The sequence below is a fragment of the Tenacibaculum aquimarinum genome (genome assembly GCF_022478115.1).
Lineage (GTDB): Bacteria > Bacteroidota > Bacteroidia > Flavobacteriales > Flavobacteriaceae > Polaribacter > Polaribacter aquimarinum_A.
In genome coordinates this window covers 57672-115342 of sequence record NZ_JAKGSC010000002.1, presented here as the reverse complement: position 1 = coordinate 115342, position 57671 = coordinate 57672, and the positions used below count along the sequence as shown (strand labels likewise).

Below are 57671 nucleotides of genomic sequence, written 5' to 3'. Positions count from 1 at the left end.
AAGCTTCCCAGTTCTGAAAAATATCTCTCCAGTTTCCTTCGTAATCTAATATTTTAGAACCATCATCATTACGTGTGTTTATAGAAAACTTGTTCCAAGGTCTACTTGGATCTCCGTGTCTTCTACTAAATTTTAATGGCATGTATTCTAAACACAAACGTCTAAAATTACTATCATCAGTGTTACTTGCTATTTCTTTTAATGTTGAAACAGTAAACTTCTCTGATAAATTATTAATTACAGTTTCGTTTGTTCTTGCTACTTTTTTGTTGGCTTTTTCTATGTAGTTTTTAAAATCCCATTTTTCTACAGTGTAATTATCATCAAAAATTCCACCTCGCATTATATTAAATAATGTGTTTGAAAAATGACGTGTATCTCTAAAATTATCCGCAGTTAACTGTAAACCATCTGAGGTTGCATTTAATTTTATTAAATTTTGAGTACCTAAAGCAACATTATCATTTACCTTTTTAGCTAATTGATTATCATTTATAATAGCGTTTGATAGTGCTGAAACTCCAGAATGAGTTTGATTTACATTGGCAACAAACATCCATTGTTTTGTTTCTTTTGAAGCTAACGTTACTTCTTTATTAATAAAGTAAGCTCCTTTTTCTGCTTTAACATCAACTTCTTGATGTATTGGTATTTTTTTTCTGAAGTTTTTTAGTTGTAATGATGATAATAAATATTTAGGATTTTCTAAGCCTAAAGACCAAACAACGTTTGTTTTTAATGCTTCACTTGGTTCTGCTTTATCAACAATAATTGCACTTAAAGCAAACAAACCAAGACCCGTTTTTTCTTCTAACTCACTTCGTTTATAGGCATCTACAAGATTACTACTAGCATTTTGTAAATCGCTACCTACACCATAAGGTAAAATATTTTGAATCCCATCAAGTATATTTACGTTTACTGTAGCGTTTGAATTGTTGCTTAATTTACTTTTTCTTACAAAGCCATACTCATTACTTGAACTCCATTCATATTGAAAAGTAAGTTCTAAATCGTGATTTATTTCTTCAAACACTACTTTGTTTCCATAGGTGTTTTTATACAAGTTTCTTGTAGTTTCAAAACGTCCTTCGAAACGTTCAGAAAAAGGCTCCCAAACATGAACTTCACCATCTTTTTCTACTTGAAAAATAGATTTACTTCCTGTAATATCGGCAGATTCTGTAATTTTATCATCTGTATAATAAGGAAATAATGCAGATTGTGCATTTTGTCTACCAGCTGTTAAACCTCCGTTACTAGAAATAAACAACCAATGATTTGAGTCGCTTACGATACTCATAAAAAACGGACGCATTTCATCATTGTTAGATATCTTAAAAAAAGATTCTCCGTCTATTTGAACTTCCGTTATGTTAACTTCTTTATTTTTGGTTAAAGTTTCAATCATTTTGTTACTCTTCTTATTTATTTACAGCCTCAGCCATATTTATATTTTTAAAATACTCGTTTATTGAAGTTTGATTTGCATCATCTGCATATGGATAAAATTGATGTACCTCTTTTAAAACATAATACGCAACTCTTGGTTTTAATGAGTATAGACCTTCTTTATTTGTTTGTCCTTTTTCACAAATCCCAAACCATTCTTCATTCATATTATTAACTTCAGGTAAAAAATCTTTTGCATACCCTTTATTAGCCCAAGATGCATTTGTATCATGAACATTTAGATTTTTGGTTTGTCCATATTTCCACCAACCATCACTAAATTGAAAAGTAAAACCACCTATACAATTTTCTGAATTCCCTAAACCTGCTGCATTTTCATAAATTTCTTTCCAATTTCCTTTAAGATAATATGCCTGATCTTCTTCATCTTCTGTTTTATTTAGAGCGTTAAAAGCATCTGCCCCAAACTCTGTAAATAATATTGGTTTATTTAGTTGCTTTTTAACCTCTTCAAAAGCATCTCTAAAAGAAATACCTCTATATACATTTGTTCCAAAAACATCTACATCTTTACATTCTTTTGCTATAATATCTATAAACATTAAATCTCCATTACACATTGCAACTGGATGATTTTTGTCAATTGTTTTCATCTCAATAGCAGCTTTGTTAAATAGCTTATATAAAGCTGTAGCTAACTTCTCTGAAGTTTTATCCTCTGATGGTATATTTTTTGTTTCAGCACCTTCCCAAAAAAGCCCGTAGTTATTTTCATTACCTAATAAATACATTAATAAACCAGGTGTATTCTTATAATTATTTGCTAATTCTTTTACTTCGGATACAAGTAACTTCTCTACTCTAGAATCACCATACTGGGTATTTTCCATAAGTTTACCATCAATTGTAAGTCCATAACGCCCAAATGAATGGTTAAGCATCGTATAAATACCGTAATTTTTATAAATGTATTTTATCCATTTGGGAGGAACTCCAGTATATTGACGAATAGCATTTACGCCCATTTCTTTCAGTAAACTCATTTCTGAATCTAGCGCTTTTTTTATGGTTTCATCAGATTGATTCCAAAGACTGTATTCATAATTAGTACCTATTGGAAAATAATCCCAATTCATTCCATTTATAAAAAAATCTTTATTATTAACTTTTAGTTTAAACCCTCTTTTAGTTTCTTCAATAAAAATTTTATCTGTTGAAGTGTTACAAGCACCAACAATTAAAAATAGTATAAGTAATGTGTAAAAAATGCTGTTTTTCATTTTAGAAATTTATTTTTACAAGAAGTAAAAGAGGTTAATACATGAAAGAATTAACCTCATTAAACTTAATTCAAATAATTATTGGTAAACTCTTATATAATCTATTTCCATGGTAGATTGAGAAAAACTACTGTCTATACTTCCTCCAAAACTTCCACCCATAGCTACATTTAAGATGAAAAAGAAGTTATGATTAAAAGGTACGTTTGAAGAATTGTTAAAAGAATGAAATTCTACATCATCAACAAAGAATTTTATTGATTCGTTAGTCCATTCTGTTTTATAAACATGAAATTGAGAACTAACATTAGCTATTGTTGTTGAGTTTCCATTTCCATTACCACCAGAATTACCTGGATAATGTAAAGTTCCATGTATTTTATTTTGATCGTTTCCAACATGTTCCATAATATCTACTTCTCCACAAGCTGGCCAACCAACTGAAGTAAAATTAGAACCTAGCATCCAAACTGCTGGCCAAGTTCCACCTCCTTCCGGTAGTTTTGCTCTAACTTCTACAACACCATATTTAAAATCAAATTTACCTAGAGTTTGCAACCTTGTAGAAGTATACTCCGCTCCTTGGTAATTTTCTTTTTTTGCTGTAATTTTTAAAAATCCGTCTTCTACTATTACATTATCTGATCTATCAGTATAATATTGAGACTCTCCATTACCCCAACCGTTATTACCTCTTCCAATATCATAACCCCATTTAGATGTATCTGGTGCTCCATCGGTATTAAACTCATCTGACCAAATAAGTGATAAACCAGACTGATTAACATACACATTTACAGATTTGAAATCTCCTATTGAATTTCCTGTACTAGAAGTTGCAAATACTTTTATAGTATAAGAATTTGTACCATCTTGAGTATACGTATGTGATGCGTTTCCGGAAGTATTACTAACTTGATTACCGTCACCAAATTCAATTTTATAACTTTCTGTGTTTGAAGCAGAAGCTGTTACATTAATTTCTCCTGAACCATTTCCATTTGGATTTGCAGTGTTTTGACCAACAACAGTAATATTAATTACAAGATTACTTGGAATAACATCCTGACTTCCTGTTGGTAAAGAATCATCTCCTACACCTGAGCATGAGGAGATAATACTGACCAAAAATATAATTATTAATAACTGAAATTCTTTTATTATAAAGTTTTTCATGTTTTTTAATTACTTGTTATTATAAACCACCAATCAAAATCACTAGCAGCATCTGTAGTTTTTATAACCATTTCATTAGGATTATCTCTATTAAAAATTTGGTAAGAATGATTTCCACCAGTATAATAACCTAAAAAAGCAAGACCCGTTAAATTAATTGTTTCTGTACCTCCTGGTGCAGTAATAGACCAATTTGCAGCAATGTCTCCATAAGGATAGTTTTCAATATCAGCACCATTAACATTACCTGTAGTGTTTGGACCTAGATCATTAACTATATGAGGATCTCTACCGAAAATTGTTCCGTTAGTTATGTGCATAAATGTACCATCAGCATTAAAAATATAAGCATCATCGTATATTCCTAAACCATCTTTTTCATTTGGTCCAGCTCCATACCATTCTACTGGAGTAGTTCCTCCAACAGGTCCTAAACCAAAATGTCCAGGTACTTCTGCTTTTATTCTCCAAGTTCTAGAACCTGAACCAACTAATTTATCTAATAAATCTGCTGGCGGAGAATATGTTGATAAAACTTGTACTTGTATCGTTTTACTCGCTGAAATTCCTCCTGTACCAGAAACAACAACGTTTACAGTGTAGGTGTTTAATCCTAAATCACTAAAACTAATTGATTGTTTACCCGATAATGATAAATGTTCAACTCCATTAGGATCAACATATTTGTAAGAAATAGCATTATTTGCCGTTGTCGTAAAATTAACCACACCACTTCCGTCTCCGTCAGGGTTTGCTGCATCTTGACCAACAATTTCTGCTGTTATTTCTATATTCGATGGAGTAATAATATCTCCAAACTCGTAGTCGTTTTCTTGACAACTATTAAATGCTAATATTAAAGATAATATTAAAACATATATATATTTAGTATTCTTCATAATTATCTGTTTTTATATCTTAATTAGTTAAAGTAAATTCATCATAATAATAAGTAGAACCATCTCCTTCAACACCAAAATCAAAGAATATTACAATTCTATCATAATTAAATGCTGGTGCAGAAGATATATCAAAACTTAATTCTTCCCAAGCATTTGTTGTAGATGTAGTTGCATCTACTTCAAGGAACTGGGTATTATCTGCAGAGTTTTCTATTTTAAAACGTACAGTTGCTCCTGCTTTTGGAGACCATGTTTTAATAGTTATCTTGCTATGAGCACTTAAATCTAAAGGAGCAGCAACATCAAAGAAACTACCTGCCCAAGTTTGAGCTCCAGATGGTTTAACAAATTCTCCTACATTGGCAGTTGTATTTAAACCACTTACATCTGGACTTGTAATTACACCAGTTACAGCATCTCCAAAAGCTGTAAATGTTGGTGCAGCTCCTTCAAAATCTTGGAAAACAATTGGAGCAATTGCTCCTGAATCATTTATTAAATTAATTTCATCATAATAATATGTTGAACCGTCTCCTGAGACTCCAAAGTCAAAGAAAATAACCAATCTATCAAATGTAAAACTTTGATTTGCTGTAGTAATATCAAAAGTTAATTCTTCCCAAGCATTTGTTACAGTTGTAGTAGCGTCTACTTCTAAAAACTGTGTATTATCTGCAGAGTTTTCTATTTTAAAACGTACAGTTGCTCCTGCTTTCGGTGACCATGTTTTAACAGAAATTTTATTAAAATTTACTACATCTAATGGCGTTGAAATATCAAAAAATGAACCCGCCCAAGTTTGTGCTCCTGATGGTTTTACAAATTCAGCAGTATTTGCTGTTGTATTTAAACCTGATTGATCTGGGTTACTAACTACTACTGTTGAAGCATCTCCAAAAGCTGTAAATGCTGGTGCAGCTCCTTCAAAATCTTGAATACCTGATGTAACTACACTTGATGGTGCTTTATAGAAATAAATGTTATCAATAAAAACAGTTCCTGCTGCCCAAGGATCTCCAACAAATTTTAATTGGTGAATATCTGCAACCGTTAAACCTTGATCAGTAAATGCAGAGATTGGAATATCAATACTTGTCCACTCATTTGCTGTTAAATCAGACCAAACTGGTTTTTCTCCGTTTGTAGCACTTATTAATGAAGTTTCTATCCTAGAAACGTCTTTTGTCCATACATCTAAATGTACAAACTCCATACCACTAACATCTTGTGGCGAACCAAAAGCAATACCTTGGTAACTTAAGTTTGTGTATTGTAACATATTGTCACCGTTTACATCAAAAGGTCCCCAAGCACTTCCTTGACCAGCTTGTCCCCAATCTGGAAAAGTATTTGTACCAGCCACATTTGTGTATACGTCACTAAAGATAGAAATAACATCTGTATCATTTCTAGTTGGTGGTATAGCAGCTGATGCTACTGGTGCTGAAATTTCAGTAACTTCAAAATCTTCTGTGTGTTGAGTTGTTGCAATTGCACCACCTTTAGCTTCTACAACTATTGTATAAGTTCCAGGGTCTTGATATTGGTAAGAGATTGTTTCTCCAATATTTCCTGTTACTGGTGTATTTGTAGCATCTCCAGGAAAGAAATCAAAAGTTGTTGCAAAATCTGCATTTGCTGTTACATTTACCTGCTTAGATATTGCAGCATCATTTTCAATTACAACTACTAAATTTTGAGGTGCTTGAAATGAAACTACTAATTGTTGTGTGTGTTCAACTGTATCTCCATTTAAGTTATATGCTATAATTTTAACATCATAAGTTCCTTCTGCATAAGTATGCTCTACACTTTGTCCTTGAGGTAGACTTTCTGGATCTGGAGTTGAATCTCCAAAATAAACATCAAAAGATGTAGCTCCATCTGCTGTTGGTGTTATAGTTACTAGACCTGTATTGTCTTGCGTAATAGTATAACTTGCAGAAATATTAGACGGTGGTGCTATAGTATTTAAAAAATCTAGCACTCTATCATCTGCACAAGCACTAACTATAATAAGTATTATAAGTGCTGTATAAAGGTTTTTTATTTTTTTCATATTATACTTGTTTTTAGTATCCAGGGTTTTGATCCCATCTATTACCAGTTAATTGAATTTCTATTAAAGGAATTGGAAACAATTCATTTTTACCAGCCATAAAACCTGGTATTTTTTGAGCCGCTTCTCCAGTTCTTACTAAATCGAAAAAACGATGTCCTTCACCTAATAATTCTACTCTACGTTCTGTTAAAATATCTTCTGTTAAAGAAGAACCTGTAGAAGTAATATTATGATTCATATCTCCAAATGCTCTTTGTCTAACTAAGTTTAGGTAAGCTTGAGCTTTTCCATCATTAGCAGTTGGTTTTCTATTAAAAGCTTCAGCTGCCATTAATAATACATCTGCATAACGTATAGCTCTATAGTTATTTGGATTTGTTAAATTCCTGTCACCAGCTGCAGTATCTGTACGCTTTCTTGGTATATATTTCCTGTTGAAATACCCTGTATGTTCATAACCTGTTCCATAAGTTATACCTGTTTGTGTTGCCCAAGCTTCAATGTCTAAAATTGCAACATCTTTTCTTGTATCATCTGCTTCAAAAGCATCTACTGCTTCTTGGACTGGTACGTTAAAACTAAACCCAGAAGAAAAGATGTCTCCTTCAGTTCCTGGAGTTGCTACATAGGCTCTTACACCACTAAAACCTACAGCTACATTACCTTCACTACACTGTAAGCAATTAAAACTTGCTCCTTGATCATCATTATACTGAACTTCAAAAACTGACTCGCTATTGTTTTCATCATCATGTTCAAAAATATCTGTGTATAATGGAGATAAACTATAAGGTCCTGTTGTTATAAGAGTTTCTAATATAGCTGAAGCTTCATCAAACTTATCTTGATATAAATAAATTTTACCTAATAATGCTTGTGCTGCTCCTTTAGTTGCTAAACCAGTTATAGCTTGTACTGCTGGTAAATTATCCGCTGCATAAATTAAATCTAACTCTAACTGTGCATAGATTTCTGCTTTTGGTGTTCTATCAATATCAAATTGCTCACCAAATTGAATTCTTTTATCTACAGCTAAAGGAACATCTCCAAACCATTTTACTAATTCAAAATAGTAATATGCTCTTAAAAAACGCGCATGTGCTAATACCTCTTCTTTTCCTGTAAAATCTGTTTTATCTTGAAATTCTAAGATATAATTTGCTCTGTTAACTCCAGAAAACATCCAGCCCCAAATAGCTCTTAATTGCTGATTAGAAGAAGTATGTGTCATATCATCTACTTGTTGAAACCCAATTACATCAGTAGCGTTTTCACCTCCACAAAGTGTATTATCTGAAGCTATTTCGCCTAATAAGACATTTTGATATGTAGCTTGTAATAAATCGTAAGCACCAACTACGGCATTTCTGTAATCTTCTTCTGTATTAAAAAAATCTTCTGAATTTGGATCTAAAGATTTTACGTCAACAAAATCATCACTACAAGATATATTTACACTAATTAATAGTATAAAACTGAATAAGTATTGTATATGTATTTTTTTCATCATTTTATATATTAAAAATTAACATTTAAACCAAATAAAAATGTTTTTGGTGTTGGATAGAAACCTTGATCTATACCTGCTCCTATTGGAGAAGATACATTTGGATTTTCTGGAGTTGGAACACCACCACTTGCTGCTGGATCATATCCTCTGTATTTAGTAAGTGTTACTAAATTATTAGCAGATATATACAATCTTAATTTATCTATACCAGATTTACCAAATTTACTTGGATCAAAGCTATAACCAACTTGTACATTTTGTAATCTTACAAAAGAACCATCTTCTACATAAAAGTCTGAAAACAGCGTATTACCATTTGCACCAGTTGTTACTCTTGGAGATGTGTTACTTGTTCCTAGACCTGTCCATCTATCTAAATACCATACAGGTCTATTAGTTAACGTTAAATTTCTTTCGTAATTTCTAACTATTTCATTACCTAAAGAAGCAAATGCATAAGCAGAAAAATCTAAGTTTTTATAATTCAATGTTAAATTTAACCCCATATTAAGGTCTGCAATTGGGTCTCCAATATAAGTTCTATCATCAAGATCAATTTTACCGTCTTCATTGGTGTCAACAAATCTTAAATCTCCTGGATTTGCATTTGTTTGTGTTGAATGTGCATCAACCTCTGCTTGTGTTTGAAAAACACCATTTGTTTGGTATCCATAAAAATAACCAATTGGAAAACCAGCTTCCATTCTTGATGGTGCTTCTTGACCTACACCAAAAGAACCTCCTTCTACAAAAGAATTTTCTCCATTTACTAAAAGTACTTTATTATCTAATGTTGTAAAGTTGTAGTTTATTCCAAAATTAAAGTCTTCAGAAATTTTTTGTTTATAACCTATTGAAAACTCAAATCCTTTATTTTCTACTGTACCAGCATTTACAACTGGTAAACCAGAACCTGGAGCAGAAACTCCTAAAATTCCTGAAACTTGAGGGTTTACTAATAAATCTTCTGTGGTTTTCTTAAAATAATCTACTGTTATTTCAAACTTATCAAATAAGGTAATATCTAAACCAATATCTAAAGGTTTTTGTTTTTCCCAACGTACTTCAGGATTAGATAATACACCTGCCGCAACACCTGTAACAATTTCATCATCAAAAACATATTGACCTTGTCCGTTTAACAAAGAAGTAAATGCAAATGCAGGAATTCTATCATTTCCAATAATACCATAACTAGCTCTTAATTTTAAAAAATTAATTACATCAGAATCTTCTAAAAACGATTCCTTAGAAACCACCCAACCTATAGAGGCTGAAGGGAAGAAACCAAATTTATTTACGGGTCCAAATTTAGAAGAACCATCTCTTCTTAATACTGCTGAAATTAAATATTTACCATCATAACCATATTGTAGTCTTGAAAAATATGAAAGTAATCTATCTCCATCTACAACATCTACTGTATTATTTATTAGATTATAATCTTCAAACCTATCTCCTCCATTTATGTCAGAATTTAAATTTCCTTTAATAAAATCGAATCCTTGTTGATTAGCAATATTGTGTGTTTGTGCTTTTGAAACAGAAGTACCTAATAAAACTTTAACATCATGCACATCATTAAATTTCTTTTCGTATTTAACATATGCGTCAAAAATATAATCTTCGTACCCTTGTTCAAAGTTTGTTAAGCTGTTATTTAATCGATCAAATACTGTAGAACTTACACCAAATTCATTTATACCAAAATAACTTCTTGAATTAACTGTTGCGTAATTATACTGCATTTTTGCACTTGCACTAAAACCATCTAAAAAACTATATGTTAACCCTAATGTTGGGGCAATTTTATGAACAGTTGTCTTATTAAAGGTCGTTGCCATTTGTGCTAATGGATTAATTACCTCTTGTCCAAAACCACTTGCTGGTGTTAAAGTATAGTTACCACTTCCGTCTGTAGGTGTTAAGTTTGGTGCAAAATTTAATGCATTAAATAATACAGAGCCTAAAACATTTTCAGGCAAACCTTTATTATGAGTATTCGTATAAATAACAGAAGATGTTAATTTTAAATTATCTAAAATATCCGCATTAACATTTAACTTAGCAGTTAATCGGTTAAAGTTTGATTTATCTAAACCTACAATACCATCTTGATCTAAATATGATGCTGAAAAATTATATGCAACATTCTCGGTTCCTTTACTTACACTTATATCTGCACTTGACATAACTGCTGTTTGAAATACTTGATCTTGCCAATCAGTACCTTTTCCTAAATTAGATACATTTAAAAATGGTAATGCAGCTCCATTTGCAGCATGTGCTTCATTAGCTAATAAGGCATATTCGGTAGCATTTAACATTGGGATTTCTCTTGATGTCTTTTGAATACCTGAATATGAATTAAAACTAATTTTATAATCTGATTTTTTTCTACCAGACTTAGTTGTAATTAAAATTACACCATTTGCGGCTTGTACACCATAAATACCAGCTGTTGCATCTTTTAATACATTAATAGACTCAATATCTGAAGGATTAATTGTACTTAAATCTTCAATTCTATTACCATCTACCAATATTAACGGATTACTATTACCGTTTGTAGAAACACCTCTAATTCTAATATTAGAAGTAGCTCCTGGAGAACCAGAAGTTGATGTAATATTTACACCTGCAACTTGACCTTGTAGTGCTTGCTCTACTCTAACCGGTTTTAATTTTTCTATAGACTCACTAGAAACTACAGCTATTGCACCTGTAACTTCTTTTTTTCGTTGTGTACCGTAACCGATAACTACAACTTCATCTAATTGTTCTGCACTTTCTTGTAAAGCAACATTTATTCTTGAACTTGTAACAACAACTTCTTTAGTTTCTGAACCAATAGCACTAAATATTAATGTTGCTCCATTACTAATGTTTGATAAACTGTATTTTCCGTCAAAATCAGTTTCTGTTCCTCTTGCCGTATTTTTTACAACGACACTAACTCCTGGTAGAGTTTCTCCTGAAGAAGCCTGAGTAACAATTCCACTAACATTTAATGTTTGTGAAAATGTAATAACTGAAAATAAACTAAAGACAATTAATGGAATGAGTTTTCTCATATAATTATAGTTTTTAAATATTTCGTTAAAAGTAGTGCAGTAATATGAGATATCAGCAAAAAAACACACTACAAAAAGTATACATCGTAATTTTTTATTGCTTTTATTAAAAACCCCTTATTTAACAAGGGATTGAAATATTCATTTTAAACAAAAAAAAGACAATGTTGTGGTATTGTATAGCTATAAAAGCAAAGTGTTGTAGTTTCTATATCTCTAAAATATAGTTTGTTAAGTTAGTTTCGTGCGGTAAATTCATTTTTTTACGTAAACGGTACCTTTTTATTTCTACGCTCCTTGGAGAAATATTTAACAATGGCGCTATTTCTTTTGAAGATAAATTAAGTCTTAAATATGCACATAAACGCAAATCATTAGGAGTTAAAACAGTGTGCTTCAATTTTATCTTCTTTATAAAATCTTTATCTGCATTATTAAAAGCTTCTTTAAACAATTGCCAATCGTCTGTATTATTTAAGTTATTATCTATAATTTTAATTACATTCTTACTAGCAGTTTCTCCAGCTATCGTAAGCTCTTTCTTTATAGAGTTTAAGAATTCGTTCTTTTTAATAATACTCATTGTAGAACTAGCTAATTCTCTATTTTTACTTTCAATATCTGCTCTTAACTTATCATTTCTAATACGCATTAATTGTTTCTCGTTCTCTAAAGTTGTTAACTCAAACTCTTTTTGCTTACTTTTTAAAACTTCTTCTTGTTGTTTTTTATAATAACTTGTGTACATAGTATGTATTATGTAGTATAAAACAATAAGTGATAAACAATAAATAATAAACATAAGGTTACTAAGGTACCAAGGCTTTTTAATAGAAAACTTGTAGGTTGCGACCTTAGAACTTAACTTATCAGCAATTTTAGATCTTGTAGTAAAAGTATAATCACCATATTTTAAATTTTCGAATAAAACATTAGTCTTTCTACTCCAATTACTCCAAATATTATTTTGCCCCTCTAATTTGTATTGATATAAAACTTCTTTAAACTTACTGTATACTGGCGTTGCATATGAAATTTCTACATTATTAATATTATTTTCTAAACTAGCAGATATCTTTAAATTTAATTTCTTTTGTATGTTATTTAATGAATATGCTTTAATGGAAGTAATTTTTATTGGAAAATTCTTAATTTCTTCATTCTTATCTTCATTTAAAATTATATAACCTTTAGAAATACCAATTAAGTATTTATTATTTTTCAAAAAAGATATATTTTCATATCCTGTAGCCCCTTTGCGAAGATTTTCTGACAAAAAATTATATTTTATCGTGGGTTTAGAGCTCAATTTTCCTGGAGCAGAATAGTTTATTCCATTTTTAGTAAATGCCCATAGTTTATTAAATTCTTTAGCTACTATTAATTTCCCAGAAGTATAATTTTTTTCTAAAAAAAGAGCACTTAAAATAGTATCTTTTTTAAACTCATTTAAAACTTCATCATACTTAAAAACACCTTTTTTATTAGCATATAATATTTCATCTTTATATTTAACAATACCAGAGTGAATTCCTTTTTGCGCAGTAGTGTCTTTTACTACTGTTTTTACTTTTCTATAAGAGCTATCTACATTTAATTTAAACACTCCTTTATACTCATGGTTTACAAAAATCATATTAGAATCTAACAACTCAAAATACCTACTAGAGTTATCAAATCCTTCAATTTTATTTTTATACTTCCATACATTATTTTGTTTTGTTAATATATGTAAGCCTTTATAATTTCCTTGTATCAAGGTACCTTTATTTATCTTTTTTATATCCCAGGTTCCTTGTATGTTAGAAATTTTATCTGCTTTATTATTATCTTGAATAATAAATGTTCCTGTATTATGTCCACAAAACAATTGTCCTTCAATTTCTTTTATACACCAAACTTGTCCTTGTGTGTTTTTTATAAAAGTAAAATTATCTTGTGACTCGTATTCTTTATAGAACAAACCTTGATTAGTACCTAAATAGAGTTTATTATTAAATAATATTGAAGCATAAACAGTACCAATATCTCCATCTATATCTTTATAAATTTTTAAAGGAGAACTTACATCTACACAATCTATTCCGTTATCTAAGCCCAACCAAACATTTCCTTCTACATCTTCAAAAAGTGATAAAATAGTATTGTTGTTTAATCCGTTTTTTTGATTAATCTCATATTTAAAATCGCCTTCACTTGTAAGATAAATAAAGCCGTTAGAGATAGTACCTAATGCAAAATCTTTGTTTGATAGCTGAATACCGCTATAAATAGTTTTACCTAGAATTCTTTTTTTAGAAGGAATATTCCAAGGGATTACTTTGTTTTTATCTAAAAGATAAAAACCTTTATTTTCTGTTAAAAATAGTAATTGATTTCCTTTTTTAAATATTGAAACAATATTACCATTTTTAAAAATCTTATCATCAGACAATAATTTAGCACCTCCTTTTTCAATCTTAAAAACACCTTTGTTTATTTGTTGAAAATATATAGTATCATCAACTTTTAACATTTTTGTTATAGTAGTATTTGATTTTATAACTTTAAACTCCTTTGTATTTAGGTTATATAAATAAATTCTTTGTAAGGATTGAAATAAAATCCAGTCTTCAACTTGTATAATACTCCAAAACTGCTCATCTTCTAATAAAGGAATTGTACTTTTTTCAGCTATTGAAGTATATTTTAGAGAACCAAATTCATTTTTTTGCCAATAACCAAAATCCATATAAAAACCTGTAAAGATTTTATCTTTATAAACCTTAACAGAACGCATTATGGTTTCATTTGGAGTTGGATACAATTGCCAATTTGCTCCGTTAAACTCTAATAAACCTTTATTGTTTGCAGCATAAATATACCCCTCTTTAGATTGAGAAATTCCCCAATTTTGGGTTTCTCCATTATAATCTACAGGAGTATAATTATTAATAGGAGGTAATTCTTGTGCATTAGAAACCAATATTCCTAAATGCAAAAAGACATAAATAAGTTTTTTAAAAAGTTTCAACGATAAAATAAGTGTGGATTATAATTACAATAATACAAATTATTATCTCAATAATTTTAGAGTAGCTTTAAGTAATTTGAACATTGAAATATAAATTTATTTTACAAGTTTATATCGTATAAGAAAAATACTTTTTACCGGACATTCTGAAATTAATCTTAAACGTATTTTTGCTTTTTTATCGAATATTTCTTTTCCTGAAGTTGATTTATTAATTTTAGACGTAGCTCACAAACAATCATTGGGTGTATAAAAATGCGCTTTAAAAAAGCAATTCTCTTAACGTTAAAATTCCTTAATTTCTTTTTCAATTGAAGTAATTATATGCTCAGGAATATTTAATTCTTTTGCAAACAAACTCCATTTAGGAATTAAACTTTGCACTTCCTTTATAATACCTCTTGGGTTTTTAACCGAAAAAGTATCTGCTAATGCTAATAAGTCTTTTAAAGTAATTTCTGTACGTTTACCATTAATAGAAAGTGCTCTTGAAGTTGTTTTAAAAGTAAATAAAGGGTTTAAAGCATAGGTTAAATCGTAAGCTGGCCCTAAATTCCAACTATTACTTTCTTTATTATAAATAAAACTATGATTTTTTAAATGATCATCTACATTTCTAAAAATAAGATTAAACACCATACGTTTAAAAAGTTGTTGTAAATCTTTATGAGACACCTCTAAACCTAAAGCTACTTTAAAAACATTCTCATAAGACGAGTTTTCTGGTTGACTTTTAAAATCCCAACCTGTTAAACCAGTTACAGTTAAAACGTGTTGTTTTTCTCCATTTTGTCTATCATATCTCAATGTTGCAAAATGTTTATCATCTATTAATTTAGAAGGCATCATATCTACACCTGCTTCTTTTGCTAAAAGATAATAAGCATATTCCACTTTTTCTTTGTTATAGCCATCACTATCATCAATATGTAGTTTTACTAAATAATGATTATAATCTTCACTAATTTCTCTATCTCCAGCAATTATTTCTCCTGTTTGTTTGTGTTCAGAAATTAAAATTTTAGGGCGCGCTCCTCCTGCCGATGTTCCTATTTTAAAAATGTTTAACAAGGCTAATTCACTTAAATCTTCTCCTTTAGTATCTTTTTTAAGCTTTAATACTTTTTCTAAAATAGTAATAACTTCATCTATATTAACTTTAGAAGTATTTGGTAATTCTTTTATAGGTTTATATTCCAACGCACCCATTCCACGATCTGCAACATAAGCCAATTGCTCTAGTGGTGTAACTTTAGTAATACCTCTTGCAGTTAACCATTCTTGAAATATAATATTACCAAAAGTGTCAGGTAACGAATCTGCTATCATAGGTGGTAATCCTTGAAAAGTATCAATTTTAAATTCTGAAAAAACCTGTACTGGTTTTGTTCTTTTAAAAATAAAAGGAAACAAATTTAAATATTTATTTGATTCTAAAAATTCAGGATTATATTGGAAAAATGATTTTCCTTGGTCTAAATCATATCCTAATTTACCTATTTCTTCACCAAAGACAACGATATCTATTATTTTATCTCTTGCCATAATTAGTATAATGAAATGTTATTTTCATCTTCAATTATTTTATCTATTCCTTTTTTTAGAGGCTTTAATAAATCAAAATGATTGGCTATTTTTAAAACAGTATCGAGTGTTGCGTTCTTACCATTCTCAAATTTTTGAATCGTATATCTGGATAAACCAATGGCTTCTCCAAGATCTTCTTGAGACATATCGTAACTTTGTCTTTTACTTTTACAAAGTACTCCTAGCTTTAGCTTCACGTCCTTAACAGTAATAGAATTAATCATATTTTGTTTATTATAATACACAAATATAACTAAAATTAAATAAATGTTTATTATAATAAACACAAAATGACTAACACTTAAGAAATGAATGTTTTTAAATTACAAAGAAAGAAGTAATTCTTATCAAATGACTTTTAACAATAAGTTATTGAAAATAAAATCTAAGTTTCATCTTCTTTTACTCGACAAAATCAACCAAAAGAAGATAAAACACTACTCCACTACTCCACCTATACCATCTACAAACCCTTTAAATTAAAGGGTTGCTACATATTGTATTGGGAATTAGATTAAGTCTTTAATAATCAAAAAAAAATGACAGTTCAAGATTTAATAGGTGAATTTCAAATAATCGGAAGTAACCAAAATGAAGATGAGAAAACCTACAAAGGAACTTTGTCTTTAACTTTGGATGAAAATAACAGAATTATTGCAAAATGGCTGATAAACAAAAGTCAACAACAATTTGGAACAGGTTTTTTTAAAGATAATATTTTAGTCATTAACTTTAATTATCAAGGCGATGAAAACAGCATTTATAAAGGCGTGGTTGTTTATAGATGTATTTCTAAAGATATCTTAGACGGTTTTTGGTCTGAGGAATTTGGAAATCCTTTATTTCTTGGTGAAGAACGATGTTTTAGAATCAAAAAGAATGAACTAATTAATTAACTATGAAATGCCCTTGTAATCCTTCAAAATTATATGAATCTTGTTGTAAAAAAGCACACTTACAAATTAAAAGTGTAACAACACCAGAAGCTTTAATGCGCTCTAGATATAGCGCGTTTGTATTGGCTAATATTGACTATTTACAAAAAAGTCATCATAGCTCAACCAGACCTTCTAAACTTGAAAAAAAGGAAATATTAGATTGGACAAAATCTGTAGAATGGATAAAATTAGATGTTTTACAAACTACAGAAAACAACGTTGAGTTTAAAGCTTATTTTTATGAAAACGGATCTTTAAATGTTATCCATGAAAATTCCCATTTTGTGAAAGAAAATAATTTTTGGGTGTATAAAAGTGCAATATAAAATGCCCCTAATTTTCTAACAAAACTATATCAAAACCCGAATCTACTGTCACTTTTCCATTATTCACTTCTACTTTTTGCTTCGAATAAAAATCATTTAGTTTTTCTCCGTTTTTAAAAACCGAAGCGACATCAATCACTTTTTTTCCTTTTGGTAAGTTAATCCCAACTACTACTTTATCGTCATTTCTAACCCTAGAAAAAACCAATCCATTTTCATTAGAAATTAAAATATGTTTACCTGCGCCAACAGCCATATGATTTGCTCTAAACTGACCTAATTTTTGCCAATGAATAAGAATATCTTGCTCTTCAGAAAACTCACTCCAATTCATGTTAGAGCGTAAAGTAGCATCGCCAACAGTTTCTTCAATTGTTAAATCTCTTGCAGATTCATCTCCATAATAAACTTGTGCAGTTCCTGGAGTTAAAAACAACATAGTTGCTGTTTTAAATGGCATTTTTCTTTCTTTATCAAAAGGTTGCCCATCATCATGAGAAGTCATGTAATTTAGAATTCCGTATCCTTTTAATTCATTATTTAAAATTGAATCATATTTATAAAACACATCCTTTTCTGCCATTTGTTTTACATTCCATTTCAATTCAAAATTGATTAAACTGTTAAATGCTTTATCGAAATAATTTACTTTTCTATCACCAAAATCAAACGATTTTCCATGAGAAATAGCATAATTATAAACTTCTCCTACTAAATAAAAATTGTTATCATCTAATACTTTATCAGCATTATTCCTCTTGTAATTTGCAAAAGCAACATCACATTCTTGTTTAAATTCTTGCCAAACAAATTCTTCTGTATGCTTAACTGTATCTACTCTGTAACCATCAATTCCGAATTCAGTAATATAATCTGTAAGCCATTTCATAATATAAAAACGAGGCGCTCTTGGATGTCCTGTTCTTTCAAAAAATGCATCTAATTCTTTTATTTCTTGTTTATAACGCCCTTCTGCTTTCCATTTTGCAACCAATTGTGGTGGCAATGCTACAGCATCATTACTTTCTGTTCTAATATCTGGTAAATTCTTAACTAGCGTACAAGAAACTGTATTCTCGTAGTTACTATATTTACATTGCGGATCTGTTCTAACCCAATCACTTGGCCAAACTGCATCTTTTTCTGTTACTGGACCTGTGTGATTAATTACTGCATCTAACAAAACACGAATTCCGTTTTTATGCGCCAAAGCAACCAATTCTTTTAAGTCTTCTTTAGTTCCGTAATTAGGATCAATTTTTGTCCAATCTTTTGTCCAATAACCATGAAAACCATAAGATAAACCTGTTCCTTCATCGGTTCCTCCATGAATTTGCTCTACAATTGGAGTCATCCAGATTGCATTAATTCCAAGTTTTGTAAAATAACCTTCTTTTATTTTTTGAGTAATTCCTTTAATATCTCCACCTTCAAAACCTCTTAACTTTCCTGTTTCTTTGGTTCTATCAAAATTTACATCATTTGAAGTATCTCCATTATTAAACCTATCAGTTAACAAAAAATAAATATTTGCGCCTTCCCAAACGAATTCTTTATTTATAGGTGATTTTAAATCTTTTTTTTCTGATGAATGTTGTTTACAACTAAAAATAGTTGCTAAAAGAAATAGTACAAGTAAATTTTTCATAATGTTATGCTATTATTGAAGTTGAAGAATAAAAGATTCTAAAGGGTTTATAATTACATTTAAAATTCCAACAGAATTACCAACCTCTAAATTGAAAGTTTTAAAATTATATAATTTATCTTTAAGTTGATATGTTCCGTCTTTTAATTTCCATTTATTTATAATTTCTGATGGAATTTGTAATTGAAACTCACCTTTCTTTTCTGCATCAAAATTAGAAATAATTATTAATTTTTCATTTTCTGAATAACGAACAAAAGACAAAAATTTAGTTGTATAATTTGCTGTATTTTGTCTGTTATATTGATGAATATCTTCATATTCTCCCATTAAAGCATCACTTTTAATGGTGAAGTTTAATAGTCGTTTGTAAAAATCTCTTAAAGCGGTTTCTTCTTTGGTAGATTGTCCTCCATCAAAATTCTTATCATTTACCCAACGTTGTAATGATGGTACTCCAACATAATCGAAAATTGAAGTTCTACTTGGAGTTCCAAAACCTGCGTTTTCAGAACCATCTTCACCAAATTCTTGTCCAAAATAAACCATTGTTGGCGCTGTAGAAATTGTGGTAGAAACAACCATTGCTGGTTTTCCTTTTAAAGCATTTCCTGCAAATTCTGGACTTGCAATTCTTTGCTCATCATGATTCTCTAAAAAGTGCAGCATATTATGTTCTATATCTTTTAAATCTTCTTGAATTGGAGGAATATTATCTGTTAATCCATGACCTTGCATTACATGTTTTATGGTATCGTATAACGCAACTTTGTCATACAAATAATCCATTTTCCCTTTTTTAATATAGTCTCTATACATTTTTGGATTGTAGACTTCTGCCAACAAAAAAGCATTCGGATTTTTCATCTTAATAGCAGAATTCATGTAACTCCAGAATTCTACAGGCACCATTTCTCCCATATCATATCTAAAACCATCTACGTTTTTTTCAATCCAATAAAGGGCAATATCTCTAAATTTTACCCAAGAATTTGGCACTTTTTTACCTTGCCAAAACTCGAAGTGTTTTTTATAATCTTCGTTTTCTAATCCTGCTGGCAATTCCTCAAAATCTTTTTTCCCTTCTGGTGATATTCCATAATTTACTTTAACAGTTTCATACCAATCATAAAAACTTGGTTTTGGAGAACGAGAACCATTTCCTGTCCATTTTGCAGGATTCTCATCAAATTTTTGATCAGATAAAGCATTTTTTTCTCCTCCTAAAGGTTTGTAATCATTTAAAAAATCTGGTACTTCAAATGCATTTTCTGGACTGTAATAAAAGTTATTATTTACATCGTAAACAACTGTAGTGTTATCATCTGCACCAAAATCTTTTGTGCCTTTTGGGTTTGATAGACTTTGATAATTTCTAGCAACATGATTGGGTACAATATCAATAATTACTTTTAAACCATTATTATGTGAACGTTCTATTAAAGACTCAAATTCTTCTAATCTGTTTGCAACATTTACAGCTAAATCAGGATTTACATTGTAGTAATCTTTTACTGCATAAGGAGAACCTGCTCTACCTTTTACAACATCTGGATCGTCATTAGAAATGCCAAATTCTGTATAATCACGAATTACATCATGATGTGGAACTCCTGTATACCAAATATGTGTAACTCCTAAATCTTTAATTTCGGTTAATGCTTTGTCTGTAAAGTCATTAAACTTACCAACACCATTTTCTTCAATAGTTCCCCAAGGTTTATTTGTGGTATTAGTATTACCAAACAAACGTGTAAATACTTGATAAACTACAGTTTTTTTCTTGTCACTTATACGCTTCATTTCCTTTTCTGTTCCTTTTTTTGTTGAACAACCAACTACTATTGATAAAATTAAAACAGCTAAAATGCTAAATATTTTTTTCATAATCGATATTTTAATTTAAGGTGATTTTTACGTTTAATTCTTTTTTTGGATTCCATTTTAAAGGAATCTCTATGCTATTATTTTTTGATGATACACTTTTTCTTTTACCATCAATTTTTATCTTTTTAGGAATTGCATTTAGATTGTGGATAATTAAACTAATTTCTTTTTCTGATGATTTCCAATCACTTCCAAATTTAGCCTCAAAATCAATTTCTAAATACTTTTTAGTTATTTCTGCTACAAATTCTAACACTTCATACTTTCCTTTTTCAAAGGCATGTGCAGTCAATCCATCATCATTATAAAACGTTCTTTTAGTTACTTTTTTTGAAGTATCAAAATAATAATGTAATTCGAGTTTATCTGCTTTGTAATTGTCCGTAGTTTGCTCAACATTAGTCATTAAAATAAAAGTTCCATTTCTTACATAAGTCGGAATTGAATTTTCTTTAACAGATACATTTTTAGTAGTTCCTCCTTTAATTTTTTCGTCCGTATAAAAATTTACCCAATTTGCAGTTTTTGGAAAATAAATTTCTTTAGTTTTTACAGAATCTTTTAAAATTGGCGTGATTAAAAAATCTTTTCCCCATAAATAGGTAGTTGAATTTGTCATCAATTTTACATCATCTTCCTCATAGAAAATAGGACGCATTAATGGTGTTCCTTTTTGATTATTTTCGAAAGCTAAATTGTAATTATAAGGCAACATTTTATAACGCAACGCTATAGATTCTTTTGCTAATTGCTTCGCTTTTTCACTTCTAAAAACAGGTTCACTTGGCACTTCTTCTTGTGCATGAGGTCTAAATATTGGTTGAAAAACACCATATTGTAACCAACGATTGTATAAATTATCATCTAAATTATTACCTGCAAAACCACCTAAATCAGAATGCATATAACCCAAACCTTGCATTCCCATTTGTAAAGCAATTTCTGGTTGACTTTGCAAACCTCCCCAAGTTCTGTTTACATCTCCAGACCAAGGAATCATTCCAAAACGTTGCGAGCCTGCTGCTCCTGCTCTCATCAAAATAAAAGGCCTTTCATTTGGGTATTCTTCTTTGTAACCTTCAAAAATTAAACGTGCCCAATCGTGCCCATAAATATTATGAATTTCATCTGCAGAACCTGTTGCATGTTGCACCCAATTTGGGTGTACTTCTGGTTCTCCTAAATCTCCCCAAAGTCCTTTTGCACCAAGATTTAAAATATCTTTATAAATATTCCAAAACCATTTTTTCCCTTCTTTTTTGTAAATATCTACAATACCTGTATTACCAAAATAGAAATCGTATTTAGCAGGATTTCCAATAGAATCTTTAGCCAAAACATCTTTCTCAACAGCTTCATTCCATTTTTTAGAATTCGATAAAATAAAAGGTTCGGTAATTAAAACGGTTTTAACTCCTTTGTTTTTTAAACGAGAAATCATGCCTTTCATATCTGGAAAAGAATCCTTGTAAACCTCTAAATTACCCATAGTTCCTTTTAGCGTTTTACCAAACCAATACAAGTCTAAAATTACTGCATCTACAGGAATTTTTTCCTCTTTAAACTTGTCTATTGTAACTTCTGTTTCTTGTTGAGAATGATAGCCAAATCTACTTGAAAAATTACCAAAAGCCCATCTTGCAGGCAAAGGTTGTTTCCCTGTTAAGTTGGTATAATTTTCAATTAAATTTTGCCAAGAATTACCGGCAATTACTTGGTATGTTTTGTGGCCAGAAATAGTTTCATAGGTTAAAGAATTTTCTTTATTGCTATCTAAATCTAAATATCCAATAGGAGCATTATCAAAATGAAGCATGTATTTTTTTGATGAAATTACAATTGGTAACGTAAAATTCATCAATTCAGAATGCGCTTCATAACCGTAATGTGCTCTGTTATAAAGTGGCAATCTATAACCTCTTCTATTCATTCCTAAAGCTCTAGATCCTGCTCCAAAAAGTACTTCGCCTTTTGATAAATTAAATTGAATTTTCTCTGTTTTATCAGCTATAATATTGTTTTTAACCAAATCTAATGGCTCATGCATCGATTTATAATACCCTCTTTTTTCTGAAATTATTTCTTTATCCTTATAAAAATAGGTGATTTTAAAAGGTTGTTTATTTATTTTTACTGTAATTCCTGCTGATGAAAAAACTAAATTATTTGAATTTTCTTTAAACTTAACCTCATTAAAAACAGTATTTAAAACAACTGCATGAGAATCCTTTTTTAAAACCTCTCCTTTTGGAATAAATGAAGTTTCTATAATTTCTGGTTGATAAAAATGCAATTTATAAGCTCCATCAGAAACTTTAATTTCTAATTGATTTTCTGTAAACTTTACATCTACAAAAGACCTTTCTTTAATAATGTCTTTAAACAACCATAAAATGGTTTCTTCAAAATTTGTACTCCAAAGTTTTTCGTTATGCTTGGCTTCTGCAACTACTTTAGATTTAATATTTTCATTTGAAAAACCATTCTTTTTTAAAATAGCAATTACAGAGTTCATATCTGTAACAGTTTTACTAATTTCATTATAAGCAACATTAGTTCCTTCTTTTCCGCCTGCTAAAAAATACATTTTAGTATCTTTTAGATTCCCATTTTCAATAGAATATTTATTTATTTCTGGTGAGAACCAAAAAGCAGGAGAATACACACCAACTTTACCAAAAACTTTTGGATATTTTAAAGCTGCATAATGAGAAATTAATCCTCCCATTGAGCTACCCATAATTCCTGTGTTTTTTTTATCTGATAAAGTTCTATAATTAGAATCTATATATGGTTTTAAGGTATTTACGACAAAATCTAAATAAGCATCTCCTTTACCTCCACCATATTTTTCATTTTTATATGGCGAGTATTCATTTAAACGTTCAGAACCTCCATGATCTACACCAACTACAATCAGTTTTAAGCCTTTTTCTCTATATAATTTATCTAACGTTTCGTCTACTTTCCATTCTCCATAACCAGAAGTACTTTTATCAAATAAATTTTGGCCATCGTGCATATAAACCACTGCATATTTTTCTTTTGATACTGCATAATCTGTTGGTAAATACAACCAAACTCTACGTTTCGTATTTAATTGAGGAATAACAAAATCTGATTTTAAAATGCTAACATTTTTACTTGCTGTAGATGCGTTTTTTACTTTTTTAAATAAATGAGACCAATTTGCAATTGTAACTTTTAAAGTATCTTTTTCTTTCTTAAAAGTATACGTTCTATTGCCTAAACTCAATCCTTTTTTATCACTTTCTACAGAAGCCCAAGAACCTTGTGTAAACTTAAAATTGATATTTTCTGAAGTTTTTGGTAGCGTAATACTGTATGTATTTCCTGTTTTTTGTAATTGATATTCCTTTTTTCCTCCAGACCAACCTTCAAAATCTCCAGAAATAAAAATTGGTGATTTTTTAGAGGATTCTTTAGGATAATCTTCTACGACAATAGTTACTTGAGCATAAGAACTAAACCCAATAAATAATATTAAAACGTGTAAAATGTTTTTCATTTTTTAAAAAATACTTTTTGTAGTTAAAATAATACTACCTTTTTCTTTTAAGTTGATTTTATCTTCCCAAATAAAGTCTTGGTCAGTAATAATGTTCTTAAGCTTTTTAGCTTTTAAACCAACTTCTTTATATCGTTTTAAATCGATAGTAATTGGTTTGTCATTTTTATTAATTATATGCACAACAGTTTCATCTTCTACACTTCTAAATAAAAAATAAGTACCCATAAATGGTGCAAAATGAATCGTTTTTCCATCATGAATAGCATCACTATTTTTACGATAATTTAAAACTTTACTTATAAAGTTTTGCATTGATTTTTGATTATCAGATAAACCTTTTTGGGTAAATGCATTTATTTTATCATCTTTAAAACCGCCAGGAAAATCGGTTCTAATTAAACCATGATCTCCAGGATTTGCTGTATCATCCATTAAAATTTCTGTTCCGTAATAAATTTGAGGAATCCTTGGTAACATTAACAGATAACTTAATGCCATTTTTGCTTTTGTAACATCTTCATTTAGTGCAGTAAACATTCTATTTTCATCATGATTATCTAAAAAAACCATAATGTCTTTTGGTGTTGCGTAATGAAAATCATTTGCCAAACCTTCGTATAATTTTACCAAACCTTTGTCCCAAGATTCTTCTTCATTAATACCTTCTATAATGGCTTTTTGCATCGGAAAATCCATTGTCGATTTTAAGTTAGAGGCATAACCATCTTTATTTTTGGCGCCTTTTTGCCAATAACCAACTAATAACGGATTGTAACTCCATTCTTCGCCAACAATAGAAAAATTAGGATATTCATTCATAATAGAACCTGCCCAATTTGCCATAAAATCTTTATCTGGATAAGGATATGTATCTTGTCTAATTCCACTTAAACCTAAAGTTTCTATCCACCAAATACTATTCTGAATAATGTATTTTGCCATAAATGGATTACGTTGATTTAAATCTGGCATACTTGAAACAAACCAACCTTCATTATTTCCTTTTCTATCAACTTCTGAAGCGTATAAATCTTGATTTGTAGTTCTTCTATGATTAGAATTAATATTGGTTTTATAGTTCCAATTATCAATATTTTCTTCGTAATTTTTTTGATGATTTACCCAATCTTTAAAAGGTAAATCTTTCATCCACCAATGTTCTAAACCACAATGATTTGCAACTTGATCCATGATTAATTTCATTCCTTTTTGATGCAATTTATCTGCTAAATTTTTATAATCAGTCATTGTTCCAAAACGAGGATCTACTTGATAATAATCTGTAATAGCATAACCATGATAAGAACCATTATACATGTTATTTGTTAATATTGGCGTTGGCCAAACTGTTGTAAATCCTAAATCTGAAATATAATCTATATGATTAATAATTCCTTGTAAATCGCCTCCATGACGTTTGTAGCCATCTTTTCTATCTATGGTGGTTTCCTTTAATTTTTTGTTGATGTCATTATTTTCATCAGCATTCGAAAATCTATCTGGTGTAATTAAATAAATGGCATCTGTACTGTTAAAACCTACATAATTATCTGCTTGTTTTTCTCTAGATTTAAGTTCGTACGTATGTGTTTTTTTTGTTCCATCATCAAAATTAAAAGTGATGTCAAATTTTCCTGGTTTTGTAGTTTTATCAATATTTAAATCGATAAATAAGTAGTTTTTACTTCTTGCAGTGTTTACTTTTACAATAGAAACTCCTGCATAAGAAATTGATGGTTTAGAGTTGCCAATATTGTTTTCTTTAACTAATAATTGAAGTGAAGTATCTTTAAAATTTACCCACCAATTGGTTGGTTCTACTCTATCTAAACTTGTATTAGAAATTGAAACCACAGAAACATTTTTTTTACTTTCTGCATTGTTACACGAAAATAAAGCTATGATAATTACTACTAAAAAAATGTTTCTGATAGGCTTCATTAATCTCTTGTTTTAAACTATTAATAAATTATTTGGTGAAACAGTTACAGTTTCTCCATTTACTAAAATATTGATTTCGTTATTTCCTTCTAACTCAAATTTTGCACCATTTTGATTTACATTTACTGTAATAACCTGATGTCTAAAATTAACTTTAAACGAGTAAGAATTCCATCCTTTAGGTATTTTGGGTGAAAAAGAAAGTGTATTATTTATAATTCTCATTCCTCCAAAACCTTCTACAATACTCATCCAAGTTCCTGCCATAGATGTAATGTGCAAACCTTCTTCTACTTCGTGATTATAATCATCTAAATCTAAACGAGAAGTTCTTAAATAGAATTCGTAAGCTTGCTCCATTCTGCCTAATTTTGCTGCCTGAATACTATGAACACAAGGAGAAAGTGAACTTTCGTGCACCGTAAATGGTTCGTAAAAATCGAAATGGCGCTCTAGTTCTTCAGTAGAAAAATCATTTTCAAACATATAAAAACCTTGTAAAGTATCGGCTTGTTTTATGTAAGGAGAACGTAAAATTCTGTCCCAACTCCATTTTTGATTAATTGGTCTTTGACTGTTATCTAAATCTTTAACTGTAATTAATTCTTTGTCTAAAAAACCATCTTGCTGTAAGAAAACATTGTGCTTTTCTGAATATGGAAAGTACATATTGTCAGCAACATTTTTCATTGCTTTTAATTCTTCATCAGAGAAATTTACTTTTTCTTTTATTCTGATGTAATCTGAAATATGATCTGTTTTTACAATATCAATATTCTCTAAAGCATAATTTATACACCATTTTGCAATGTAATTTGTGTACCAATTATTGTTGATGTTATTCTCATATTCATTTGGACCAGTAACTCCCAAAATCATAAACTTCTCTTTATCTGAAGAAAAAGTTGCTCTTTGTTGCCAAAAACGTGCTATACCAATTAAAACCTCTAATCCTTTTTCTGGAATGTAAGAATAATCTTCTGTAAACCTGTAATAGTTAAAAATTGCAAAAGCAATAGCTCCATTTCTATGAATTTCTTCGAAGGTAATTTCCCATTCATTATGGCATTCTTCACCATTCATAGTAACCATTGGATACAAAGCAGCACCGTTTGTAAAACCAAGTTTTGCTGCATTTTCAATCGCTTTTTCTAGATGTTCATATCTATATTCTAGCAAAGTTCTAGCAACAGATTGATCTTTGGTTGCCATATAAAAAGGAATACAATATGCTTCTGTATCCCAATATGTACTTCCTCCATATTTTTCACCTGTAAAACCTTTAGGACCAATATTTAAACTAGCATCTGTACCTAAATAGGTTTGGTTTAATTGAAAAATATTAAAACGAATTCCTTGTTGCGCTTTTACATCACCTTTTATAGTAATGTCAGACATTTTCCAAATCTTCGCCCAAGATTGTATTTGCATTTCTAATAAGGCATCAAATCCAAAACTAACGGCTTTGTCTAATGCTTCTTTTGCTGCAGTAATTAATTCGTTTTTATTGTGATTTCTATCAACCACATAACCACCAAATTTATGGATAGTATATGTTTGATTTTCTTTAATTTCTTGTTGATAGTTACAAGATGTAAAATTAGAAGTTTGCTCATTATTACAATCTGTAATAACCTCATCTTTATCTATAAATAAACGAGATTCCATAAAAGTACACGTGTAAAAATGTGTTTTCATGGTTCTGGCCTCAATAAACGATTGTTGGTTGTTTTGAGAAACATTTAAAACATCCCAAAATTGGTCATCCCAATTGGTGTCTTCATTGGTAATACCTGCATCTAAATAAGGAATATAAATTATTTTTGCATCAGAATTAAGAGGAGTTACATTATAACTTATTGCGCCAACCTCATCTAATTCTAAACTTAAAAAACGTTTAGTATCCACTTTAATTTTTACATTATTTTGTAAAACTGCTTCAAAACTTCTAGACAACCAACCTTCTTGCATGTTCAGTTCTCTTTTAAATTTTGAAACTTCTTTACATGTATGTAAATCTAGCTTTTCATCATTAATTAAAACGTTAATTCCTATCCAATTTGGTGCATTTAAAACTTTTGCAAAATACTCTGGATATCCGTTTTTCCACCAACCAACTCTAGTTTTATCAGGGTAATAAACACCTGCAATATAACTTCCTTGAAAAGTTGGTCCTGTATATGTTTCTTCGAAATTTGCTCTTTGTCCCATAGCACCATTACCAATGCTAAATAAGCTTTCTGAAGATTTTACTTTTTCTGAATTAAAGCCTTCTTCTATGATAGACCATTCATTAGGTTTTATATAATCTTGATTCATTTTTTTTTCTTTTAAGAGAAAAGAATAGAGACTTAAGAATAAAAAAACTAGTGCCTTCTCTTTTCTTATTTCTATCTTCTCGTTTCTTACTTTTCTATTAAACTTTTAATAAAATTGGTACTGATTTCTGTAAAATCAGTAAAAATAAGTTGCGCTTCTGCAAGCACATTTTTATCTCCAATACCAATACTCATCATTTTTGCTGCATTTGCAGCTTGCACACCAGCTACAGCATCTTCAAATACCACACAATTTTCTGGTATAACATTTAATTGTTTTGCTGCTAACAGAAAAACTTCTGGATCTGGTTTTGCTTTGGTAACATTATTACCATCTACAATGGCATCAAAATAATGTAACAAACCAACTTTTTCTAAAATAGGTTGTGCATTTTTACTTGCAGATCCTAAAGCAATTGGAATGTTATTTTCTTGTAAAAATTCTAAAACTCTTGGCACATCAGGCAAAATTTCTGATGCATCCATATTTTCTATATACTTTAAATAGTCCACATTTTTTTCAACCATCCAAGTATCAAACTCTTCTTGTGTTGCTTCTCTGTTTCCTATTTCTAACAAAATCTCTAAACAGCGTTTTCTACTAACACCTTTAAATAATTCGTTTTGTTCTTTTGTAAAATCGAAACCTAATTGGTTTGCTAAATTTTTCCACGCTAAATAATGATATTTGGCAGTGTCTACGATTACACCATCCAAATCGAATATAAATCCTCTTTTCATTTAATTTTAAATCTATTCTTGATAACTAATTGCATTTTTATTGGTAATAAGTAAATTGCATAAGCCTGCAATAACCAAACTAATTCCTGCAACTGTCATTGCATTTATAGCCTCTTCGCCCAATAAACTCGATATGTAATTAATGCCTCCTAATGCTGCAATAATTTGTGGAATAACAATAAACATGTTAAAAATCCCCATAATTACTCCCATTTTCTTTGGATCTACTGAACTAGATAACATTGCATATGGCATTGATAAAATACTTCCCCAAGCAAAACCTATTAATACAAAACAGTATTTTAAAGTTTCAGGTGAAGCAGAATTCATTAATAGAAAACCTATACCTCCAAGAATTAAAGAAAATAAGTGTACATATTTTCTATTTATGTTTCTTTTAGATGTGTATAATGTTAATAATAAAGCGAAAACCATTGAAGACAGACCATAAATTCCCATTGCAGAACCTACTGAGTTAGAGGACTCTTGAAATTTTGTGTTAGCAATGTTAAAAGCATCTGCTTGTGTAGTATCTGCCATATTATAAGCAGCTTCTATTGGCGCAGGTGTATGGAAAACATGTTCTGTTAAAGCTGGGTTTGCCATAGACCACATTGTAAAAAATGCAAACCATGAGAAAAATTGAATTATGCCCAATTTTTTCATTGTTGTTGGCATACTTCCAATATTGTTTATGATATCTGGAAGGAAATTGTTCTTCTTAGCTTTTTCTAGTTTAAACTCTTCCATATCTTCTGGCGGATATTCATCTGTAGTAAAAACAGTATAAAGTATACTTGCTAAAAATACAAAAGCTCCAATTGCAAATGCAACTTTTACAGACATTGGTACAACTCCTGATGCAGCTTCATTACTAACACCAAATTGAGAAACCATCCAAGGTAAATTACTTGCAATCCAGGTTCCTATACCTATAATTAATGTTTGTACAACAAAACCATAAGATCTTTGAGATTCTGGTAGTTTATCTGCTACCAAAGCTCTAAAAGGCTCCATAGATATGTTTATAGACGCATCTAAAATCCATAGAAAACCAGCTGCAACCCATAATGCAGGAGAATGAGGAATAAAAAATAGAGCTAAGGAACTTAAAACTGCACCTATTAAAAAGTAAGGTCTTCTTCTACCCCATTTTACACTCCAAGTTCTATCACTCATATAACCAATAATTGGTTGTACAAGTAAACCTGTTAAGGGTGCTGCAATCCAAAGCATAGGAATTTCTTCCTTGCCTGCTCCTAAAGTTTGAAAAATTCTTGACATAAATCCACCTTGTAAGGCGAATCCAAATTGTATTCCTAGAAATCCGAAACTCATGTTCCAAATTTGCCAGAAGCTTAATTTACGCTTTTCCATTATCGAATATTATTAATGAATATTACGATAAGTTTTTATGACTTATCAAATTACTGTTTTGTGGAATGTAATTTATTGATAAATCTTAATATGACAACAAAGATATGTATATATTGTGAAAATGATAAAAAAACCATCAATTTTTTACGACGACGGTTTCGTAAACTTAAAAAAATCTACGACGACGGTTTCGTAGATTCTCTTAATTTTAAATCACTGGAAATAACAATTTTTTTAGGACTATAAATTTCTGATTCTTTTTCTATTCTTTCTATTAAAAGTTCTACTGCTTGATTACCCATAGTAAAACCATGTTGTGCTATTGTAGTAATAGATGGTGATGAATATTCTGAGATTAAACCATCTGTAAAACCAATGATAGAAATATCTTCAGGCACTTTTAGCCCTTTTTCTTTTGCTAACCTCATAGCATTAGCAGCGTAAATTTCATTTACAGCAAATACACCATCAATATCTTCCTTAAAAACTTTTTCTATCTGTTCTTTAATATCTTGCTTTTCATCAATCTCAACAATTAGATTTTTATCATTTTTAATATACGCTTCTATTAAAGCTTTTGCATAACCTTGTCTTCTTAAAGCACCAACGTTTACATGGTTAGGCGTTGTTATTAAAGCTATTTTTTTTCTACCATTATTTAACAAATGTTTTGTAGCTTTATAACCAGCACCTACATCGTCTAACACCACTTTATCACATAAAATATCATCTACAACTCTATCAAGTAAGACTAATGGAAATTCCTCAGAAACCAAACCTTTAAAATGATTAAAATCTTTGTTTTCTAGAGTTTCACTTGCTATAGAAACAATTAAACCATCTACACTTCCGTTTGATAAAACTTTCAGAGTTTCCACCTCTTTTTTGTACGATTCATTAGAAAAACAAACAATAATATTATAACCTTTCTTATTGGCTCCATCCTCAATACCCATAATTACTGTAGAGAAAAAATGATGTACTATTTTTGGTAAAATAACACCAATTACTTTTGTCTTTTGGGTACGTAATTGAAGTGCCAAACTATTAGGTTTGTAGTTATAAAGGTTTGCGTAAGCTTGAATTTTATCTTTAGTTTCCCTACTAATTTCATGGCTATCTTTTAAAGCCTTAGATACTGTAGAAGTTGAAACACCTAATTCTTTAGCAATTGTTTTTATGGTGATTTTTTGCTTCATTTTTTATTAAAATGATAAATATTAAAGTTAAATATTGTTAATCTGATGATAATTTTACACAAAAAAGTTATTAACACGAAACCGTTTTCGTTGATTTTATCTTATTGTAAATATCACTCTTATATATATATTTACAAATGTGGAATGTAAATTTATTGTAAAATCTAAAATCAAATTTACAGATATTATTTAACAAATTATACATGAAAAAATTTAAATTATTGTTAATTGGAATTCTTTTAACTACATCATTTAACATGTTTGCACAAGAAACAGTTAGAGGTGTTGTAAAAGAAAAAACATCTGGTGATCCTTTACCTGGTGTTAATGTTATTGTAAAAGGTACAATTAAAGGTACTGAAACCGACTTTGATGGAAACTTCTCTATAAGTAATGTAAATACAGGTAATGTTCTTGTATTTAAATCACTTGGGTATGCAGATAAGGAAGTTACAATTGGTACTAACTTTAACTTATCAGTAACATTAGATGAAACTGCTGAAACATTAGATGAAATTGTTGTTATCGGTTATGGTAGCGTTAAAAAAGAAGATTTAACAGGTACTACAGACTTGTTAATTAGCAAAGACTTTAACAAAGGGCCTATTGTATCAGCTCAATCACTAATTAGTGGTAAAGTTGCGGGTGTAAATGTTATTGCCGGTTCTGGTGCCCCAGGAGATGGACAAACTATTAATATACGTGGTACAGGTTCTTTATCTTTAACAAGCCAACCTTTATACGTAATAGATGGTATTCCATTAGATAACGGAGGTGTTGGTGGAACAAGAAATCCATTAAACTTTATTAATCCTAGTGATATTGAAACATTTGTGGTTTTAAAAGATGCTTCATCTACTGCTATTTATGGTTCTAGAGCTGCAAATGGTGTTATTTTAATTACTACTAAAAAAGGTAAAGACAATGAGTTTAAATATAACATTAGCTCTCAAACTACAGTATATACTCTAAGAGACAAAGTAGACGTTTTGTCTTCAGATCAATTTAGAAATTTAATAAATACAATTGGTTCTCCTACCCAAACTGCATTATTAGGAAATGCTAATACAGATTGGCAAGATGAAATTTATGCCCCTGCATTTGGTCAAGATCATACCTTTAGTGCTTTAGGAAGCCTTTATGGAGTACCAATGAGAGCTTCATTAGGTTATTCTGAACATGAAGGTATTTTAAAGGGAGATAATTTACAACGTACTACAGGTTCTATAAATTTATCACCTAGCTTTTTAGACAAACATTTAAAAATAGACTTAAATGTAAAAGGGATGTATACAGAAAATACATTTGCAGATAGAGGTGCAATTGGTAATGCTGTTTCATTTGATCCAACACAATCTGTTTACGACACTAATTCTCAATATGGCGGTTATTTTGCTTGGTTAGATGCTGGTACTGGAAACCAAAATAACCTTGCTCCTACAAACCCATTAGCTTTATTAAATTTAATAGATGATACTGCAGAAGTAAGACGTCTTGTTACCAATGCTAAAATAGATTATAAAATACATGGTTTAGAAGATTTAACTGCAACTGTTAATTTAGGTTACGATACGTCTAATAGCCATGGTAGAAAAGTTACTTCTGAATTTATACCAACCTCAGATGCTACTTTTAATGGTTCTAATACAAGATTTACTCAAGAATCATTTAATAAAGTTTTTGATGCATATTTAACATACAACAAAACATTTAACGACGCGCATAACTTAACCATTGCTGCAGGACATTCATATCAATCTTTTGAATATGATAATTATAATTTTGACAGTGAAGCTCAAGAGGATGGTAATACTTTTGAATTTGTAGATAAATCTAAAAACGTATTATTATCTTACTTTGGACGAGCTAATTACGACTATAAAGGTAAATATTACCTTACTGCCACAGTTAGAGCAGATGCTTCTTCTAAATTAAATCCAAACGATCGTTGGGGAATTTTCCCATCATTTGCTGCAGCTTGGTCTATTCATAAAGAAGATTTTATGGAAGATGCTTTCTTTAACGAATTAAAATTAAGAGTTGGTTATGGAGAAGTTGGTAACATTAATGGTTTAGGAGATTATCAATTTCTAACAAGATATAATGGTAGTACGGATACTGCTAACTACCAATTTGGAAGTGCTTTTTACCAAACATATAGACCAGAACCAATTAATAAAGATCTACGTTGGGAAGTTGGTAGAACTTTTAACGTAGGATTAGATTTTGCTTTTCTTGATAGAAGAATTACGGGTTCTGTAAATGCATACCTAAAAGAAACTAATGATCTTATTGCAAGTTCTTTGGTAGATCCATTTACAAACTTTGGTAATAGAATTAACGCAAATATTGGTAATATGGAAAACAGAGGTTTAGAATTCAACTTAAACACAACTCCTATTAAAACAGAAGATTTAGAATGGTCAGTAGACTATAATATATCTTTTAATGATAATAAAATTACTAAATTATCTGTAGATCAACCACAAGGAGGAATTTCTACAGGTGTTGGTAACAATGTACAAGTACATAGAGAAGGAGAAACTGCAAATAGCTTTTATGTTTTTCAACAAGTGTATGATGCAACAGGTAAACCAATAGAAGGAGTTTTTGTTGACAGAAATAATGATAGCATAATAAATGATGATGATAAATACATAAACGAAGATCCTTTTGCTGACATTTTAATGGGTTTAAATTCTAGTGTTAGCTACAAAGATTGGGATTTATCAATACAAACAAGAGCAAGTTTCGGAAATTATATGTACAATGATGTTGCTGCTAATAAAGGTATTGAAGTAAATGCTACTAATAATAATATTTTATCTAACCTACATTCCGACTATTACGATAGTGGTTTTAAAATCATAAGTGACAAAACAGCTTTAAGTGATCATTTTGTACAAGACGCATCATTCTTTAAAATAGACAATATAACACTTGGCTATACTTTAGATAAAATGGAAAACACAACATTTCGTTTTTACGGATCTTTACAAAATGTGTTAATAATAACTGATTATGATGGTCTAGATCCAGAAATAAATTTAGGTATCGATAATAATTTTTACCCAAGACCTAGATCTTTTGTTTTAGGCGTAAATGTTAACTTTTAATAAAAAGAAAAATGAAACAAAAATTTAAATATTTAATTGTAATCATGATATTATCTTTAGGAGTTATATCATGTCACGAAGATTTAGATCAATCACCAATTGATCCAGATAGTTTTACCGAAGAAGATGTGTTTTCTAATATTACAGAAGCACAAGGAGCACTTGCAAAACTGTATGCAAGTTTAGCTTTAACAGGACAACAAGGGCCTGCTGGTCAAGCAGATATCTCAGATATCGATGAAGGTTTTTCTCAATATTCTAGAATGTTATTTAACTTAAATGAATTAACAACAGATCACGCAGTTGTTGGTTGGGGAGATGCAGGTTTACCAGATTTACATGGTATGTACTGGTCTGGAAGTAATGATTTTTCCGAAGCAATGTATTATAGATTAGCACAAGAAGTATCTTTTTGTAATTCTTTTATAGACAACGCAGCAGGATTAACAGATCCAGAAGTTGAAAGCTTTATTGCTGAAGCTCGTTTTTTAAGAGCCTTTGCTTACTATAACTTAATGGATTTATATGGAGGTGTACCTTTAGTTACTTCAGTAACTACAGAATTACCTTCACAAGCTAGTAGAAATGATATATTCAATTTTATTGAAACTGAATTGTTAGAAATTCAAGACCTCTTAAAACCAAGTGGTGCTAATGAATATGGTAGAGTAGATAAAGTTGCATCTTGGGCATTATTATCTAAATTATATTTAAATGCCGAAGTTTTTACAGGTACAGCAAGATACACAGAAGCTGTTACTTTTTCTAACAATGTAATGACTTCTAGTTATTCTATAAACACAACAGATGCTAACGGAAATGGTACTGCATATGATGAGCTATTTTTAGCAGATAATAATACTAATGGTGCACAAAATGAATTTATTTTTACATTAAATTTTGATGGCCTTAGGTCTCAAACTTTTGGTGGTTCTACATTTTTAGTACACGCAGCTATTGGTGGTAATATGAATGCTACCGAATTTGGAGTTAATGGTGGCTGGGGAGGCTTAAGAACTACAAAAAATTTAGTAAATAAATTTAACGCAGATGTTTCAGAACTTAATAATAGTTTAGGAACAATCTCTAAATGGGGATTAGTAGGTGATGCTACTTTAAACTTGTGGAATGGTCCAGATATGGAAATGTATGAAACAGGTAGTAACACATACGCTATCTATGCAGATTTAACTCAAGGAGAAATGAAATTTAGATTTGATGAAGACTGGGGTAATAATTATGGTGATGACAATAATGATGGCTCAATTGAAGCAGGAGGCTCTAACATTCCTATTACAGAAGCCGGAACTTATTTTATAACTTTAGATTTAAATACTCTAACATACACGATAACAACTTTTAAAGGTGACACTAGAGGTATGTTTCATAAAGATGGACAAACCCTAGAAATAGAAGAGATACCTTCTTTTGAAAACGGTTATGCAGTAACTAAATTTAAAAATGTAGACTCTAACGGAAACCAAGGATCTGATGCTGCTGGAGATTTTGTAGATACAGATTTAGCATTAATTAGATTAGCAGAAATTTACTTAAACTACGCAGAAGCAACACTTAGAGGTGGCGGCGGAGATTTAGGTTTAGCGGTAACTAAAATTAATGAATTAAGACAAAGAGCATTTGGTAATACTAGCGGTAACATAAATAGTGGCGATTTAACTTTAGATTTTGTTTTAGACGAAAGATCTCGTGAATTATATTGGGAAGGACAAAGAAGATCAGATTTAATAAGATATAATTATTTTACAACTAGTAATTATTTATGGCCTTTTAAAGGAGATTCTAAAGACGGTGTTGGTGTTGAAGATTATAGAAATCTGTTTCCTCTACCAAATAACATCATAACAACAAATCCTAATTTAACTCAAAATCCAGGATACTAATATATAAAGACATGAAAAAAATAATAAATTCATTATTCGCTATAATTTTGGTATCAATTGGTTTTACCAGTTGTGAAGATCTTAGTGATAGAATAATAATAAACTCAGATGTTGAAGCAACAACAGAACTTATAATTCAGCAAACTTCACCAATTGTACTTTTAGAAGCAAACGAAGAAGAAATTGCATTAAATACAAATTGGGCAGAACCAGATTTTGGTTTCAATGCTGCACCTAACTATAAATTACTAATAGATTTAGCTACAGGTGATTTTAGCAATGCTAAAATAATAGATGCTGGTGATAACTTAGAAAAATCTTTTAACACACTAGAATTAAATGCAATTGCATTAGGTTTAGGTGCTGAAGCAGATGTAGCATCAGATTTAAAAATAAAACTACAAGGTTTTGTTGGCGGTCAGTTACTTATTAACACAGATGCAAAAACAATTAACATAACAACATATTCTAGCATCTTAGATTTATCTACAAGATGGGGAATTGTTGGTTCTGCTGCAAATGATTGGGGAGCAACTCCAGACTTACCTTTTTACACAACAAGTACTGCAGGTGTTTTAGTTGCTTACGTTAATTTAATAGATGGTGAAATTAAGTTTAGAGAAGATAGCCTTTGGACAAATAATTATGGAGATACAGGAGTAGACGGAACTTTAGATGCAGGTGGTGATAATATTGCTGTTAGTGCAGGTTCTTATAAAATTACAATGAACCTAACAACATTAACGTACAGTATTGAAAATTTTTCTTTAGGTATTGTTGGTTCTGCCTATAATAATTGGGGAGCAACTCCAGATTTTGCCCTTACTTACGATTCTTATTCAGATCAATTTAGAGGAATAGTAAAACTAGAAGATGGTGAAATGAAGTTTAGAATGAATAATGATTGGGGTACAGCTTATGGAGAAGGTTCACCTGGATTTTTAGATACTTCTGGCGGTAATATAGCTACAACTTCAGGTAGATATATAGTTACTGTTAACTTAAATGATTTATCATATTCTTTAAAATCAATAGATAATATTTGGGGGCTTGTTGGTTCTGCTTATAACAATTGGGGAGCAACTCCAGATGCAATATTTAGTAGAGATTGGTCTCAGCCAAATGATGATATCTGGATATTAAACAATGTTACTCTTTTAGACGGAGAATATAAATTTAGATCTAATGAAGCTTGGGCTCTTAGCTATGGAGACAATGGTGCAGACGGAACTTTAGAAACAGATGGAGGAAATATACCAGCAACAGCAGGAACTTACTCATTTGTGCTAGATTTTTCTGATCCAGCAAACCCAACTTATACAATAAACTAATTATTTAATTAAAAACTCAAAGGCTACCTACTTGGGTAGCCTTTGTTTTTAAAAGGCATTATTATGAAAAAAATTACTTTTTTATTCATTTTACTTATAACTTCATTAAGCTTTAGTCAGGTTACAATAACACCTAGCGCTTTCGACATAAATGAATCAATTACAATTAGTCTTGATGCTAATAGTACTGCTTCAGATTGTAATGGTTTTAGCAATCCTTCTAAAATTTATATACATTCCGGTGTTGGAAGTGATTCTAATGCATTTGATATTAGTGTTACTGGTAATTGGGGGCAAGACGATGGTGTTGGAGAAATGACGTTAAATACTGCAAACAATCGTTGGGAAATAACATTTACCCCAAAAACATATTATAACTTAAATGACACACAGGCAACAAATGTAACTAGACTAGGAATGGTTTTTAGAAATGCTGACGGAAGCCAAGAATTGAAAGATAATGGTTGTGCAGACTTCATTTTTAATGTTGGTACTTTTCAACTAACTTTAAATTCACCATCTACAGAAACTACAATCTTAAACTCAGGAGAAAGTATTTCAATAAATGCAACTACTTCTTTAACTGCAAATTTCACTTTAAAAGCTAATGGTGCTATTATTAACCAAGATAATAATACAACAACATACACCTTTACTCCTACTGTAACTGAAAACACTAACTATGTTTTAGAAGCAACAAATAATGGTGAAACAAAAAACACAACGTTTCAAGCAATTGTTAGACCAATGGTTACTGAAGTTGCTGTTCCTTCTGGCATGAAAGATGGAATTAACTTAAATACGGCAGACAATACAAAAACTACATTAGTGTTTTATGCACCTGGCAAAGATTTTATACATTTAATTGGTAGTTTTAATAATTGGCAAATAGATGATGCATATTTACTTAAAAAAGATCCATCAGATGATCGTTTTTGGATTGAACTTACTGGATTAACTCCACAAACTGATTATTCTTATCAATATATAATTAATGCAGAATTAAGAGTTGCAGACCCATACTCTACTGTTGTTTTAACAGAATCTAACGATCAATACATTAACGCAACTACGTATCCAAATTTACCAAGTTATCCAACAGGTCAAACAAACCATGCAGTAACTTTATTAAGAACTGGAGATGATGAATATGTTTGGCAAAACAATACGTTTACTAAACCAGAAAAAACAGATTTAGTTATTTATGAACTTTTAATTAGAGATTTTGATGAATTACATTCTTACGACGCAGTTAAAGCAAGGTTAGATTATTTAGAAGAATTAGGAATTAATGCAATAGAATTAATGCCAGTAATGGAATTTGATGGCAATGAATCTTGGGGATATAATCCTTCGTTTCACATGGCGCTAGATAAATACTATGGTAATACTACTTCTTTTAAACAATTTATAGACGAATGTCATACTAGAGGAATTGCAGTAATTATTGATGTTGCTTTTAATCACGCAAGTGGACAAAACCCATACTACAGAATGTATAATACAGACAATGGTGGTTATGGTGGACAAGCTAGTTCAGACAGCCCTTTCTTTAACCCTGTTGCAAGACATTCATACAGTGTTTTTAACGATTTTAATCACTCTAAGCAAGCTGTTAGAGATTATGTAAATAGAGTTTCTCAATACTGGATAGATGAATATAAAATTGATGGTTTTAGATGGGATTTAACAAAAGGATTTACACAAAACTGTACAGGTAGTGAAGTCTGTACAAATGCCTATCAACAAGATAGAGTTGATGTTTTAAAAGGTTATGCTGATAAACAATGGGAAATAGACCCTAACTTCTACATTATTTTCGAACATTTAGGTACAAATGCAGAAGAAACAGAATGGGTAAATTATAGATTAAATGAAGGTAAAGGAATTATGGTTTGGAGTAACCATAATCACCAATATAACCAAGCAACAATGGGCTTTGGTAGTGATGCAGATTTTTCTTGGATTTCTTACAAAAATAGAGGTTGGTCTGTTCCTGCAAACGTAAGTTATATGGAAAGCCATGATGAAGAACGCCTAATGTATAAAAACTTACAGTTTGGTAATTCTAACGGAAGCTATAGTATTAAAGACTTAAATACAGCTTTAGCAAGAGAAGAATTAGCTGGCGCTTTTTATTTTACAGTTCCTGGACCAAAAATGATTTGGCAATTTGGTGAACTTGGATATGACATCTCTATAAATCAAAATGGAAGAACAGGTAACAAACCAATTTTATGGAACTATTTAGACAATGAAAATCGAAAGAAAATAAAAGAAACTTGGTCTAAATTAATTGAGTTAAAATTAAATTACGATATTTTTAAAACAACTGATTTTACTTTAGATGTAGGTAATGCAAATGGATTAAATACAATTCATTTAACAGACGAAACAGCAGATCAAATAAAAAATGTAGTAATAATTGGTAACTTTGGAGTTACTACTCAAAGTATTACTCCTAATTTTCAAAAAGAAGGTACTTGGTATAATATACTAGACGATAACGCAAGTATTACGATTACAGATACTTCAACATCAATTTCTTTAGCTCCAGGTGAGTTTAAATTATATGCAGATACACCAGTTACACTTTCTACAGAAGATTTCTTTACTCAAACAAAAACTTTAATATATCCAAACCCAAGTAAAGGTTCATTTAGATTAAACAGAGATACTAATAATGTTATCCTATATGATACAAATGGAAGAAAAATAAAAGAATTTAAAGGTAATTTTAATTCTGAAACTATCTTTTATATTGAAAACATAGAAAAAGGTATTTATTTTGTTAAACTTAATAATAGTAGCACCGCATTGAAATTATTGAAAAAATAATTAATAGGATATACTTTAGTTTTAGAGTATTCTTAAATGTATGCTAGTATATGAAATGTATAAATTAAATAGGACTACAAAAGATATTCCTTAAAGTTCAAAAAACAAACTGTTTACATAAAAAAAACCGAAACAAATGTTTCGGTTTTTTTTGCTCTAAATTAAAATTACTACAACTTTCTTCGGTTATCTTCAGATTGTGTGTCAATTAACTTATTGTATGGATCTACTCCTACTTCAACAGGTTTTTTATCAACTATAATAGTAACCTTATTATCTATTTTAGTAATCTTATGTTTTTGTAAATACAACTCTGTTTCTTTCTTTTTACCATCAACTTCTTCTTCACCAAAAATACCAATATCTATATAATCTTCTAATTTCACAGACAATACTGGATTCTTCATTTTTTCAGTTTTATAAGAAAGTGTATCTCCAACTTGGGTTCCATAATAACGTTTTCCTTTCTCGTCATTTCTGTATTTAGAAACCTCAAAATCAATATCTACTTGATATTTTCCGTTATCTAACTCGGTAGATTTTACGTCTACTACTCTATTTCTGTATAGCGTAATTGTTTCAAACATATCTTTAATTAGATATTGTAAAGAATCTGGTGTTACCTCTTTAATATGATTTACCATATCTATTGATGTTGTATACGGTGCGTCTTGGAATTTTACTTTATTAACATACTTTTTAATAGCATTATTAAAGTTTTCTTCTCCTAAATAATCGCTCATAGCATATAAAACCATTGAACCTTTTTGGTAATGTATATAACCTTGACCGTCATTATACATTAACGCATTTTCTCGTTTTCTCTCTAAAGTTCTTTGCATTAAATAACCATCTAAAGCTTTCTTTAAAAACTTACGCATTTTACCTTTTCCGTATTCTTTTTCTAATACTTTTAAAGAAACGTATTCAGACATACTTTCCGACATCATAGTTGCTCCTAAAACGTCTGCTCCAATTACCTGATGTGCAAACCATTGATGCGCTAATTCATGCACAGTAATTGCAAATGGATAATCTACTCCACCTTCATCAGAATCATCTACGTCTGCAATAAAACCAACTGCTTCTGAAAACGGAATTGTATTTGGAAATGATTGCGCAAAACTTCCGCCAGTTCTTGGGAATTCAATAATACGAACTTGTTTATGTTGGTACGGACTAAAGTTGTTAGAACTATAATCTAAAGAAGCTTTAATTCCTTTAAACATTCTGTCTAAATTAAATTCGTGTCCTTTTTGATAGTAAATTTCCAAATTAACATCGTTCCATTTATCTTTTTTAACTTCATAACTTGCAGAATTGAATGCAAAAAAGTTTAAAATTTTACTATCCATTTTGTAATGGAAATAGCGACGACCATCTTTTGTCCATTCTTTCTGCAAATATCCAGGAGCAATTGCAATTTGGTCTTCAGACGTAGAAACAGTTGCTTCAAAATCTATCCAATCTGCATCTTTTGCTATATAAGTATTCCCTAAAGCTGTAGAATCTGATGGGTGTGGTTTTAAATCATTCTCCGGTAAATCGAATTTTTTACGTGTTTTGTTATCCGTTAGTTCTCCTGCTGAAGAATATCCTAAAGAAGGATATAATTGTGTATTATTAATAAACGTTCCGTTTCCTCTAACTGGTGAATGACTTCTTAGTAACGTATTTGGTTTGTTATGAACTGTAAACGTTAATTCTAAACTATCTCCAGGCTGTAAGGCTTTTTCTAATTGATAAATATCAAAATTTTGAACAGTATCTTCTAACACCAAATTGTTTGGTTTGTTAAATTCAAAAGTACTTGGATATCCATTATGATTTAAGAAAACACTATCAATTACTTCATTTGTTTTGTTAATCATTTTATAGGTTCCAGAAGATTTAAAATCTCTTGTCTTCGGAAAAATATTCATATCAACATTAACAGCTACAATTCTTGGTTGGGCGTAATTCTCATACTTTTTGTAATCCTTTTCCCATTTAACGCGTAATTTTTCTCCTTCTTTTGCTGAACGATTATCATTTAAGAAATTATTCTCATAATAAATTTTACCTCCAATTCCGAAGAAAATAAGACTAAGAACAGCTAAAGTTCCAATTGTTTTTACGTTTAAACGTTTCATTGCAATTTTAAATCTTTCAGCAAATGAAAATGTAATTCCACGCATCCAGAATAATCCAGCTAAAATCAATAAAATTAAACCTCCAACAAACCAATAGGTTTTGTAAATAAAGTACCTACTAAATGAAGATCCATAACCATTCATGTCTGAATATTGATAATTTGAACCTTGGTTGTATTTGAAAACTGATTGTTCTATTCCTGCAAGTGATAATAAAGGTAAACCAATTAAAAGTACCAATAATGCAAACAATCCTAAATATGGATTTTTTATTAATGTTTGTACTAACATTGCTAAAAATGCCCAAATTACAAAGTGGATAAATAGTAAAACATATACTTCATAAAAATAATGTCCTAATTCAAAATTATAATATCCTTTATAGGTTTGAAATAAGACTCCTGCAACAACAATTACCGCTAATAAAACCAATTGCATTTTTAAAAGTGCAATAAATTTTGATCCTAAAAGTGTCCAATTTTTTACTGGAGTTACATCTACCAAATGATTAGCTTTTGCTATTTCTCCTCTTCTAATTAACATACCTGCATATAAGAACGTTAACAGGTTTATAAAAAATGTAAATACGGTTCCTGGTAACAATAACATTTGCCAAGTTGTTGGGTAGGTTTTTGTTCCAAACAACTCACCTGCTGTTAAAGCAAATATTAATAACGATATTAAACCTACAATTAAAATGGCTATAAATGGCCAACTTTTAACAATGTATTTAAAATCGATATTAGACAGTTTCCACGTCGTTTTAATATCGTTCCAAAAAGAATAATCATAAGTTACCTCTGGGATTTCTACACGTGTAATTCCCCCAAAGTTTTGTTTGGTCATTCGTTCTCCTTTTGCTTTTTTAAAGCTGAATGAAAACGCATTTTGGCTGAATGAAAATAACTTATAAACGCCTGCTAAAACTAAGGAAGCAATTCCTAACCATAATAATCTGTTATAAATTACAACACCTTTAAATGGTGGCATTAATTCGTTTTGCTCTGCAACCGTCCAATAACGTGTGTAATAATTAGCGGCTTGTCCTCCAAAAGGATCAAACAAAGCCGTCCAAAAACGATTGTCTGGATTTGATAAAAAGCTTTCCGCAACAGATTGTACAAACATTAATAATACTACAGTTATAAAACCTGCAGCAATGTTTCTTGTAAATGTTACTACCCCAAAAACAATAGCTCCAAATAGTAAGACATTGGGAATTATATACACTAAATAAGAATGTGCATAGGCAGAAAAATTAAACGCAGATACAATTTCTGAATTTGTTCCTGGTAATCTAAATCCAATAAAAATTCCGATTCCTGCAACAAGTATTATAAAAAGTACCACTAAAAATGAACTTAAAAACTTTGCTGATAAATAACTGAACTTCTTAAAAGGATATGAATATAAAATGGAATGCATTTCACTTTTATAATCTCTATATACAGAAACTCCTATAATGGAAGGAAACAAAAAGAATAAGAAAATTGCCATTGCATTAAACATTCCGTTTATTGCCATTGGCGAGTTTACTATTTTTGAAGAACCTGTTGTTACAGTTAATCCGTCAAAAATACCTGCAGAACTTGCAGCTAAAAATATAGCTACCAAAAAGAAAATGGTCGTAAAAATATAAGTGGCTGGTTTTTTAAACCAGTAAGATAATTCGTGTTTAAATATTGTAGAAAACATAATAAAAAAGTTTTGGGTGTTTAGTTTTGAATGATTAGTTTTTTGAGTTTAACTTAAAACTCATAATTAAAAACTAGTAACTAATTTAAAACTGGTTCATCTTGTTTTAAAGCGATAAAATATACATCATCTAACTGTGGTGTTGCGGCAACAAAATCTGCTGCTGGTTTTTCATCTGCATACACACGCACATTTAATGTATTGTCTTGGTTGTAATTAGATGATAATAAATTATAAGTTGCTTCCACTTCATCTAAATCATCTCTTTGAACAATTTTTGTCCAAATTTTACCCTCAATTTCTTTTGTTGCTTCAATTGGTGTGGTTTTCTTTAAGATTCTTCCACCATTTAAAATTGCCATTTGGTTACATAATTCCTTTACATCTTCAACAATATGAGTAGAAAAAATTACAGTACAATTAGTACCAACTTCACGTAAAACATTTAAAAAACGATGTCTTTCTGCAGGGTCTAAACCAGCTGTTGGTTCATCTACAATTATTAATTTTGGATTGTTTAAAAGTAATTGTGCAATTCCAAAACGTTGCTTCATTCCTCCAGAATAACCTGCTACATATTTCTTTCTAACTTCATATAAGTTAGTGATTTCTAATACTTCTTTTACTAATTTTTGCCTATCTGATTTTGCTGAAACGCCTTTTAAAGTTGCAAAATAATCTAACAAATCTTCCGCAGACATTTTTGGATACACTCCAAAAGATTGTGGTAAATAGCCTAACACTTTACGTAAAGCCATTTTATCTTCAATAACATTTATATCACCAAAAGTAATTGAACCAGAATCTGGAGCTTGTAAAGTAGCAATCGTTCTCATTAAAGAAGACTTTCCTGCACCGTTTGGACCTAATAAACCAAACATTCCTGTTCCAATTTCTAGATTTAAATTATCAATAGCTTTTACACCATTTTTGTACGTTTTGGTTAAATTTTCTATAGTTAATTTCATGATAAGTATGTTTTTAAATTCGATTTGTTGATAGATAAGTGTGCAAATAACAACTTTTGTTACAGACTTTTCAAACTTTTTAATAATTTCCTTTATTTTTACATCATAACAAATACAAATTATGGCAAAAAATAAATCAATATTAAATAAGAAATCACTTACATTTTTAGAGAAATACTTAAATAATGCTGCTCCAACCGGTTACGAATGGGAAGGTCAGAAAATTTGGATGGAGTATTTAAAACCTTACGTAGATACTTTTATTACTGACACTTATGGTTCTGCTGTAGGAGTTATAAATCCTGATGCAAAATATAAAGTTGTAATTGAAGGACATGCAGATGAAATTTCTTGGTATGTTAACTATATTTCTGATAACGGATTAATCTATGTGATTAGAAATGGTGGTTCAGATCATCAAATTGCGCCGAGTAAAATTGTAAATATTCATACTAAAAACGGAATTGTAAAAGGTGTTTTTGGTTGGCCAGCAATACACACAAGAAATAGAGCAAAAGAAGAAGCGCCAAAACCAGACAATATTTTTATAGATACTGGTTGTGCTACTAAAGAAGAAGTTGAAGCTTTGGGCGTACATGTTGGTTGTGTAATTACGTATCCAGATGAATTTCATATTTTAAACGGAGATAAATTTGTTTGTCGTGCACTTGACAATAGAATGGGCGGATTTATGATTGCTGAGGTTGCTCGTTTATTAAAAGAGAACAAAAAAGAGTTGCCTTTTGGTTTATACATTACAAACTCTGTACAAGAAGAAATTGGTTTGCGTGGTGCAGAAATGATTACACATACAATTCAGCCAGATGTTGCAATTGTTACTGATGTAACGCACGATACAACAACACCAATGATTGAGGTTAAAAAAGCCGGAAAATTAGAGATTGGTAAAGGTCCTGTTGTTGCATATGCACCTGCAGTTCAACAAAAATTACGTGATTTAATTACAGAAACTGCCGAAGCTAAAAAGATACCTTTTCAGCGTTCTGCACTTTCTAGAGCAACCGGAACAGATACTGACGCTTTTGCTTACAGTAATGGTGGTGTTGCCTCTGCATTAATTTCTTTACCGCTAAGATACATGCATACAACAGTAGAAATGGTTCATAGAGATGATGTTGAAAACGTTATTAAAATGATTTACGAAACTCTTTTAAATATTAAAGACGGAGAAACGTTTTCTTACTTTGAATAATTAATATAAAAAGCGAAGTAAATTTACTTCGCTTTTTTTTTATAGCACATTTTATATGATTTTAGAAAATCAAAAACACCTTTTCAGTTTTCCTGAAGAAATTACTTACTTAAATATTGCAAGTCAATCACCAAGTTTTAAAACTGTTGAGCAAGCAGGAATTGAAGCTCTTTTAGAAAAAAGTAATCCGCATAAAATTACTGGAGATCATTATTTTGAACCTGTTAAAGAAGTAAAACAACTTTTTGCAAAATTAATTGATGTTGAGGATTATAACAGAATTGCAAACATTCCTTCTGCTTCTTATGGTTTAGCAACTGCTGCAAACAACATCACTTTAAAAAAAGGTGATGAAATTTTATTGATTGAAGAACAGTTTCCTAGTAATTACTATGTTTGGGAAAAACTAGCCAATAAATTTGATGCTACCATTAAAATAGCTTCAATGCCAATATCTAAAGAAAATAGAGGTGAAAATTGGAATGAAGTTATCTTAAATTCAATTTCTGATAAAACAGCAGTCGTAACTCTAGGAAATATTCATTGGGCAAATGGAACTTTATTTGATTTAAAATCTATCAGACAAAAAGCTACAGAAAACAATGCGTTATTAATTATTGATGGAAGTCAGTCTGTTGGTGCTTTGCCTTTTTCAGTAAAAGAAATACAACCAGACGCTTTAATTTGCGCTGGTTACAAATGGCTTTTTGGACCTTATGGTTGTGGTTATGCTTATTTTGGAAGTTATTTTGATGGAGGAAATCCGTTAGAAGAAAATTGGTCTAATCGTTTACATAGCGAAAACTTGAGTGGATTAACTTCCTATCAACCAAAACATAAACCACTAGCCAACAGGTATTCTGCTGGTGAACACGCTAGCTTTATTTACATAAAAATGCAAATTGCTGCGTTAAAACAAGTTTTAGATTGGACACCAAATGCGATTCAAAATTATTGCAAAGAAATTACTTCTGAAGTTGTAGTTATTTTAAAGGAAAATGGCTGTTATATTGAAGATTCTGATTTTAGATCACATCATTTATTTGGCGTTCAATTACCTAAAAAATTAGATGTTGAAAAACTAAAAAGCAAACTAAAAAAAGCTAATATTTTTATTTCTTTTAGAGGAAATTACATTCGTATTTCTTGTCACTTATACAATACAAAAGAAGATTTTAAGAAATTAACAGATTGTATTTTATCTTGTTTATAAATGGATGAATTATTAAATATTTTAACTCCTGAAGGGGAACCAACAGGAAAAACTGCTTTAAAATCTGAAGCCCATAAAAACGGTTGGTTTCATGCCACTGTACATGTTTGGATTTTTACTTCGGATAAAAAAATACTTCTTCAAAAAAGAGCATTGACTAAGAAAGTATTTCCTGGTTTATGGGATATTTCTGTGGCAGGACATGTTGCTGCTGGTGAAGAAATTCTAACTTCAGCTAAAAGAGAAGTCTTTGAAGAAATTGGTTTACAAATAGATGATGAAGATCTAATTAAAATTGGCACAAGAATCCATCAAATTTCTCACCCAAACGGAATTCAAGATAATGAACATCATCATGTTTTTATTACTGAATTAAAAGTTCCTATTGAGGATTTAAAAATTCAAAAAGAAGAAGTTGATGCTATTAAGTTATTTGATTTATCAACTTTAAAAAACACAAAAAACCTAGAAAACGTATTGCTTCCTAGGTTTCATGATTATTATTGTTTTATTTTTAATCAGATTATAAATAGAATTCAAAAATAAAAAACCACCCTTTCAAAAAAAAAAGAAAGAGTGGCATTCCCCCCGGAATTAACTAACTAATAATAAAATCTACTTAATTATTATTTTTTGTGAAGTAGCATAGTTTTCGCTTGTAAATCTAACAACATATATACCTGAAACAGCATTACTTACATCAATTTTATTTTCTCCTACTCTTAACTCACCTTGCTTTATAACACCTCCAATTACATTGTAAATAATATAATCAAATTTTTTATTTTGGTTAGGTAGTTTTATTGTAAATAACTTATCTGAAACTGGATTTGGGTATATAAATGGAGACATATCTGAACTGTTATTAATATCATCTATTCCTAAAGCAGTATTGGTTAAATCTATTTGCCATAAACCTCTACCATAAGTTGCAGCAACTAATTTATCTACTGTATAATTTATTTCAATATCACTTACATTAACATTTGGTAAACCTTGACCAAGTTTTTCCCAATTTGCACTTCCTACTTTTAAATAAACACCAACTTCAGTTCCAACAAAAAGTATCTCTTGTCCTTGATTTTGTTTAAGGACAATTTGTGTCATCTTTACATTAGGTAAACCTGCAGAGATATTTGTCCAGTTACCAATAGTAGCTCCACCGTTTGTTGATTTAAATACCTTAGAACCATCCACATAACCACTAACCGTAGTGTAAATGATATTATTATCATTTTGATCTAACGATACAGAATTAATTTTTGCTCCAGCAATTGGCTCAATTACATCATTCCATACACTTCCATCATTTACAGATCTTTTAGTTCCGTTTTCACCAACAACAATTAAATTATCTCCAAAAGTTTCTATGTAACTTATTTTTCCTGCTCCAGAATTAAGATTTGTCCATGAACCACCTTTATTTGTAGTTTTATACACATCTGCAAAACCTCCATATAAAGTTGTCGGTATGGTAGAATGCATTTTTAAAGTCCAAACAAATGGAGCTCCTGTTGCAGGTGTTGTTACATCTGTACCTCCGTAATTATTTGAAAAACCAGTATCCGTTCTTATTAATGAACCATTCTGACCTCCTAAATATCTAATGTTAGGGTTAGAATAATCTATTGCTGTACAAGTTCCGTCTCCAGCTAAAGCAGCAACCCATTGTAAAGAACCGTTATGCATTTCTTGACTATAGCCATCATTATCTTGATTCCCCATAATTATATGGTTTTCACTTTGAGGAGAAATAGCAACTGAGTAAAGCTGAGTTACTAAAACACCACTAGATTTATATTCGACATTTGGTTTTTCATCTGAAATATTAGCATAATTAACAAAAGTTAAACCACCATCATTTACTGTCCAAAAAGAATAACCAGCATCTAAAGGACCTATTTCATGAATATCTGCATGCCCATATGAACCTTCCGAATTATTGTCTTGCCATGAGTTATTTAAAGTAGTATACCATACTTGTCCATTATCTTCAGTGTTTATTGCATCTACACCGGCACTAATAATTAATCCATCTTTTACAACTAAAGCTTGGTTATAATCTCCTTGAGCATTATAACCTGTTGTAGAAACTCCTAAATTGGTAAGAACTGGTGAAGCTTGAGAAGGGTTGTATGTTGATATTTGTCCTGAATTATTTTGAACATAAAAAACACCGCTTGTGTCTGAAGTAGAAGCATGCCTACTTGATCCCGTTACACCTTCTGCCTTAATTTGCGTCCAAGTATTACCATTATCTTTAGAAAAAATTAATCCTCCCCAACTATCACAAGCCATTATATTTGTTCCATTTCTATGCAACTTACCAATAACTGCATCGTTATATGGATGAAAGAAAACATCACTCCAATTTAAACCTCCATCAGTAGTTTTTTTAATATTCTGATTTGTACCTACTATAACAGTATTTGCATCTATAACAATTAAATTAGATAAAATTTCTTTATCATCTAGACTGAAAGATAACCCAGTAGACTGAAAAGTTTCACCAAAATCTGTAGACTTTAAAACTCCTATAGAATTAACTTGTCCTCCATCATAATCTCCTGTAGATACATATATTACACCTGGATTATTAATATCTGAAGAACTACTTTTAATATCTGTTGTTCCTATTCCTGCTATTTCATCTAGTTTTGGAGTCCAAGTAGCACCATTATCTGTAGACTTCCATACACCTCCAACTGGAGCTGTAACAAAAAGTACATTTTGATTTTCATCTGTTTGATGTTTATATCTTAAAAAATTAGTTAGCCTACCCATTTGTGGGTTATTTGGGTAACCATTTGCTTCTGGTACACTTTGTGGCCCTATATTTACCCAATTTACCGCACTACTTCTAGCTTGATTATTGTTGTTTATTTTCTTTTTATTAATTAATTTTCCATTTACATCTAAAATTCCTGCATTGTAATATCCTAAACCAGAGCTTGGAAAACGACCTTGTGCATCAACTCTATCTTTCCAATAATAAGCCCAACGCTCAAATTGTTTTATTTTTTTAATATCTTTTTTTAAAGTACTTCTTTTAAGAGGACTTAATTCTTCACGTACTTGTTTTACAATTTCAAAGTAATTGCTTTCTTTTTTTGCGTGAGAACTTTTGTAGCTTAGTGTTTGACTAAAAGTAGTTGCTGTAATTAATAACAACGTTAAAAAGTAGTTTTTTTTCATACTAGTAGATTTTAATTTTAGAATATTTATTCAAATATCTTGAACATTCTAACACCAAATAAAAAAAGCACTACTCACTAACTACTCACATTGAAAATAAAAGACTTAAACACTGTTTTTAGTAGGTAAACCGAAAGATTTAAGGTATTCTAATAAGTTTATTTTATTTTCTTTAAGCTGAAGTTTTTTACCAATTCTGAAACGTTTGCTTTCAATTGATCTTAAAGATTTGTTTAAAAAAACTGCAATCTCTTTATTTTTAAAACCTATATGTAAATAATAACAAATTATAACTTCAGAATCATCTAATTCTGGATGTTTTTCATTTAAAGTATTAAAGAAATCGATATTTAAATCATTTACAAGTTCTAAATGATTTTTGCTTTTATCTAAAATTGTAGAGGAATTTAAATGTAGATCTTTATATAATTCTTTAATTTGATCTCTTTGTTTTGATGTGTCACTTATTATAGAAATACTTTTAATTTCTTTTTTTACATCAATAATATAATCTTCAAGCCCTTTAACCTTAACCTTTAGCTTGTCATGATTCGTTTTTAAATAGGACAACTCTTTTTTGCCTTGTGTAAAATCTTGAATTTTAATCTTTATTTTTTTATAACGTAAAAGGATAAAAACAATTAAACCTATTAAACTAAAAACTAACACCCAAAATAAAGCTTTATACTTATGTTTCGTTTTTGTTTCATTTACTAATTGTTTTTCAGAAGTTATTAAAATTTTATTTAAACCTAAACTGGCATCAACATTTTTATTTATTTCATCTAGATTAAATAAACGTAATGAATCAATATAATTAGCTTTTCTTTCTATATTCCCTATTTGGCTATAATAATCTGAATAGAGTTTAAAGTAATGTTCAGTATCTGAAACATTCATATACTTACGGAGCTCAGCAGCTTCTTTTAAATAGAATAATGATGAATCAATCTTCTGCTGCTTTAAATATACTTCTGCCATACATATATTGTTTGTAACAACATGAGATGCATGAAGTGAAGGAGAAATAGTACTGTCTTTTTTTAAAGACTTTAATTTATTAAAATATTCGTTTGCAAGATTAAAATTTTCTAAATGAGTATAGTTTGATGTAAGCATAAATAATGCATACATATAATAATATTGATCCTCTTTTATATTTTTATAGCTTTCTAAATTTTCTAATATTAGTTTATTACTTTTTGTATAATTCTTATTAGAAAACTCTACATAGGCATACATTTGATTAACTTCTGCAAGTCCGTTTATGTTATTATTTAACTTATAATATTTTTTTGCTTCTTCTAAATATTTAAAAGCTGACGAGTCTTTTTTTATAATATATGTATTAAAAAACAACTCCAAAGAAACCATTCCGGCAATGTCATTCTCTTTTTCAATTTTTGCATATTTTTGAGCTAATAAAAAATATTGAAACTCTTTTACACTTTCATTATTCTTATCACTAATTAGCCCTTTTAATTGATAATAATGAGCCAAACGACCTTCAATATTTTCTGTAATTGGCTCTGGTATTAAATTTAAAAAACTCTCCGAAATATTTGGTTTTTCATCTACATAGACTTCTGCAGAATCTATAAAACTATAATATTTTTTTTTTAGTTTATTTTGGCTAAAAGAGACAGAAATATAGACAAATAAAAAAACATTAATTATAGTTTTCAAGGGAGTAGATTTTATCGTTTAATTGTAACAAATTTAAATAGAAATAAAAATATTTTATTCTGTAATAGGTTTATTATAAAATCCATCTGCTAATTTAGCTTGACTTACTAAAGGCAAAGTAAATTCTGTAGCTGGTTTTGCAGGTTCTGTTGGTTGCCCGTCTTCACCTTTCTTATACCAAGTTATCGATTTTGGTAATAAGAATCCATTCACATCATTCCAATCATTATATCTAATAATATTAAATTTCTCTGATGGTTTCTTAGAAAAATAAGTAACAGAATAACCTAACCATTCCATTTGAAAAGTTTCTGGATTATAATACACATAATAATTATCATCCGGAGAAGTTCCTTTATCTGAAGCATAAGAAATTTTATAACCAGGATAACTTACTTCTTCAAAAGTTAAAGGTGTTGTTTCTTCATATGTTATTCCATCATCAGCTAAAACAAATGGCATTGTATAAAAATAAAAGTATAAGTTATAGTAAAAATCTTTATTTCCTTTAAATGCAGTTGAATCTTGCTGAGATAACCATATTTCTTTCCCATCGAAACCTAAAGAGTAATTTGGTGTGTTAATTACCGTTTTTCTTGAATGTAAATCAACAGTATGTGCTTCTTCTCCTTTATTAAAAGACAATACTTGTAACTTTTTCCAATTATCTAAACCTCCGTGTTTCTTTAAAACATTTGCTATGTTTTCTGGATAATTTTTATAAACATCTACTTTCTTTTCTGAAGGTTTACAAGAAATTAAGATTGTTGCAAATACTAAAACTGCTATTATTTTTTTCATTTGATAAAATTTTATTTTTGACTACGTCGTAATCTTATCGTCAAATTTACAAGAAAATATCTTTAATTAGTCTCTTTTTAACTTAATCAAATTTAACTTATCTAAAACAACCATAATACAATATGTCATGTCTACTTCATGCCATTTTACACCAAAGTTTGGACGTCCACCATATGCATGATGATTATTATGATACGCTTCTCCCATCATTAAGAAATCAAAAGGTAATAAGTTTTTTGAAGTATCACTTACTTTAAAATTTACATAACCATAAATATGCGCAAACCAATTAATAATTACTCCATGAATTGGAGCCATAAAGAAAGCAATTGGTAATAATAACCACTGCCACCAAGCTGTGGCAAAAAAAATAAAAAACACTATATATAATATTGCCCAAGTTATACGAGAAATTCTTGAACTAGCAAAAGCATCAAAACGCTGCCATTGAGGTACATTCTTTGTGAATTTCTCTTCAATTTGTACGCTTTTATTATTAATATCTTGATAAATATTTTTTGTGCGCCACATCATACTAAACAAATTACTGTCAAACTTTGGCGAATGTGGGTCTTTTTCTGTGTCTGCATATGCATGATGCATTCTGTGCATAACACCGTAACCATAAGCACTTAAATAATTAGAACCTTGCGTTAGCCATGTTAAAACAAAACATACTTTTTCTGCAAACTTAGACATCGTAAAGGTTTGATGCGCAGCATATCGATGTAAAAAAAAGGTTTGAAAAAACAGACCAGAATACCACAAAATCAATATTAAAATTACAACAGACATATTCAATTATTTAGCAGACAAATAACCGAACATAAAGTTAGATAAAAAATGAACTCAAGTTAAGAAATTCGTTTTCTAATTCTACTTAAAGCTTGTGCAGTAACTCCAATATAAGAGGCTATATATTTTAACGGAATTTCTTTAATAAGTTTAGGGCGGTCTTTAAATAAATTTAAATACCGTTCTTCTGCTGTTTCATTTAATAATGATTGTTCTCTTTTAGATTTTATTAAAAACAAACGTTCAGAGGACAATCTTCCAAGTGTGTTACCAATTTTAGTTTTTTGGTAAACTTCTTGTAAATCTAAATAGGTAATACTCCACATTGTAACTTCTGTAAGTGTTTCCAATTCATATAACGAAGGTTTTTGTGTTAAAAAAGAATCGTATGCACTTACAAACTCATTTTCAAAACAAAAGCCAAAAGTAATTTCTTTTTCTACACCCTCTTTGGTTATTAAAAAACGGACAATTCCACTAGAAATAAATGAAATATGATTTTCTATTTGACCTAAATTTAAAAGTTTTGTTCGTTTTTTTACAGTCTGTTTTTTTAATTTAGAAGTAAATAAATTCCAATCATCATCTTCAATTGTAAGTGTTTTTTCTAAATATTTTCTTATGTTTTGCATTTAATTCAAATTCAATTTTTAGCTTCTACAACAACTTTTAAATATTAAATTATTAATCTAATTTTTAGTTCCTAATAATTATAAATTTGTTGTTATTTCAGTTTTTAAAAATATACAATTATATTCGCTTAATGATAATTGAAACGCTAATTTATTACTAGTATATCATTTTCCTTTTTTTTATAAGGTAGCTGTATTAAATGCTGCTGTTGGTTTCGGTATTGGTTCTAGTTATTTAGCTTTTGCAGGTGTTTTTTTTTTTACAAATTGAACAGACATTTTTTTATTCTTTTAGTCTTTACGTTGTTATTTACTGCTATTACTATGTGGGTTTAAAAACGCATTATTTCTTCGGAAGAAAAGCTAACAAAATATGGTAATCCTAAATAAGCTTAGAATTACCATAAAATTTATCATTAGGCTAAAAGCCCTAAAAAAACTTCTTTTTTTAAACTTCTGTAATTATCTACATATTCTTTATACAAATCCCTTGTTTTTACATGTTCTTTGTAATAAAATAAATCGCAGTCTAAGTCTATACATTCAATAATATTTTCAGATATTTTTTTATATTCTAAAAATGTGTTTTTTAAACTATTTTTTTTCTTTATTACCAATAGTAAGTTATCTCTTAACTCTTTTTTCTTAAGTTTATTTGAAGCTATTTTAACAATATAATCACACTCTTCTGAAATATAGTTTATATGAGATATCCACATGTTTAGTTCTTCCAAGCTTCTTTTTTGAGTAGCTTGATTTTCAGAATCGTTATTATATATAATATTTGATTGCATAATAATTATTTTTTACTGTTGTTACTTTGTTGTACTACATCTAAAACGTTTAACTCTTGTAATCCTTTAGGGAAATCCCAAAGAATAACATCTCCTTTTGCATACCCTAAAATTGCAGCTCCCATTGGTAATAATAAAGATACCTTACTTTCTTTATGGTTATTTTCTGCAGGTAAAACAAGCTCAAAAGTTCTTTCCCATAAAGTGTTTTTTGCTTTAATAGTTACTACAGAATTTAGTTTAATAACATCTTGTGGTATTTCAGATTCTGGTAATATAATAGCGGTTTTTAATTCATCTTGTAATTTTGAAATATAGCTTTTAACTGTACTCACATTACCTTTATTATTCAAGTTTAAGAGTTTTTCAATCTTTAAATATTCATTTTCTTCAATAATTATATTTTTATATTTCATTCTATAACCATTTTATTTTAAGGAAAAACTCCTCTTTGAGTATATGTTCTTTCTAATCTTTCTATTGCTAAAACATACGCCGCAGAACGCATATTTATTTTTCTACTTTCTGCTACATTAAGTACTTTAATAAAAACTTCTCTCATTTTTTTATTTATCCTTCCCATTATTTCATTTAATTCCCAGAGCTCTCCATTTCTGTTTTGAAGCCATTCAAAATAACTCCCAATAACACCACCAGAGTTACATAAAATATCTGGGATGATTGTAATCCCTCTTTCTAGTAATATTTTTTCAGCTTCAACTGTTGTTGGCCCATTTGCACCTTCTGCTACCAAAAAAGCTTTAATTTTTGAAGCATTTTTAGTATTAATTTGATTACCTAAAGCTGCGGGAATACATATATCGCAATCTAACCCAAAGAAATCTTCCTTTTCTATGTCTTTTGAATCTGGAAAACCTACGATACTTCCATTATTATTTTTTGTATAATCTAATAAATGCTCTACGTTTAAACCCTCTTTATTAACTATTGTACCAAAGGCATCTTGTACACCAACCAGTTTTGCTTCGTCTCTTTCTAAAAAGTGCGCAGCCCAATATCCTACATTTCCAAAACCTTGAACAATAAACGTTTTGTCTTTTAATTTAATACTTTTTAGTTCAGCCCAAAATTTAATTGTTAAATAAACACCATAACCTGTTGCTCTATCTCTACCTTCTAACCCTCCAGAACCAATTGGCTTACCTGTAACAACATGCTGATTTCTAGATCTTTCAGAAGGTGCTTTTGTAGACATATACGTATCTGCAATCCAAGCCATAGTTTGAGCATCTGTATTTATATCGGGTGCAGGAATATCATGTTCTGGGCCAATATTATCTCCTAATGCATATGTAAACCTTCTAGTAATACGTTCTAATTCTGAATTAGAATACTTCTTTGGATCCATTTGGATTCCTCCTTTTGCTCCTCCATAAGGTAAACCTGCTAAAGATGTTTTCCAAGTCATCCACATTG

General features: G+C 29.8%; 37 protein-coding genes (2 of these 37 cut by a window edge). 9 read left to right on the top strand and 28 right to left on the bottom strand.

Annotated elements, in window-relative coordinates; genetic code table 11:
- The 10 genes from L1S33_RS06450 to L1S33_RS06405 form a co-directional block, all read right to left on the bottom strand.
- Positions 1-1411, bottom strand: the 5' portion of a protein-coding gene (locus L1S33_RS06450) for a hypothetical protein (RefSeq protein WP_240561724.1). Its footprint begins 2021 nt before the window's first position; 1411 of the gene's 3432 nt are visible here — the first part of the coding sequence; it begins with the start codon at positions 1409-1411; its stop codon lies off the left edge, out of view.
- Positions 1412-1424: 13 nt separating this feature from the next.
- On the bottom strand, positions 1425-2693 hold the full coding sequence (locus L1S33_RS06445) for a glycoside hydrolase family 2 TIM barrel-domain containing protein (RefSeq protein WP_240561723.1): 1269 nt from the start codon (positions 2691-2693) through the stop codon (positions 1425-1427).
- Positions 2694-2771: 78 nt separating this feature from the next.
- Positions 2772-3869 (bottom strand): family 16 glycosylhydrolase, encoded by a 1098-nt coding sequence (locus tag L1S33_RS06440; protein ID WP_240561722.1) that lies wholly within the window; start codon positions 3867-3869, stop codon positions 2772-2774.
- Positions 3870-3874: 5 nt separating this feature from the next.
- Positions 3875-4768 carry a glucan endo-1,3-beta-D-glucosidase gene (locus L1S33_RS06435; RefSeq protein ID WP_240561721.1) on the bottom strand — a complete coding sequence of 298 codons (894 nt, stop codon included), beginning with the start codon at positions 4766-4768 and terminating at the stop codon, positions 3875-3877.
- Positions 4769-4787: 19 nt separating this feature from the next.
- A complete protein-coding gene (locus tag L1S33_RS06430) occupies positions 4788-6830 on the bottom strand; it encodes a hypothetical protein (RefSeq protein WP_240561720.1) in 2043 nt (680 codons plus the stop codon).
- Between the two features lie 13 nt (positions 6831-6843).
- Positions 6844-8340 carry a RagB/SusD family nutrient uptake outer membrane protein gene (locus tag L1S33_RS06425; protein ID WP_240561965.1) on the bottom strand — a complete coding sequence of 499 codons (1497 nt, stop codon included), beginning with the start codon at positions 8338-8340 and terminating at the stop codon, positions 6844-6846.
- 11 nt (positions 8341-8351) lie between these two features.
- The gene (locus tag L1S33_RS06420) at positions 8352-11417 is read right to left on the bottom strand and encodes a SusC/RagA family TonB-linked outer membrane protein (RefSeq protein ID WP_240561719.1); all 3066 of its coding nucleotides are present in this window, start codon (positions 11415-11417) and stop codon (positions 8352-8354) included.
- 208 nt (positions 11418-11625) lie between these two features.
- Positions 11626-14397 (bottom strand): helix-turn-helix and ligand-binding sensor domain-containing protein, encoded by a 2772-nt coding sequence (locus L1S33_RS06415; RefSeq protein ID WP_240561718.1) that lies wholly within the window; start codon positions 14395-14397, stop codon positions 11626-11628.
- 318 nt (positions 14398-14715) lie between these two features.
- Complete coding sequence (locus tag L1S33_RS06410) at positions 14716-15975, bottom strand: type II toxin-antitoxin system HipA family toxin (protein WP_240561717.1); 1260 nt, start codon at positions 15973-15975, stop codon at positions 14716-14718.
- A gap of 2 nt (positions 15976-15977) precedes the next feature.
- Entirely contained in the window at positions 15978-16241 is a 264-nt protein-coding gene (locus L1S33_RS06405) for a helix-turn-helix domain-containing protein (RefSeq protein WP_262914342.1), read from the bottom strand.
- 315 nt (positions 16242-16556) lie between these two features.
- On the opposite strand from L1S33_RS06405, the gene L1S33_RS06400 reads away from it, so the two are divergent.
- Together L1S33_RS06400 and L1S33_RS06395 are read left to right on the top strand one after the other, a co-directional pair.
- Positions 16557-16913: a hypothetical protein gene (locus tag L1S33_RS06400; protein WP_240561715.1), complete on the top strand. Its 357-nt coding sequence runs from the start codon at positions 16557-16559 to the stop codon at positions 16911-16913.
- A 2-nt stretch (positions 16914-16915) separates the two neighbouring features.
- Positions 16916-17281: a YchJ family protein gene (locus tag L1S33_RS06395; RefSeq protein WP_240561714.1), complete on the top strand. Its 366-nt coding sequence runs from the start codon at positions 16916-16918 to the stop codon at positions 17279-17281.
- A gap of 7 nt (positions 17282-17288) precedes the next feature.
- Here L1S33_RS06395 and L1S33_RS06390 read toward each other — a convergent pair whose 3' ends face one another.
- From L1S33_RS06390 to L1S33_RS06350, 8 genes are all read right to left on the bottom strand, one after another.
- Positions 17289-18929: an alpha-amylase family glycosyl hydrolase gene (locus L1S33_RS06390; RefSeq protein ID WP_240561713.1), complete on the bottom strand. Its 1641-nt coding sequence runs from the start codon at positions 18927-18929 to the stop codon at positions 17289-17291.
- A 12-nt stretch (positions 18930-18941) separates the two neighbouring features.
- Entirely contained in the window at positions 18942-20816 is a 1875-nt protein-coding gene (locus tag L1S33_RS06385; protein WP_240561712.1) for an alpha-amylase family protein, read from the bottom strand.
- A 10-nt stretch (positions 20817-20826) separates the two neighbouring features.
- Positions 20827-24345, bottom strand: a complete 3519-nt coding sequence (locus tag L1S33_RS06380; protein ID WP_317208773.1) for a TIM-barrel domain-containing protein — start codon at positions 24343-24345, stop codon at positions 20827-20829.
- Between the two features lie 3 nt (positions 24346-24348).
- Positions 24349-26289: a glycoside hydrolase family 13 protein gene (locus L1S33_RS06370; protein ID WP_240561711.1), complete on the bottom strand. Its 1941-nt coding sequence runs from the start codon at positions 26287-26289 to the stop codon at positions 24349-24351.
- 12 nt (positions 26290-26301) lie between these two features.
- Positions 26302-28608 carry a glycoside hydrolase family 65 protein gene (locus tag L1S33_RS06365; RefSeq protein ID WP_240561710.1) on the bottom strand — a complete coding sequence of 769 codons (2307 nt, stop codon included), beginning with the start codon at positions 28606-28608 and terminating at the stop codon, positions 26302-26304.
- Between the two features lie 86 nt (positions 28609-28694).
- A complete protein-coding gene (gene pgmB, locus L1S33_RS06360; protein ID WP_240561709.1) occupies positions 28695-29348 on the bottom strand; it encodes a beta-phosphoglucomutase in 654 nt (217 codons plus the stop codon).
- Between the two features lie 12 nt (positions 29349-29360).
- On the bottom strand, positions 29361-30725 hold the full coding sequence (locus L1S33_RS06355) for an MFS transporter (RefSeq protein ID WP_240552180.1): 1365 nt from the start codon (positions 30723-30725) through the stop codon (positions 29361-29363).
- 176 nt (positions 30726-30901) lie between these two features.
- Positions 30902-31924 carry a LacI family DNA-binding transcriptional regulator gene (locus L1S33_RS06350; protein WP_240561708.1) on the bottom strand — a complete coding sequence of 341 codons (1023 nt, stop codon included), beginning with the start codon at positions 31922-31924 and terminating at the stop codon, positions 30902-30904.
- Between the two features lie 203 nt (positions 31925-32127).
- On the opposite strand from L1S33_RS06350, the gene L1S33_RS06345 reads away from it, so the two are divergent.
- The 4 genes from L1S33_RS06345 to L1S33_RS06330 all read left to right on the top strand — a co-directional run bounded on the left by L1S33_RS06345 (position 32128) and on the right by L1S33_RS06330 (position 41110).
- Entirely contained in the window at positions 32128-35040 is a 2913-nt protein-coding gene (locus L1S33_RS06345; protein ID WP_240561707.1) for a SusC/RagA family TonB-linked outer membrane protein, read from the top strand.
- A gap of 11 nt (positions 35041-35051) precedes the next feature.
- Entirely contained in the window at positions 35052-36941 is a 1890-nt protein-coding gene (locus tag L1S33_RS06340; protein WP_240561706.1) for a RagB/SusD family nutrient uptake outer membrane protein, read from the top strand.
- 11 nt (positions 36942-36952) lie between these two features.
- Positions 36953-38272 carry a SusE domain-containing protein gene (locus tag L1S33_RS06335; protein ID WP_240561705.1) on the top strand — a complete coding sequence of 440 codons (1320 nt, stop codon included), beginning with the start codon at positions 36953-36955 and terminating at the stop codon, positions 38270-38272.
- Positions 38273-38335: 63 nt separating this feature from the next.
- Positions 38336-41110: an alpha-amylase family glycosyl hydrolase gene (locus L1S33_RS06330; RefSeq protein ID WP_240561704.1), complete on the top strand. Its 2775-nt coding sequence runs from the start codon at positions 38336-38338 to the stop codon at positions 41108-41110.
- Between the two features lie 170 nt (positions 41111-41280).
- Here the strand turns inward: L1S33_RS06330 and L1S33_RS06325 are convergent, their stop codons facing one another.
- Together L1S33_RS06325 and L1S33_RS06320 are read right to left on the bottom strand one after the other, a co-directional pair.
- Positions 41281-44937, bottom strand: a complete 3657-nt coding sequence (locus tag L1S33_RS06325) for an ABC transporter permease/M1 family aminopeptidase (protein WP_240561703.1) — start codon at positions 44935-44937, stop codon at positions 41281-41283.
- Between the two features lie 80 nt (positions 44938-45017).
- Positions 45018-45905, bottom strand: coding sequence for an ATP-binding cassette domain-containing protein (locus L1S33_RS06320; protein ID WP_240561702.1), 888 nt, complete (start codon positions 45903-45905; stop codon positions 45018-45020).
- Between the two features lie 121 nt (positions 45906-46026).
- Between L1S33_RS06320 and L1S33_RS06315 the strand changes: the two genes are divergently transcribed.
- The 3 genes from L1S33_RS06315 to L1S33_RS06305 are packed head-to-tail and all read left to right on the top strand — an operon-like array spanning position 46027 to position 48877.
- A complete protein-coding gene (locus L1S33_RS06315; RefSeq protein WP_240561701.1) occupies positions 46027-47118 on the top strand; it encodes a M42 family metallopeptidase in 1092 nt (363 codons plus the stop codon).
- 55 nt (positions 47119-47173) lie between these two features.
- A complete protein-coding gene (locus L1S33_RS06310) occupies positions 47174-48331 on the top strand; it encodes an aminotransferase class V-fold PLP-dependent enzyme (RefSeq protein ID WP_240561700.1) in 1158 nt (385 codons plus the stop codon).
- A complete protein-coding gene (locus L1S33_RS06305; protein WP_240561699.1) occupies positions 48332-48877 on the top strand; it encodes an NUDIX hydrolase in 546 nt (181 codons plus the stop codon).
- Positions 48878-48946: 69 nt separating this feature from the next.
- Here L1S33_RS06305 and L1S33_RS06300 read toward each other — a convergent pair whose 3' ends face one another.
- The 8 genes from L1S33_RS06300 to L1S33_RS06265 all read right to left on the bottom strand — a co-directional run.
- Positions 48947-51526: a T9SS type A sorting domain-containing protein gene (locus L1S33_RS06300; protein WP_240561698.1), complete on the bottom strand. Its 2580-nt coding sequence runs from the start codon at positions 51524-51526 to the stop codon at positions 48947-48949.
- Between the two features lie 105 nt (positions 51527-51631).
- The gene (locus L1S33_RS06295; protein WP_240561697.1) at positions 51632-53212 is read right to left on the bottom strand and encodes a helix-turn-helix transcriptional regulator; all 1581 of its coding nucleotides are present in this window, start codon (positions 53210-53212) and stop codon (positions 51632-51634) included.
- A 54-nt stretch (positions 53213-53266) separates the two neighbouring features.
- Positions 53267-54013, bottom strand: coding sequence for a DUF6503 family protein (locus tag L1S33_RS06290; protein WP_240561696.1), 747 nt, complete (start codon positions 54011-54013; stop codon positions 53267-53269).
- A gap of 66 nt (positions 54014-54079) precedes the next feature.
- Positions 54080-54808, bottom strand: a complete 729-nt coding sequence (locus L1S33_RS06285) for an acyl-CoA desaturase (protein ID WP_240561695.1) — start codon at positions 54806-54808, stop codon at positions 54080-54082.
- A gap of 59 nt (positions 54809-54867) precedes the next feature.
- Complete coding sequence (locus tag L1S33_RS06280; protein WP_240561694.1) at positions 54868-55440, bottom strand: Crp/Fnr family transcriptional regulator; 573 nt, start codon at positions 55438-55440, stop codon at positions 54868-54870.
- 416 nt (positions 55441-55856) lie between these two features.
- A complete protein-coding gene (locus L1S33_RS06275) occupies positions 55857-56234 on the bottom strand; it encodes a hypothetical protein (protein WP_240561693.1) in 378 nt (125 codons plus the stop codon).
- Positions 56235-56239: 5 nt separating this feature from the next.
- Positions 56240-56650 (bottom strand): GreA/GreB family elongation factor, encoded by a 411-nt coding sequence (locus L1S33_RS06270; protein WP_240561692.1) that lies wholly within the window; start codon positions 56648-56650, stop codon positions 56240-56242.
- Between the two features lie 17 nt (positions 56651-56667).
- A protein-coding gene (locus tag L1S33_RS06265) for a Glu/Leu/Phe/Val family dehydrogenase (RefSeq protein ID WP_240552164.1) crosses the window boundary here: on the bottom strand, positions 56668-57671 show its 3' portion. The gene runs 295 nt beyond the window's last position; only the last 1004 of its 1299 coding nucleotides appear in the window; its start codon lies beyond the right edge, outside the window; it ends in the stop codon at positions 56668-56670.

Bases quoted from the DNA above. Each gene is read 5' to 3' on its own strand.
- L1S33_RS06340 (WP_240561706.1), top strand. From the start codon at position 35,052: ATGAAACAAAAATTTAAATATTTAATTGTAATCATGATATTATCTTTA.
- L1S33_RS06380 (WP_317208773.1), bottom strand. From the start codon at position 24,345: ATGAAAAACATTTTACACGTTTTAATATTATTTATTGGGTTTAGTTCT.
- L1S33_RS06370 (WP_240561711.1), bottom strand. From the start codon at position 26,289: ATGAAGCCTATCAGAAACATTTTTTTAGTAGTAATTATCATAGCTTTA.
- L1S33_RS06410 (WP_240561717.1), bottom strand. From the start codon at position 15,975: ATGGCAAGAGATAAAATAATAGATATCGTTGTCTTTGGTGAAGAAATA.
- L1S33_RS06350 (WP_240561708.1), bottom strand. From the start codon at position 31,924: ATGAAGCAAAAAATCACCATAAAAACAATTGCTAAAGAATTAGGTGTT.
- L1S33_RS06355 (WP_240552180.1), bottom strand. From the start codon at position 30,725: ATGGAAAAGCGTAAATTAAGCTTCTGGCAAATTTGGAACATGAGTTTC.
- L1S33_RS06365 (WP_240561710.1), bottom strand. From the start codon at position 28,608: ATGAATCAAGATTATATAAAACCTAATGAATGGTCTATCATAGAAGAA.
- L1S33_RS06405 (WP_262914342.1), bottom strand. From the start codon at position 16,241: ATGATTAATTCTATTACTGTTAAGGACGTGAAGCTAAAGCTAGGAGTA.
- L1S33_RS06390 (WP_240561713.1), bottom strand. From the start codon at position 18,929: ATGAAAAATTTACTTGTACTATTTCTTTTAGCAACTATTTTTAGTTGT.
- L1S33_RS06280 (WP_240561694.1), bottom strand. From the start codon at position 55,440: ATGCAAAACATAAGAAAATATTTAGAAAAAACACTTACAATTGAAGAT.
- L1S33_RS06325 (WP_240561703.1), bottom strand. From the start codon at position 44,937: ATGTTTTCTACAATATTTAAACACGAATTATCTTACTGGTTTAAAAAA.
- L1S33_RS06395 (WP_240561714.1), top strand. From the start codon at position 16,916: ATGAAATGCCCTTGTAATCCTTCAAAATTATATGAATCTTGTTGTAAA.
- L1S33_RS06335 (WP_240561705.1), top strand. From the start codon at position 36,953: ATGAAAAAAATAATAAATTCATTATTCGCTATAATTTTGGTATCAATT.
- L1S33_RS06310 (WP_240561700.1), top strand. From the start codon at position 47,174: ATGATTTTAGAAAATCAAAAACACCTTTTCAGTTTTCCTGAAGAAATT.
- L1S33_RS06430 (WP_240561720.1), bottom strand. From the start codon at position 6,830: ATGAAAAAAATAAAAAACCTTTATACAGCACTTATAATACTTATTATA.
- L1S33_RS06345 (WP_240561707.1), top strand. From the start codon at position 32,128: ATGAAAAAATTTAAATTATTGTTAATTGGAATTCTTTTAACTACATCA.
- L1S33_RS06435 (WP_240561721.1), bottom strand. From the start codon at position 4,768: ATGAAGAATACTAAATATATATATGTTTTAATATTATCTTTAATATTA.
- pgmB (WP_240561709.1), bottom strand. From the start codon at position 29,348: ATGAAAAGAGGATTTATATTCGATTTGGATGGTGTAATCGTAGACACT.
- L1S33_RS06385 (WP_240561712.1), bottom strand. From the start codon at position 20,816: ATGAAAAAAATATTTAGCATTTTAGCTGTTTTAATTTTATCAATAGTA.
- L1S33_RS06320 (WP_240561702.1), bottom strand. From the start codon at position 45,905: ATGAAATTAACTATAGAAAATTTAACCAAAACGTACAAAAATGGTGTA.
- L1S33_RS06275 (WP_240561693.1), bottom strand. From the start codon at position 56,234: ATGCAATCAAATATTATATATAATAACGATTCTGAAAATCAAGCTACT.
- L1S33_RS06305 (WP_240561699.1), top strand. From the start codon at position 48,332: ATGGATGAATTATTAAATATTTTAACTCCTGAAGGGGAACCAACAGGA.
- L1S33_RS06315 (WP_240561701.1), top strand. From the start codon at position 46,027: ATGGCAAAAAATAAATCAATATTAAATAAGAAATCACTTACATTTTTA.
- L1S33_RS06420 (WP_240561719.1), bottom strand. From the start codon at position 11,417: ATGAGAAAACTCATTCCATTAATTGTCTTTAGTTTATTTTCAGTTATT.
- L1S33_RS06400 (WP_240561715.1), top strand. From the start codon at position 16,557: ATGACAGTTCAAGATTTAATAGGTGAATTTCAAATAATCGGAAGTAAC.
- L1S33_RS06300 (WP_240561698.1), bottom strand. From the start codon at position 51,526: ATGAAAAAAAACTACTTTTTAACGTTGTTATTAATTACAGCAACTACT.
- L1S33_RS06290 (WP_240561696.1), bottom strand. From the start codon at position 54,013: ATGAAAAAAATAATAGCAGTTTTAGTATTTGCAACAATCTTAATTTCT.
- L1S33_RS06445 (WP_240561723.1), bottom strand. From the start codon at position 2,693: ATGAAAAACAGCATTTTTTACACATTACTTATACTATTTTTAATTGTT.
- L1S33_RS06330 (WP_240561704.1), top strand. From the start codon at position 38,336: ATGAAAAAAATTACTTTTTTATTCATTTTACTTATAACTTCATTAAGC.
- L1S33_RS06285 (WP_240561695.1), bottom strand. From the start codon at position 54,808: ATGTCTGTTGTAATTTTAATATTGATTTTGTGGTATTCTGGTCTGTTT.
- L1S33_RS06425 (WP_240561965.1), bottom strand. From the start codon at position 8,340: ATGAAAAAAATACATATACAATACTTATTCAGTTTTATACTATTAATT.
- L1S33_RS06270 (WP_240561692.1), bottom strand. From the start codon at position 56,650: ATGAAATATAAAAATATAATTATTGAAGAAAATGAATATTTAAAGATT.
- L1S33_RS06440 (WP_240561722.1), bottom strand. From the start codon at position 3,869: ATGAAAAACTTTATAATAAAAGAATTTCAGTTATTAATAATTATATTT.